Here is a 56213-nt window from a genome sequence, read left to right as displayed (position 1 = left end):
CAATATTCGCCAGAACCTCTGGGTCAGCCTTGGCGTTGTGGCCATACTTGTCCCGGCGACACTCTTCGGCCTCGGCATCGGCCCTGCCATTCTTCTGCACGAAGGTTCAACGCTGATCGTCGTTGGTAACGCTCTCAGGCTGCTGGCCTATCGGGATGAACAGAGCCCCACTCAAGTCTGATGGAGGCCGCTGAAATGACGACGACTGTGCTCATCACATCTCTTCCGGAAGACGCACAATGCATCGCCGGCCATATCGGATTTTCTAAGCAGAGAGTTTTTCAATGAAAGCAATCCTTTCGTCAGCTGCGCTCCTTGCGCTGAGCGCATGCGCGACCACCACGATACCGCAGCAGCCTGAAACACACGCTCCGACCGTTGACGCGCAAGCCTCCTGCGGGCCTCGGCCTGCCGGTCGGATGAGGTCTCACCGTTCGGCTCGGCTCGTGCTTTTCCGGGCTTGCAAGGCGCGCGAAAATGCAGCGCTCAGTGAAGAAGGAGACCCGCAATGAACCCCGAGCTTCGCGCCGCTTACACGCAAAATCTCAACGCTGCAAAGTCCAGTTACCGAACCGGAAATCACGGCGCCGCTTTCTCCCACCTTGAGATCGCCCACGTCCTCGGCCAGCAGTTTTTGCTGCCGCACATAACGGTTCACGCCTGGATGCTTCGTGTTGCCGCAAAAAAAGGCAGGATAGGCGCGAGATGCTGGGCCAGATCACGCGGCTTGCCGCGACTGTTCCTGGATTCATCGCGGGCTGGGTGCCCTTGGGCAATACTGGCGGCGCCAATGTATCGGCACTCAAACCCATGCCGGTTCCCGCTTCGCTTTCAGGTCTGGTTCCAAAGCCGGACATAATACGTCAGCTGAGCTTTCGTCTGGCAGCTCTGATCGGCGTCATTTTGATTTCACGTGCGTTCTGATCCCGGGAAGCGTCCTTTTCCGAATTGGATACATACCGGCGTTCTCTGATTCCGTATGACCTTTATCTGAAATCCGCTCAAGACCGATCTTGGGACCGACGGCATCCTCCGATACCGTGCATTGCTCGGTAGTGTCGTCGCTGACACCGCGTTAATACTGAGGTTCATTGGGACTTGACAGTTGAAAACCAAAATCCAGCTCGGTTTCTCCCGCACCAATTGCGGCATTCGAGTTTGTGTCCGCCGGATCGTCTGGAGTTGATGTGCTCGATCGTATCAAACGCTGGGCGATGGCGATCAAAGGAAACGTGATGGTTCTATACATAGCTGCACGCGACACCCGCACGCCTTTGCCTGCAAAGCTGGTCGCTTTTGGCTTGGCTGCCTACGCGCTGAGCCCCATCGATCTGATCCCGGATTTCATTCCCGTGCTGGGCTATCTCGACGATCTGATTCTCCTGCCCTTGGGCATCGCATTGGCGATCCGACTGATCCCGCCTGATCTTATAACCGAGTTCCGCCTGGCGGCCGAACTACGTGGGCGTGTCGCGCCGGACAGAATAGCCGGGGCAGTTGTCATCGTTATCTGGCTAGCGGGTTTGCTGGCGTTCGCCTTGTGGCTGCTGCAGCACACGCGTTGAGCGTCTAGATGCGCAACGCAGATCGAGCAGCCTTTATGACTTCGCCGGTGTTTGACCGGCAGCAGCATCCGTTGAACACACCGTGACGGCAGCTTTGTGCGTTCAGTTGCGATATCTGCCGAACAGATCAACCAGCTCGGTAAATTTCTGCCGTTGGCTCTCGGCGTCGCCGTCTCGAATAGCTTCTTCCACGCAGTGCGCTGCATGGTTCTTCAAGAGTTCGTCTTCGACTTTGCCCAGCGCGGCCTTTATTGCCTGAACCTGTGTCAGGATATCAATGCAATAGCGGCCTTCCTCGACCATTCCGGACACGCCACGTACCTGACCTTCGATTCTCTTCAGCCGGGTCAATACTGATTTGGGGGGCGCGTGATGCATTTGACATATACCTCTTGGGGGTATACATAACGATAAAATCAAAGGCTGGTCAACGCATCATGGTCGATTCGATCCGTAACGCGGTTATTGCCCTCACACTCCTTGTGCTCGGCGGCGGGCACGCGGCGTGTGCTTGCGCCGCGGTTGCGCAGGCGGTGAACGGACCAAGGGTAGAGGTTGCCACGTCGGCAAGCGAGGACGTTCACGCAGTCTCCCACGACGCGCCTGAGGCTGATCACTGCGACCCGAACTCCGAAAATAAGGGCCATGACTGCGCCGGGTGCGAAGCAATCGCCCTGCCGACCGATTCCTCAAACAAGGCGGTCAATACGTTTCCGGCTGACCCCGCAGCCCTTCCTTCCCAGCCCGCCAGCGGGACGAGCCGGGTATTCAAACTCGCTGACTTGAGGATTGAACCAGCCCGAGGCCCGCCTCGGCCGAGCCCTTCGCTCGTAACTCTGAAAATACGCCTGCAGAATTGATCCTGAGATAATCCCTGCGCCGGCCTCTGGTCGGCGCAGACAGGTCTCACTCAACTGAATTGAGCGCTCTTGGCGCTCTCTGTTCAAGCTGATCAATCACAGGATGTTTACCCATGAAACTCTCTCATTCAATCCTCGCGCTTGCGATGGTATTTTCTGCCGCCCCCGCATTTGCTCTGGAAGCCGGCAGTTCCGCCTCAGCGATGCAGCACACGGATCATTGCGGCCTTCCAATGGGCGAAGGGACAGTGACCGCCCTCGATGTAAAAACTTCGAAAGCCAGAATCGACCACCGCCCAATCGCGGAGCTCGACTGGGACGCAATGACCATGGACTTCAAGGCCTCGAAAGGCGTCGACCTGTCGGCGTTTGCGGCCGGCGACCGGGTTCACTTCCTTTTGGCGGAAGACGAAAAGTCAAAATCCTACCGGATCGAAGCAATGTGTTCCCTCGATGCCCCGGAGGGCCTGCACGACGCCTGCATGGGCAAGATGCACGAGACGGCCATGTCGGCCGCCGAAGCCAGCGGCAAGCCGTGCGCGATGGAAGGAATGGATCACAGCACAATGCCCCGCATGGATCACGGCAACATGAAAGGCATGGACCATAGCAAGATGGACGGCATGCCCAAGGGTGAGGTGACGACCGCGGGCCCAGACGGCATGAAAGGCATGGACCACTCGCAGATGCCGGGCATGGCACCAGAATCTGCGCCCGCCGCGACGGATGCCGCCAAGCCTGCCGCCGATCATTCACAGCACTAACTGGTGAAGTCCCTGCGCTGCTCCAGCCTGCGCAGGGACTCAACTCCCCTTCGACAAGGCAAACTCAAATGCTCACACGACGACATCTCCTGCGTAGAGCCGCCGCTGGCGGCGTGCTCGCCGCCTCCACGTCCCTCCTGCCCGCCTGGGCGCACAGCGCCACTGCCGGCAATAAGGGCATCTTCGAAACACGCGGTAACGCGTTTGACCTGACCATTGGCCACAGCGCCGTAGAGATCGCAGGCCGCTCTGGCCATGCCATCACGATCAACGGAACACTGCCCGGGCCGCTTATCCGGTTCCGCGAGGGCGAGAAGGTGACCCTCAAAGTCAACAACACCCTCGACGAAGACACATCGATCCACTGGCACGGACTTCTGGTGCCGTTTCACATGGACGGGGTGCCCGGCGTCTCCTTCCCCGGCATCAAGCCGAAGTCGACCTTCACCTATGAATTCGCCGTCCCGCAGAGCGGCACCTACTGGTACCATTCCCATTCCGGGCTGCAGGAACAGATGGGTCACTACGGTCCGCTGATCATCGACCCTGCCGGACCTGACCCCGTGCAGGCTGACCGTGAATACGTCCTTGTCCTGTCGGACTGGAGCTTCGAACATCCGCACAAGGTCTTTGCCCGCCTGAAGAAGGATGCTGCCGTTTATAACTTCCAGCAGCGCACGGCTGGTGACTTCCTGAAGGACGCCCGTGAAAACGGGCTCGGCGCAACGCTTGCCGACCGCGCTTCCTGGGGCGCCATGCGCATGTCGCCGACAGACATCTCGGATGTCACATCCGCAGTGTACACTTTCCTCATCAATGGCCACGCGACGGAGGACAACTGGACCGCGATCTTCAATTCCGGGGAACGTATCCGGCTACGAATCATCAACGCGTCAGCCATGACAATCTTCAATTTCCGGATACCCGGCCTGCCAATGACGGTGGTTGCCGCTGACGGGCTCAATGTCCAACCCGTCGAGACCGACGAGTTCCAGATCGGGGTAGCGGAGACCTATGACGTGATCGTCAGTCCCACCCGCGCAAGGCCGTTTGCGCTCGTTGCAGAATCGATCGACCGGTCAGGTCAGGTGGTCGCGACACTGGCACCTAAAGCTGGCCTCGTTGCGACAGCGCCTCTGCTGCGCGAACGCCCGACACTCACCCACCGCGACATGGGTATGGACATGTCCTCGATGGATCACGGCTCCATGGCAGGGATGGACCACGGCGGCATGGGCGGCAGCGCAATGTCGGGGATGGACCACAGCGCCATGTCCGGCATGGATCACGGCGCCATGGCAATGCCCGCGTCGGTTCCGCAGGGCCATGACCACAGGATGGGCGTCGGGGTTGATAACGTCGCAATGGTTCAGGTGAGCCGGATTGATGAGCCGGGGCTGGGCCTCGAATCTGTCCCGCACCGGGCGCTCCGGTATTCACAGCTGCGCAGCCTCACACCAAACCCCGACACACGGGCGCCTAGCCGGGAGATGGAGATCCACCTCACCGGCAATATGGAACGCTACATGTGGTCCTTCGACGGCGTGAAGCTTAGCGAAGTGACAGGTCCGATCATTTTCCATGAAGGTGAACGCCTGCGCGTGACACTCGTCAACGATACGATGATGACACATCCCATCCATTTGCATGGGATGTTCTTCGATCTCGTAGTCGGCGATACCGATCACAAGCCGCGCAAGCACACAGTGACCGTCAAACCGGCGGAGCGGCTGTCCTTTGATGTCACAGCAGACCATGTGGGCGACTGGGCCTTCCACTGCCACCTCCTCTTCCACATGCACGCCGGCATGATGCAGGTCGTCTCAGTCGTGCCGCGAGGTGCGGCGGCTCGCGCGGATGATCCGCACAGGGAGCACACGCCTTCGGCTACTCCGCCGACGGACGAGCCCCCGCCAAAAGAAGCCCCTATGTCGGGCATGAGCCACGAAGGACACCGTTAATGACCCGCGCTCAAATGATTGCGACGATTGTCCTTCTTTCACCGCTCGCAGCAGCGCCTGCCTTTGCTCAGGAGACGCCCGTACCCGGATCGCAGGCCGAAGCCTATTGGGACAAGGATGAGTTCAAGGCGTCTCAGGACGCGCTGAAGAAAGAACATGGCGGAGGGACAAATTACATGATCCTCGCCGACCGGTTCGAATACCAATCGGGCGAGGGCTCTCCCGCTCTTCTTCTGGAGGGTCAGGGGTGGTGGGGTACGGACGAGAACCGGCTCTGGATAAAATCCGAGATCGACTATGATCTGGATGCTGGCAGTTTTGAAGAAGCCGAACTGCAGGCGCTCTGGTCACGCCCCATCGCGCGGTATTTCGACTTGCAGGCAGGTGTGCGTCATGATTTCGAGCCGGGCCCTTCCCGCACTTACGCGGTAGCCGGAATCCAGGGGCTTGCCCCCTACTGGTTCGAAGTCGACGGCGCCGTTTTCTTAAGCGAAGAGGGTGATCTCTCAGCCCGCTTAGAAGCCGAGTATGAATTCCTGCTGACCCAGCGCCTTGTCCTGCAACCGCGAACGGAACTGAACTTCGCGGCTGAGGACGTTTCTGAACTTGAAACCGGCGCCGGACTATCGACAGCAGAACTTGGCCTGCGCCTTCGCTATGAGTTCGATCGTCAGTTCGCGCCCTATGTCGGGGTCAACTGGAAAGCCTCGACCGGCGAGACCGCAGACTTTGCCCGGGCCCGTGGAGAAGACACAAAAACCATCTCCTTCGTCACCGGCATCAGGCTCTGGTTCTGAAGCGTATCTAATTGAAACTCTCGGTCCGGAAAGGATACCCCATGCACACGCCCAAATTGATCGCCGCAACATTTCTGGCGCTCGCTCTCTCAGCTGCTCCCGCGCTTGCGCATATCAGCGCCAAATCGACGAGCATCGAGAATGCGGCCGTCATCGACTCCGCTCCTGAAGACTTCTCGTTCAGCTTCAGCCAGCCGGTCGGTCTGATATCATTCTCTATCCAGACACAGGCCGGAGAAAAGGTCGATCTCGGATTCACGCCGCCAAAAGCACCGGCAGCCACATTCACGGTGCCGCTGCCGGAACTCGCGCCCGGTCTCTACACCGTCGAATGGCGTACGATGTCGAAGGATGGTCATCCGATGACCGGCAAATCGACTTTCGAACTGAAGTAGGCCGGACCCATATGCCCCTGCTGGACGCTGCCAATCTTGCAACTAAGGTCCTGCTCTATGGCGCCAGCCTCGCAGCGATAGGGGCGGCGCTCCACGGGGCGCTCGGACTGCACACCAACCGCCGCGCCTATACATGGCTCGCCGCCATGGTGGCTGCCACCGCGCTGATCCGGCTGCTCATTCTCAACGCACAGATGGGCGGCAGCCTCGGCGCGGCGCTGTCCCTTGATCAGTTCGGGTGGACCTGGGCCGGCGGCGGAAGACCTGCGCTGGCCTTGTTCGCGGGCGCTGTCCTCCTCTTTGCGGCAAGCATGGCGAAAGGTCGTATTCTTCCGATGCTCGCCGCTGTCAGCATTAGCGCAGGCTTTGGCCTCACGGGGCATACGGCAGGTCTTGAGGCGCCGGGGCTCGCCCCGTGGGTCGTTGCGGTCCATGTCCTGATCGCCGGCTTCTGGCTGGCGGCGCCCGTTACGCTCTGGCCTGCCCCTGCGCTGACTGACCGAGATGTTCTTGCCCGAGCGGAATCGTTCAGCCGTGTCGCCCGGTTCATCGTGCCGCTGCTGTTTGTATCCGGCGTCTACCTTTTCTGGCGGATCAATGGCGACCTGACATCGGCGCTCAGCTCCGGATACGGACGGCTCATAACTACTAAGTTTCTGGCCGCACTGCTGATCCTCGGGCTCGGCGCGCTCAACATGACCCGCGTCACCCATCAGCTCGCCGCCGAACCCGCCGAGGGACGCGCGACTCTGCAGACCACGCTCCGGCTGGACGCAATCCTCTTTACTCTGATCCTCGGCATGATCGCCGCTGCCACGACCATTTCTGGCCCTGCTGAATAAGGAAACTCAAATGAAAACCTACATCGTCGCCATCGCTGCTGCAGCTCTCCTGGGTGCAGTGGGCCCTGCCTTTGCCCATGAAAGCGCGCACCCGGACACACCGGCCCCCCCGGCCGGGATCGTCGATGCCTTTGCTGCGGCACTTGATTCGGGCGACACAGCTGCCCTGTCCGCTTTGATGGCCCCCGATGTCCAGATCGCCGAGAGCGGCGGAATCGAGCGCTCTCTCGAAGAATACCGCTCCCATCATATGGGCGCAGATATCGAGTTCTCAAAAGCGGTTGAGACAAAGGTCCTCAGCCGCCACGTTTTTGAAGGCGAAGGCCTTGCAACAGTGATGACCGAAGCTGTGTCCACCGGTGCGTTCCGGGGCAAGGCCGTCAACAGTCGTCTGATGGAGACGATGGTCCTCAAACAGACGGACGGAGACTGGCAGATTGTCCACATACACTGGTCGTCGGCCAAGATATCCGAGAGTGACAGTCATTGATGCAGGCCGGGCGCTGGCGTGGCTCGCTCACGATCGGAGACGGTTGGGCGATTCTGCAAGGCGTGGCGGGCGCCAACGCGCCCCATACCCATCTCGCTCACCAGCTGACTGCGGGGATCGATGGGCCGCTTGAAGTCGAGTGCTTCGGCAGACTCCGGATCATCCCGCCTCGGCAGTACGTGATCATACCGTCGGGATGTGCACATGCCATCGGTCCAATCGAGACAAGGTTGCGGAGCATCTACTTTGACCGCGCAAGGGCCGCCCCAGCGGGTTCGGGTCACGAACGCGGCTTCAGTCTTGCAGATTCGCGCCTGTCAGCCGGATTGGATGCGCTGAACGAAACCGGCTCGCCGGCTGACCTGATGGGCGCATTCTCGATTGGAGAACAATCCGCAGAGCCAGAACGATCTCTGACACGGCTGCTTGATGGCGCCCCGGCCTCCGCCACGCCAGGCTCGATTGCGCACGACCTTGGAGTGTCGCCCAGTCGCCTGCGCCAGATATCACATGCAACATTCGGGGCGCCCATCTCCCACGTTCTCCAATGGCGGCAGTTGCAGCGCGCAGCGCGCGCACTTTCAGACAACGCAAGTCTGGCTCAGGCGGCTGAGGCCGGCGGCTTTTCCGATCAATCCCATTTCACGCGCCGCATGCGCCGCTGGTTCGGTGTCTCGCCCGGCGCAGGACTTTCTGGCCTGGAAGTCCGGATTGCCCCGACGCGGCAAGGTTGTTGAATCGTTCAAGACGGCTGAGCCGCGCCCGTTACCCTGTGATCAGATGAGGCGACACTCGCCTGCGCGCAGTCAAACGGAATCCCCATGCCCACTTTAAAGCAAATCACCAAGTGGACCTATGCGCCGCTGATGCTGCTGACCTTCAATGGCGCCGCAATCGCACTCGTGCATTCAGGTGCGCCCAAAGCTAGTCTTGCGGGGCTGTTGCTCGCGGCAATCGCGATGTCATTTCTTGCTGAGCGGTTTATTCCGTACCATGAGGACTGGAACCACCCAAAGGGCGATACTTTGAGAGATGGACTTCACGCGCTCGTCAATGAAGGTTCGATTGCCGTGTCGGTGCTCCTCATTCCGATCATGGCTGCCATCGTACCCTTCCCTCCGATCTGGCCCGGCAGCTGGCCGCTATGGGCTCAGCTGCTGCTTGCAATACTTGTCGCCGACGCCGGTATCACCGTCATTCACTGGGCAAGCCATCACAACAAGTTCCTCTGGCGCTTCCATGCGGTGCATCACAGCGTTACGCGAATGTACGGCTTCAACGGCCTCATGAAACATCCCGTCCATCAGGCGATCGAACTGATGGCAGGGACAGCGCCGCTCATTCTCGCTGGCATGCCGCTGGACGTCGCCGTACTGCTTGCATTCGCGGTGGCGGTCCAGCTGCTCCTCCAGCACTCGAACACCGACATGAAGATCGGCGCGCTTCGCCATGTGCTCGCACTTGCGCCCGTCCACCGGTTTCATCACCTCAAATCTTCGGCTGAGGGCAACGTCAACTTTGGTCTCTTCACGACATTCTGGGACAGGCTGCTCGGAACGGCCCACTTCGATGCGGATCGCCCCTTTTTCTCGGGCGACCTTGGGATCAAAAACGCAGCGGACTATCCCTCAACCTATACAGGTCAGCTCGTCCGGCCGTTCCTAGGCGATGGCTGAAGAGCGCCGGCAAGATCAACTATACCCCCACGGGGTAATTGACCGATACGGTATAGGGGTATATTTGAAAACGTAGCAAAAAACACGCAGGAGCTCGGCATGTCCTCAAGCGAAACTACGACAACAGCGGATCCGTCACCGACGCGCGACCCGGTCTGCGGCATGACCCCGAAGGCAGACACCCCGCACCGGCTCATTCATGAAGGTGCCGAGGTCGTATTCTGCAGCGCAGGTTGTAAATCCAAGTTTGAAGCAAATCCCGCCACCTACATGAATGCCTTCACGGCGCATGAGGCGGATATGCATGACCACTCAGGCCACGGGGCTGGCTGCCACGGTCATGCCAGCGCGACACCAGCTAAGATGGCAGCTGCAGGAAGTCAGTGGACCTGCCCCATGCACCCGGAGATCGTGCGGGACGGCCCCGGCGCTTGCCCGATTTGCGGCATGGCCCTCGAGCCGATGACGCCCAGCGCAGGCGATGGCCCCAATCCCGAGCTGCGCGACATGAAACGGCGCTTTGTGTTCGGCGTGGTGCTGTCGTTACCCCTGCTGGTCATCGAAATGGGTGGGCACGTCTTCGGTATTGACCGGTTCATTCCGCCCACGATCAATCCCTGGATCCAGATGGCTCTGGCAACGCCCGTGGTGCTCTGGGCAGGCTGGCCTTTCTTCGCGCGGGGAGCCGCGTCGGTCAGAAACCGCAGCCTGAACATGTTTTCGCTGATTGCGCTCGGCACAGGTGCGGCCTGGATCTATAGTATGGTCGCGGCAATTGCGCCGGGCCTGTTCCCGACCGAACTGCGCTCGGCGCACGGCACGGTTCCGGTCTATTTTGAAGCTGCCGCCGTCATAATCACGCTGGTGCTGCTCGGGCAGGTGCTCGAACTGCAGGCGCGGGAAGCGACAGGAGGCGCGATCCGGGCGCTGCTTGACCTTGCGCCGAAAACGGCCCGCCGGATCAATGCGGATGGTAATGAAGAAGATGTACCGCTCGAGACGGTCGTTGCTGGTGATCGCCTGCGGGTGCGGCCCGGGGAAAAGATACCGGTAGACGGCGTCGTCACCGAAGGGCGCTCCTCCATCGACGAGTCGATGGTCACTGGGGAATCAATGCCGGTGACCAAATCGGTAAATGACCGCGTGATTGGCGCAACCGTCAATCAGACCGGCAGCCTGATTGTTGAAGCGCAGCGGGTCGGCAGCGAGACCATGCTCTCCCAGATCGTCCATCTCGTGGCCGACGCGCAACGCAGCCGCGCGCCTATCCAGCGCCTCGCCGACCAAGTGTCGGGCTGGTTTGTTCCGGCAGTGATCGTTGTCGCCATAGCAGCCTTCTTTGGCTGGCTCATATTCGGGCCGGACCCTGCCTTCTCTTACGGTCTCATAGCCGCCGTCTCGGTACTGATCATCGCTTGTCCGTGCGCGCTCGGTCTTGCGACACCGATGTCGATCATGACCGGTGTCGGTGCGGGCGCGCGGGCCGGCGTGCTGATCCGGAATGCCGAGGCGCTCGAACGCATGGAAAAGGTCGACACACTGCTCATCGACAAGACCGGCACACTGACAGAAGGCAAACCCGCGCTTGTCGGAATGGATGTGGCGCCTGGCGCGGATGAAACGGCCGCCCTCCGCCTTGCCGCAAGCCTGGAAAGTCACAGCGAACATCCCTTGGCCACCGCGATCGTCGCTGCCGCGCACGCCAAAGGTCTTGCGCTTTCCGAACCTTCAGACTTTGACTCGCCCACAGGAAAGGGCGTCGTAGGGATCGTCGATGGACAAAAAGTGGCCTTGGGCGCCGAGCGTTTCATGGGCGAAAACGGCATCGACACAGCCGCGCTGAGGGCGCTTGCAGAACGCCGCCGGAAAGACGGTGCGACTGCCATCTACCTTGCAGTCGACGGCGCGGCAGTTGCGTTGTTCGCGATCGCCGATCCGGTGAAGGCATCGACGCCGGGCGCGCTCAAAGCCCTTCGGGATGCAGGCCTGCATATTGTCATGGCGACCGGCGATAATCGCACCACCGCTGAGGCAATCGCCCGGTCACTCGGTATCGATGCCGTCGAAGCCGAAGTGCTTCCTGCCCAGAAGGCTGATATCGTGAAACGCCTGGTCGCCGACGGCCGGGTCGTTGCCATGGCGGGCGACGGTGTCAATGACGCCCCTGCCCTGGCGGCCGCGGATGTGGGCATCGCGATGGGCACCGGCACGGATGTCGCCATAGAAAGCGCCGGTGTCACACTGCTCAAGGGAGACCTTGGAGGCATTGTACGGGCCCGGACTATTTCGCGGGCAACCATGCGGAACATCCGGCAGAACCTTTTCTTTGCTTTTGCCTACAACGCTGCCGGCATTCCCATTGCTGCAGGCGTCCTGTACCCCCTCACCGGCACCCTGCTCTCTCCCATGATCGCAGCTGCCGCGATGGCTCTCTCTTCTGTCTCCGTTATCATTAACGCATCGCGCTTAAGCCGATCGGCAAGACAATGATATCGCCCAGGCTTTTCCAGACTCGCCCTGCGGACTGCAATGTTGAAAATCGTGTGGATTCGAAACAGTTGGGTAGCTGTTGGCTCGTTCCGGAGTGACTGATCAATCAACTGCAGCCGAAGGCTTCGGCAGCGTTGATGCGACATTATCTTGCTGCCAGCCGAACCAGCCAGACAGCCTCAGAACGAAACCGTGGCAGTAAGAGGTATCTGTTGCGCCCTGCAAGGTCTTTCGTCATCCCTGATACCTCGATCGATCAGCAACGCATCCTCCGCTTTGGGATCGCAAAGTCCCCGATTCACTATGGTAGCCGCGAGGTTAGCAGGTGGAATTTGCGCGTGATCACTTCGTTTGCCGCGTCGTAAGCGACCAGGTCACCTGAGGCCGCCGCTGCTACGGCGAGCAAATTCGATCACTACCACTTAAGCATCCTGCTCAAAACCACAGCACCGGCCGCTGCACACAACAACACTGAAGCGAGGTACCAGCTTACAACATAGAGAATTGAATCAGCCGGACAGCAACCGGCGTACACAATGGCCGCCAGCGAGCCTGAGACTGCTCCGATCGCAGAGCCTGCAAGCGTAAGGCGCGTTGCGCCGAGTCCACGGACGGCAAGCGTCAGGGCCATAGCGATGGGAAGAGAAAGTAACGGAATCCTGTAAAGGCACTCTGGGAACTGATCACTTGTCCAGGCGCTCATGCGCAAATCCAACGGGGTCAGCACCATGACAAGAATCCCCACCAGCCTGGACACCAGAATCGCACGTCCGGGCAACCCCGAATGAGCCGGATTGGACGCCGGCGGGTTTGTGCCGGTCTGAGACTTCGCGCTTGATGCCGGTGATGCTCCCGGCCGCTTTGTGGAGCGGTGTGACTGACCGGCAAAAAGGAAATGCGTGCCAATCGGCGACTCAGCCCGCGCAACAGGAGAGTTTCGCGACATCCTTGTCGAAAGTCTGCGCCGCCAGCTTGAACCCCTCGACTGTCGTTAAATAAGGGAAAATGGTTTCGCCGAGCGCCTTTGTCGTCATGCCGAACTTCAGTGCCAGTGAAAGTGTCTGGATACTATCAGCGCCTTCCTGCGCCATGATCACACCGCCGAGCAGTCGGTCATTAGCCCGGTCTGCGACCAACTTGATCAGCCCTGTGGTATTGCGTGCCGCGAGCGCCCGAGGAACATTCTCAAGCGGAAGCACACTGGTCTTGACATCATAGCCTGCGGCGTAAGCCTGCGCCTCGGTCAGACCGACACCTGCAATCTGCGGATCGCAGAAAACCACCCACGGCATCGCGGCGTTGTCGTAGCATTCCTTCCCTCCCAGTACCGCATTTCGCGCCGCCAGCTTGGCGCCATAAGCGGCCATGTATACGAACTGATCCCGGTCAGTTACGTCGCCTGCTGCGTATACACCGGAACGTGTGGTGGCCATATCATCGCCAACGATGATCGCGCCCCGCTGATCAGTCTCGACACCCATCTCTTTGAGCCCCAGCCCATCCGTGTTGGGAATGCGCCCAGTCGACAGGACAAGGTGATCAGCCGCCAGGTCTCTGGCGGCACCGTTCACCGTTACCGTCACGACTGTGCGGCTGCCGTCCAGCCGTGCGGCGTCATAGGTTACCTTTTCCACAACCGAGATGCCCTCGGCGCGCAGTGCCTTCGCGAGCGCCTCGGACACCTCTGGTTCAGCGCGCGGCAACAACCGCGAGCGGCACACGATCGTGACGCGGGTACCCAGCCTCGCCATCATCTGTGCGAGTTCCACACCGATATAGCCGCCGCCGAGGAAGATCAGGCTCTCGGGCAGCGCCTTCAGCTCCAGGAGCGCCGTGCTGTCGAGCGTCGGCACCTCCGAAATACCGGCGACGTCAGGAACGGCCGAGCGGCCGCCAGTGGCGACGATGACCTTGGATACCTTGATCTTCCGTCCGCCGACCTCCACACCGCCAAGTACGAGCCGCGCTGGCCCCTCATCGATGTAAGTCACACCATGATAGCCTGGTAGCAAGTTGGCGTATTTTTTCTGCCGCAGTGACGCGACGAGATCTTCCTTTGCTGCGATCAGCGCCGCCCAGTCAGAAACCTGCGCTTCTCCCCTGAGTCCCGGGAACCGATGCGCCGACTGCGCACTAAACACCGCCTCAGCGGCGCGGATCATCGTCTTGGAGGGGACGCATCCGACGTTCACGCAGGTACCGCCAATCGTACCGTGCCCTATAAGAGCCACGCGCACACCGCCCTCTGCGGCCGTAATAGCGGCGGAGAATCCAGCCGATCCGGCACCAATCACGGCGAGGTCGTACTCACAGTTCGGCGCGCAGCATTCGTGTTTCATTGAGTTTTCCTTCGAGACTTGTCTCGTGAAGTTGCAAGAGACGCGAAACTTGGAGGCCCCTTGAATCATTGATTGCGGGTAGCGGTCCTGAAATCACCAGAGCAACTCAAGCGGTACGATCCGGTCCCGGTGTCCGCCTTCGATGTACCAAGCCGCGCAGCTGTTCTTTTGCGTTCTGATCAATCAACTGGTCTGGACCGCCGGATACCCGACGCCGGCCGATGCGGCGGCAATTGTTTCCGGAGACGTGATCGCCGGATCATACACGACCTCTGCAGTCTTCGTCCCAAAATCGATCTCAACAGACTTGACGCCATCGACGCGCAGCATCGCCTTTTTCACCGATATGGGACATGTTGCGCAGGTCATGTTGTCGACGGAAAAGCGGGCCGTGGCCTGCTGTACTTCTGCGACCTCTGTCTGCGAGAACTGCGCGCCAGCAAGCGCCATTCCGCCCATAATCGCCAATCCGGCGAGGCCGGCAATCATCCACGTTCGCTTCATCCCTGCTCTCCTTGCTTAGTAAAATAGTGGTGCCCAAGTTTCGATGGTCAGCGCCGCGAACACGATAAGCGCGCCGCCCCATAGGGCCACCTGCTTGATCCAGGAGGGTGCGGGACGTGCGCAGTCGCTGCCATCCTCACAATGCTTGCCCTTCCGAAAATAGACTTCCCAAAAGCCAGCCGCGAGAAACCCAGCTGCAATCAGCATGAATACCGGCTTGTAGGGTTCCAGCTGCGTCAGCTGGCCGATCCAAGCTCCCGTCACACCGACGCTGATCAGTATCAGAGGCAGGATGCAACAAGACGACGCGAGGAAGGTCCCCAGCACGCCACCCGCGATGAGCCAGCTTGATCGACGATCATTTCCAGAACCGTTTGTCTTGTCTGACATACGCGTCGTTGTCCTTGGCCTTGTGTTCGTCTGCTTGATAGGGTCTGTAGTTGGTACAGACGCAAGCGGAGAATTGAGCATGGACATCACATCGTCGCGAGCGATGCTCAGGCGGGCCGAGTTGGCCAGCCGGCTTGGCTGCAACCTTGAAACCATCCGCTATTACGAAAAGATCGGACTTCTACCAGAACCAGCGCGCTCACCCAGTGGCCACCGGCTCTATTCAAACGTGGATCAGTTGCGTTTGCGATTTATCTTGCGGGCGCGCGATCTGGGCTTCCGAACAGAGGACGTTCGCTCGCTCCTGGGGATCAATGATGGCATGCCTAGCTGTGCCGAAGTGATGGTCCTTGCCGAAGCGCATCTAAAGGACATCAGAAATCGTATCCTGGATCTGCAGCAGATGGAGAGGCAGCTCAGTGAGATCATGATCGGCTGCACCGGAGGTCAAACATCTGATTGTGCGTTGACGGACAAGCTTTTTGAATCTCGGTGAACAGGTGTTGCCGCAAACATCTATTCAGGCCTGTCCGCTCCTACTCAGACGAACGCTCGTCGAGCTAAGGCGCGACAACAGCCAGGATTTTTGAGACTAACGCCCAAGCCGCGAAGTCTCGTCGCCCGCTGTCCCTAATTGAAGAAATGGACAACCTCGACCCTGCTGGCAGTTTGCTGTCGGCGATCCGCGTCTAGGTCAGCAGCTCGTCCTGCACGATCCGGGGTCGCCTTTCGATGAGCGCGAGCAGTACCCGCGCCGCGCCTTCAGGGCGTCTGCGCCCCTGCTCCCAGCCTCGCAGGGTACCTACGGCGACGCCAATGCTGCAAGCAAATTCGGCCTGCGACAATCCCGAGCGCTCGCGGATTGCGGCCACATCAGGCTCAGGCACTTCGATATGATGAACCCATGCGCCCGTCTTGTGACCTTTGGCGTGGGTGAGCGCCTCCTGGAGGCCTTTTTTGATGCTTGTGGCGGCGTTGGTCATGTCACTTTCCATAAGTATCGGCGATGAGGTCTCAATGTTCGATCAGTTCGGCGCGCCGATTGGCGAGATCAGCTGCGCTTTCTCTTCATTCGTCATGCCAGCCGAACTTGATCGACCAATAAACTCCGATGGTTCCACAACGGTCAGCCTCAACGTCGCGCCATGCCGTCGTATGCGTCATCGACCCATATGTCAGTGACGTATCTCTAACCTCAATTCTCGCTCCACAGTTCATCGTTCGAGATGGATCGCCAACCTCGTCGATGAGGCCCTCTTGACCCACATCTCAGAGTCAGGGAGATCAATTTATCGGATTTCCTGTGGAAATCGGAATCGAACCACTCTCCCATGCCAACAACTACCGAATTGTTGGCAGATTGTTGGCATTCGACGACGCTCCACATTTATTTCTGAAATCAAAACAGAGGTGTAAGGGCGCTCGCGATTCCGCCCCCGGGGCACCATTTCCCCGTCCAGAGACGTCCGCCGGGGTCCATAAAGACCAACCCGCCAGCGAGCGTTTACGGGCCATTGAAGATCACCATGCGTGGTTTTGGCTTAGCGCGTTACTTGAATCGCCATCCCGCCACTGCTTTCAGCGCGGTATTTGAAATGAACGCCATTGGTCTTTGGCTTTTTGTTTCTAGTTGGGATTCATTCATTCTGAGCAATCACCAGGCACTTGGATGAAGATTAAGCTCTGATAGCAGAAGGCCCTAGTCTAACGGTCGTTTAGAGGACGGGGACAAGGAGGCGCAAATCCAAGCCGAAGACCGCGTCTGAGGCCAAAACTTGAGCCCTCAAAACTGCGCCAGATGATCCGGTTCAGACCGTTGAAACGCTTCTAGAATGTGCGATGCGTCCAGCACGCTGCCGCCAAGCGCATTTGTTGTGGCAAAAATGATCCTCTGAACACAGGAGAACCTAGTGGTATATTCTGTGTGGCAGCAGGCCTAGTCTGGTGCCTAACTCACACTCAGGTGCGCCAGACCCTTCTTAAATCGGGCAGCCTTCTGTCTAAAAACATCTGACTACGGACAACCGGCTTAAAGTTCCAGAAAGCCTAATTTGGATAAAGTGATAAGAACTACCGCAAAGATCGACCCAAGTATCAAGTATATAATCATCTCGATCATCTGAGCTTTCGTAAGCACAAATATCTTACGCAACCAATCCGACACAATCCACCTATATCGATAACTTCGTCAGCCTGACCTCACCACTGGAAAGCGGTTGGCTTGGCTTTTTTGGGGAGGATGGCATTTAGACTTTCTGTTCGTTTGAAATTTCAGTCTCAATCAGGTGATGTTACTTGGGATCGGTGGTCCGGCCCTGAGATTAGAATCCAGCGGCAAGCTGGATTTGGCATACATGCCATAGGCCTGAGACTCTGGCAAATTCTGCCGGCATTTTTCCATGGTAAGCCAAGTGAGACAGGCCCTCATTCTAATCGCAGCACCCGTAATTCTACTTATACTACCCTTGGGGTTTTTGTTGCTCACTGGGCTGACAGGTGGCGCGTGATCCTTGTCCGGATTTTTTCTGATCCGAACCGGATCTGGTGCGTGGGCCGCTTACAAGGTATCTATTTGACAACAATTCGGTTTGCCGGGGAGGACGGACATCATGCAGCTGAAAGACATTTCCATCTGCGTTGCGAGCGCTCAGGAAGACGCGGGCGCGCTGGATCTTGCGCAGGCGCTGGCCGCCAAGACGGGCGCGCATGTCGCCTGCTCCGCCATCGGCATCATGCCGGCCCCCATCCTCTATAACGAATTCGGCATGGGCGCGGCCTATGTGGAGCAGCTCAATCAGGACAAAGAGCTGATCGACCGGTTCTGGGCCGACCTTCAGAAGACCCTGGACAAGAAAGACCTGCGCTGTGAACTGCGCCGCCACCGGACCTATGGCACCAATCTGGAATCCCTGGTCGCCACCATTGCGCGGCATGCCGATCTCACAATCATCCGTGCACCCGCGAAAGACATTCTTCAGCCGCACGCCCAAATGATCGAGGCGGCGCTGCTGGGGTCCGGGCGGCCTGTGATGGTTGCGCCCGTGGAGTGGAAATCCGGCCCGGTTGGCAAACGGATTGTGGTTGGCTGGGACGCGAGCCGGGAGGCGGCCCGCGCGGTGCACGATGCCTTGCTGGTGGCCGATGAGGGCGCCGAGATCACCGTGGTGACAGTGGACGCCAAGGCCGGAAGCCTGGACCATGGGGACGCGCCGGGCCTCGACATTGCCGCGCATCTTGCCCGGCACGGGCACAAGGTGACGCTGCGCAACGAAGGCAGCCTCGGGCGCTCTGCGCATGAGGTCATCCTGCAGGTGGCCATGGACAAGAATGCGGACATGATCGTCCTGGGTGGATACCGTCATGCGCGGCTGCAGCAGGCGCTGTTCGGCGGAATGACCCGCAGCATGCTTCGGGATGTGAAGCTTCCGCTGCTTCTGTCGCACTGAGGGCGCTAGCCGCCACCGGTCGCCCCGCCCGGCTTGACAGCCGCGATCAGACAGCCGATGGCGCAGGGCATGCTCCCCGGCGCCTCAGCTGACCCGGCTTCAAACGGCGAAGCCCTGCCTGCTTCTTCGCCCCCGCGAAGTGACGGGGAGCGCGCCGCAATGCGCAATGCCTTCCTGAGGGATCTTTACAGCAATCATTTCGGCGAACTGGTGGGCCGATTGCGCAAGCTCTACGGCGCCGGCCCGCCGGACCCGGAGGATATGGCGCAGGCGGCGTTTGAACAGATCGCCCGGCTGGACGACTTCTCCCGCATCCAGTCTCCGCGCGCGTTCCTCTTCCGGACGGCCATCAACCTGACCCTGAATGCCCGCAGCCGGGAAAAGCGCGCCCGCGCCCATGCGGAATTGGAAAAAACTCAATTTCCTGACGCGGAGCTGGAAGAAAATTCTCCCGAAATTGTCTTCATGGGAAAACAGGCAATCATAGCGCTAGCCGATGTTCTGAAGGCGCTGCCGCCCAAGCAAAGGGAAATCATCCTGCGTAGCCGGTTTCATGGTGAAACGTACGCCCAGATCCGCGCCGCCACCGGCTGGAGTGAGGCTGACATTTCCCGTCAGCTTACCCGCGCCCTGGAAACCATTCAGCAGGCACTCCGCCCCTAGATTTCCGGTACCCCATGACTTCTGCACTGCCTCCTCCGGATAAGACTGCGCCGCCCCCCACCGGGGTGGAGGCAGAGGCGCGCGCCTGGATGGCATACCTGCTTGGGGCAGAGCACACTCCGGATAAAGACAAAAAACTGGAGCTTTGGCTGGCCGCCTCTCCGGACCATCGCCGGGCGCTGGAAGGGCTGCGGGCTGGCTGGATGGCGATTGCTGAGGTGGAAGGCGTTGAAGATATTCTTTCAGCCACGGCAAGGATAGCCGTCCCCCGTGCGGGACGGCCGGCTGCGCCCTCGCGCCAACGCCGGCGCTTGGTCGCCGGTCTATTGGCAGCTGCGGCCTGCGGCGTTGCCCTTATCTTTGTTGTCCCACTGATGCAGACGGCGCCTACCGAAGATATTTATCTTGCCACCGCAATCGGCGAGATCCGGACCTTCGATCTTTCGGATGGAAGCCGGCTGACCCTGGACGCCGGCTCGGAGGTCAAGGGGCGCTTCACGCGCGATCAGCGCTCGCTCACCCTGGTGGAGGGTAACGCCTATTTCGACATCGCCCGGGCACCGGAACGCCCGCTGGACGTTCGCGCAGGCGATGTTCAGGTCAAGGTTCTGGGCACGCAGTTCGATATACGCCGGCGCCCGGCTGAAACCATCATCAGTGTCGAAGAGGGGCATGTGGCCGTTACCGGGGCGCAGGGGCTCCCGGCTGTCTCCCTTACGGGTGGACTTCAGGTTACCTACCGCACCGGCAAGGGTTTTGACGCAAGCGCGACCTTTGATGCGGCCCGGTCCGCAGCATGGCGCCGCGGCCAGCTCTATTATGTGGACGCGCGCCTTGGCGACATAATCGACGATGTGAACCGCTACAGCGCGCGGCCGATCACGCTTGCGGATCAAACCCTTGGCGATCTGCGCCTCACCATGAGCTTTTCGGTCAACCAGATCGAGATCATGCTTGCGGGGCTCGACGAAGCCTATCCGCTCGACATCAACTATACGTCATCGGAAATTCATATTTATTCCGTGTCCGAATAACCCTGAAGATGACGGTTCCGTGAAAGCGGTGAACCTTTTGTGAAGTTTGGCTCCGGCCTGAAATTCCCGCCTCCCTCATCTGTCTTCCCGGCGTCCACACCTTTTGTGCGGACGGATCTCTGGCCCGAATGGCCGGGGTCTCTCAAGTCTTTTTCCGGGGAACCCGATGACCAACACGTTTTCTCTTCGCGCGGCCCTTTTGCTGGTGACATCTGGCATTGCGCTTGGCTGCGCCCTGCCCGCCCTTGCGCAGGAGGCTGATGAAACGGCTCAGCCAACCGAAGCCTATGTCCAGGATGCCGTGATCGTGACCGGTACGCGCGGCGCGCCGCGTACGGCGTTTGACAGCCTTGCGCCGGTGGATGTGATCTCGGGCGATGCGATCAATCTCACCGTCTCGGACGAGGTGATGGATACGCTGGCTCAGCTCGTGCCATCTTTCAATGTGAAGCGTCTTCCGATGGCCGATGGCCAGGTATTTGTGCGCCCGGCCTCTCTCCGCGCCCTCTCGGCAGACCACACGCTGGTGCTTGTGAATGGCAAACGCTTTCACCGCTCCGCTCTGCTCGGCTCCAACGGCGCGCAGGCAGCCGACCTGGCGCAGATCCCGTCCTACGCGATCAAACGCATCGAGGTGCTGCGCGATGGCGCATCGGCACAGTATGGCTCTGATGCCATTGCTGGCGTGATCAACATCATTCTGGAAGACAAGCCGGGCACCCGCGTCTTTGCTCAGGCTGGCCAGTATTACAAAGGCGATGGCGAACAATATCGCCTGGGCGCTCAGCAGGGCTTTGCGTTTGACCGCGGCTACTTCAACCTATCCGGCGAATATACAGATGCGCAGCCCACCTCTCGCAGCCGTCAACGTCCGGATGCGGAGCAGCTGCAGGCGCAGTTTCCTGACCTGAAAGTTCCAAACCCGGTTCAGAACTGGGGCCAGGCAGAGCGTCAGGCATTCCGCTTTGCCATGAATGGCGCTTATCAGTTTGACGCGAGCGAGCTTTATGTTTTCGGCACCCATGGCTGGGGTTCAGGCGTGTCGGATTTCAACTGGCGCAACCCGCTGAACACCAACACTTATGGCAACAGTACGGTGGATCCCAATTATGATCTCACCGAGATTTTCCCGGCGGGCTTCACCCCGAAATTTGGTCAGGACGACGAAGATTTCTCGCTGACCGGCGGTTATCGCAGCACCAATGCGGAAGGCTTCTCCTACGACTTCAGCGCCAGCTATGGCCTGAACGACATTGACTACTTCATGTATGAGTCGATCAACGCATCGCTCGGCTCGGCAAGCCCGACCAGTTTCGATATCGGCAATCTGCGCCAGACCGAATTCAACCTGAACGCCGACTTCGTCTATCCGGTGGCGCTTGGCTTCCTGGCAGATGATCTCAACATCGCCTTTGGCGCCGAGCGGCGCTTGGAGAAGTATGAAATCTCGGCCGGCGAATATGCCTCCTATGCTGTCGGTCCGTTGGCTGCAGAAGGTTTCCCTTCGGGCTCCAACGGCTTCCCGGGGTTCAGCCCGGCCCAAGCTGGCAACTGGGATCAGGAAAGCTATGCTGCGTATGTCGATCTTGAAGCCCCGGTCACCAGCCGCTGGACGGTGGGCGCTGCGCTGCGTTACGAAGATTTCTCGGTCTTCGGCGACAACATCGACGGCAAGCTGTCGACCCGCTTTGAATTGGCCGATGGCCTTGCTCTGCGCGCAACAGCATCCACGGGCTTCCGCGCCCCCACGCCTGCGCAGCTGTTCAGTGAGCGGATCACACAAGGTCTCGACACGACCACGCTTAACGTGTTCACCAATGGCCGCTACAGCCCGCAGGGTCCGGTTGCCGAAATCATCAGCGCGCGTCCGGGTGTTACGATCAATCCGCTGGAACCTGAAGAGTCCCAGAACGTGTCGCTGGGCCTTGCCTGGAATTCGGGCTTTGGTCTGACGGCCACGCTTGATGCCTACCAGATCGACGTGGACAACCGCCTCGGTACCTCTGCCACCTACCGTCTGACCGCTGACGAGCGTGCGCAGCTGGTGGCCCTGGGTGTGCCCAGCGGCGAAAGCATCACTTCGGCTTTCTTCTATCAGAACGACTTTGACACCCGCACCCAAGGCTTGGACCTTGTTCTTTCCTGGGGCCGTGACGTGGGGCCTGGCAACCTCAACCTGACCGGCGCCTACAACTACAACAAAACAGAAGTGCGTGCCGGCAGCCTTGCCACCAATCCGGACACAGCCGCCCGCTTCGAAAAAGGCATTCCCGGCAGCACGGGCAACGTTCAGGCCACCTATACGCTTGGCGATTGGGAAGTGTTTGGACGTCTGCGCTATTACGGCGAGTGGCGGGACTTCTCGGACAATGCCAACGGGGTTGTCTATCAGGATTTCGGCTCGATGGTGCTGATGGATATCGGTGCCACCTGGAAGGTGACGGATGCCGTCAGTGTCCGGATCGGCGCTGAAAACCTGTTCGACTCGTATCCGGACGAAGCCACCTATCAGGCAAATCGCGGGCTTATCTACTCCCGTAACGCGCCCTATGATACCGATGGCGGGCAATACTACATCCGGACCGACATCCGCTTCTGAGGTAATCTGATACCATGACGATCACACGACGCATGGTCCTGAAGGGGGCAGCCGCTGGCGCGGCTGCCCTTGGGGCCGTTTCCGGAACCGGGGCCACCCTCCCGCGGGAAACCTCACCAGTTCGCCCAGAAGACGAGGCCTATTGGGCCAGAATTGCGGCTCAGTATGAAGTGACCAGTGAGGTCACCAATTTCGAGAACGGATATTGGGGCCCGATGGCACGCCCCGTGCTGGAGGCTTTCAAACGCCACACAGACTATGTGAACCGGCAGAACTCCTGGTATGCGCGCCGCCAGTTCTACAAGGACATCGAACCCATTCGCGCCCGCCTGGCCGCTTTTCTTGGCGCCGGCGAAGACGAGATCGTTTTTACCCGCGGGGCCACCGAAGCGCTGCAGGCCATCCTGCGCGGCTATAACGGGCTGAAGCCAGGCGATGCTGTGATGTATGCCGACATCGACTACGACTCCATCCAGACCGCGATGGAAACTCTGGCGTTGCGCAATCAGTGCCGCGTCGTGCGTCTGGAGGCCCCGGAGCCCGCAGAATTTGATGAAATCCTCAATTTCTATGAAGCCGCGCTTGATGCAAACCCGGATGTGAAGCTTCTCCTGCTCACGCATATCAGCCATCGGAACGGGCTGAGGGTTCCGGTCAGGGAGATTACGGCGCTGGCGCGGGAGCGCGGGGTCGATTGCATCGTCGATGCCGCTCATTCCTGGGGCCAGACCGCCTTTACGGTCGATGACCTTGGCGCCGATTTTGCCGGGTTCAACCTGCACAAATGGATGGGCGCGCCGCTAGGCGCCGGGCTGATGTATATTCGGCGCAGCCGGCTTGAGGCCATATCACCGGACATTTCTGAATTGCCTGAAGGCGTAGGCGGCATCCAGAACCGCGTTCATACCGGCACGACAAACTTTGCCACCTTCCTTACTCTTGGTGACGCTCTGGATTTCCATCTCGAGATCGGGCCGGAAAACAAGGCAGCTCGCCTGGCCCATTTGCGGAACCTGTGGGTGCGGGAGGTTCGCGCCGTTGCCGGCCTTGATGTCCTGACCGCAGATGATCCGCGCATGCATGCGGGGATCACTTCCTTCCGGTTGAGGGGACATGCCGGCGCACGCGCGAACCAGGCAATCGTCGAGCATCTGATTGACCGGCACGGCATTTTTACCACGCACCGCACCGGCCTGGCGCGTGGGGCCTGTGTGCGCATCACTCCGGCTCTTTATAACTCCGCTGACGATTGCACCCGCCTTGCCGCCGCGCTGGTGGAAACCGCCGAGGCTTTCCGGTCCTGACCTGAGCCGGCGGAGGTGTTGCAGCCCGGCGTCACTCTGTCGGCAAATGCAGCCATGGCCTGCCATTGTCATTCTGCTGTCATGGCTGGCCGGTTGAAAGCAGCGTGAAGCGTGCGGCGCAGCCGCCGGAGAGGACGATGCCCCGCAGCCTGGCGGCTTTCGCATTGAGTTGCTTGGCTGCCGGGCCTGCCTTGGCGGCTCCCGGCGGTATCAATGTCGATGCCCAACCGTTGGCGGACGCTCTCAACCAACTCGCAGCCGAGACCGGCTTTGTGATCATCGCCAATGCGCCAGACCTGAGCGCGCGGCAGGCGCCCCGGATCGCCGGGGCTGGCGATGTGGAGGAAGCGCTCACCCTCCTTCTGGAAGGCTCGGGGCTGCGCTACAAGTCCCGTACCAAAGGCGTATGGGTGATAGAGGCAGATGCCCCGGCCACTGCCCGCTCTGCCCCGCTGACGACCAAACCGGTTGCGCCCCTCAGACTGCCACCCCTGCAGGACAGCTTGCGGATATTTGACCCTGTCGTGGTAACAGGATCGCGCACCCTCCCGCTGTTCAGCGAGAGCATGGCTCCAATCGAAGTTCTTCCCGGGCAGGAGATCATGGCGCCTGCTTCCGACGATGTGATCGACATCCTCGCGCAACTCGTGCCCTCGTTTACTGCCCAGCGCCTGCCGCTCAGCGATGGCAATGTTTATGTGCGCCCCTCGCGGCTGCGTAATCTTGCGCCGGACCACACGCTCGTCCTCATCAATGGAAAACGGCGCCACAAATCCGCTTTGCTTGGGCCAGAGGGAGCGCAGGCGCCGGATCTGGCACAGATTCCCGCCGGCGCGATCCAGCGCATCGAAATCCTCAAGGATGGCGCCTCCGCTCAGTATGGCGCAGATGCCATTGCCGGGATTATCAATATCATCACTCGCGACGAAGCCGGAATTGATATCTTCACACAGCATAGTCAGTATCAGGATGGTGATGGGGAGCAATATCGCCTGGGAATTGCCTGGGGCGCGGAGATGCATCGTGCCCGGTGGCGGATCACCGGCGAGTATAGCCACGCCGCCCCAACGTCTCGCGCCCGCCAGAGAGAAGATGCCCTGGACTGGCAGCAGGATCATCCGGAAGTCGCATTGCGCAATCCCGTCCAGCGCTGGGGACAGCCGGAACGGGAAGACATCCGCAGTTTGATGAATTTTGCCTACGTCCGGGGCAATGGCGGCGAGATTTACGCGCAAGGGAGCTATAATCAGGGGGCCGGCCTGTCAGATTTCAACTGGCGCCACCCGGAAACTGCCAGCCTTTACGGCCCAACAGATGCCTTCGAAGGTTTCAGTCTGGCGGACGTGTATCCCAACGGTTTTACCCCGCAGTTCGGGCAGGACTACCGGGACGGCGCCCTTCTCTCTGGCTATCGCAATGCGGGTGATCGTCTGGATTTCGATATCAGCGCCGGCTTCGGGCGTAACCGTATCGATTATTTCCTCTTCGACACCATCAATGCGTCCATGGGGCCGGAAAGCCCCACCGCATTCAACACCGGAGGCCTTCAGCAGACAGAGTATACGGTGAATGCCGATCTGCGTCAGAGCCTTGCCTGGAGCCTCCCTTTATCCCTTGCCTATGGCGCGGAGTATCGCCGCGAAATCTATACTATCCGCGCCGGTGATCCGGCGTCTTATGCCATTGGCGCCGGCGCGGTGGATGGGCTTACTTCCGGCTCCAACGGCTTTCCCGGCTATACGCCGCTTCAGGCGGGAGATTTCGATCAGGAAAGCCATGCTGTCTATGCCGACTTTGAATCGAACCTTACCCCGCGCCTGAAACTGGGAATGGCCGCCCGCTATGAAGATTATTCCGGCTTTGGCGAGGCCATCACCGGCAAGGTTTCGGCGCGTTATGCGCTGGGGAACGGCGCGGCCTTGCGCGCCACGGTCTCAACCGGCTTCCGCCCGCCAACGCCCGGCCAGATATTTGGGGAACGCACCTCGCAGGGGGTCAGCGCGCTGACGCTCGATGTGTTCACTCAGGGCCGGTTCTCGCCAACCGGTCCAGTGGCGGCTATTTTGAACGCACGTCCGGATGTATCTATCGCGCCTTTGCGTCCGGAAATGTCGGAAAATCTGTCAGCAGGCATCATCTTCTCTCCGGCCGACAAACTGTTCCTGTCTCTGGATGCTTACCAGATTGAGATCGATGATCGGTTCACTCTGTCTGACATCTACGCTCTTACCCCGGTTGAGCGCGCACGACTGACGGCCCTGGGCGTGCCGGGCGGAGAAAGCATAACTGAAGTTACGTTTTTCCAGAATGACTTCCGGACCCGGACGCAAGGGCTGGATCTGATGGCGCAGTTCAGCCATTCCGTTTCGAACGGCGAAGTTTCCATCAAGGCCTCCTATACCTACAATACGATCAAGGTTCTGAATGGATCTCTCCAGGACAATCCCGTTCGGCTGCGCCGGTTTGAGGAGTTCCTGCCGGCTCATTCGGCTCAGACAACCGCCAGCTTTGACCACGGCCCTTGGCGGCTGGAAGGGCGGGTGCGGTTGAGCGGAGCCTGGTCCGACTATGCCGATGACGAAAATCTCAGCCTGCAGAGGTTCGGGGCGAAGGCATTTGCCGATATTGCAATCAGCTACGCGCTCACTGATCAGTGGCGTCTACGCATCGGCGCGGAAAATCTGTTCAACACCTATCCGGATGAAGCCGGCCTGCAGAAATCAAAGGGGCTGATATACTCCCGCAATGCCCCTTATGATACTGACGGGGGGCTGCTCTATGTCCGCCTTTCCTGGGCAGACGGGAAACAGCCCTGATCACCAGTTCACTTAAGCGCGCTTTCGATTTCCCGGATGCCGTTCATCAGCGCCGCTCTGGATATCTCGCCCACATGGGTTTTATGGATCATTCCATCGGCGCCGACAAAAAGAGTTGCCGGCAAGGCCCGTGATCCAACAGCAGCAGAGAGCGATTGATCAGGATCGAGCAGGATCATGCCGGACTGGATGCCCTCCCTCTCCAGGAATTTGCGAATGACAGATGAGTCCTCGCCCTGATTGATGAGCAATACCGGGACTGCTGATCCTTCAGCAACCTCAACAAGCATTGGCATTTCCCTCCGGCAAGGTCCACACCAACTGGCCCAGAGGTTCACCACGAAGGGCCTTCCCGCCAGGCTTTCGAGTTGCAACGGTGTTTGCTCAAGCGTTTCGATTTGCACATCCATCGGAAAGGGCGTCTTTTCGCGCGTCTCCAGCGCAAAGCTCGCTGCCTGGAAGACCGCGAAAAGAAGACCCGCGCCTGCGGCCAGAACAACGGCGGAGCGCCGCCGCTTGCCTCCAACCAATATCACGCCGGCTGCGGCCAGAACCCCGGCCCATGCGGTGAAACCACCCTGCCAGACGGCAAGGATTGACCAGGGCTCTGCCAGGTAGGCCGGATAGTTCTGGACCACGAAAGCCAGGCGCGCGGCCAACACACCAATCATCACCGCGCTCCACGACAGCCGCCCGAAATCGTCTCCCGAACGCCGCGCAAGAACTCCCGCGCCCGCCAGAAACAGCCAGACCAGCAAGATACCTATCAGGCGATCTGCGGCCAGAACCAGCGGTCCAATCTCAATCATATTGTTCGTACTCACATCATCCCGGCAGGCCTCGCGCCACGCCGCAGCCATCAAACCGGACGGCAGATGAGACGAACGAGACGGCGAACGATGGGCATTACGACGAGGACGACCGGAAAGGCAAGCAGCCAGCTGATCAGCCAGGCACTGAGCCAGGCGCCGAGAAGATCTGACGTGATGCCCTCGCTTTTTATCGTGGAAACCAAGGAAACGAACGCGCACATGAAAATTGAGAGAAGCAAGGATGTCATGAACGGCGCGTAGCCCGGTGGCAGGCGGAAACGGGCGTCAGAAAGGGTGGAGGGAGACACCTTGTTCGTCATTTGAGCGATCCTGCAGTCTTGATGACGCGCTGCACCAGCAATGGCAGAACCTGGGCCGCAACCGGATCGGTCAGCGCCGCGCCGTCGAAAGCGCGATCTGCGAAGGGCACGGCCGCCTGCTCCGGAACAACGAGCATCTGGACCGTGCCGAGGATCTGACGCAGATGCATCAGTCCCCGCAGGCCGCCATACGGACCCGGAGAGGCAGACAGAATGCCCGCAACCTTGCCCCGGAACGCGCTGAGCGCGAGCGGCCCCTCCCCATCGGTTGGCCGAGAGGCCCAGTCTATGGCATTCTTGAGTAGCCCACTGACCGATCCGTTATACTCCGGCGATGCAATCAGGGTTGCGTCATGCTCAACGAAGAGAGCCTTCAGGCGGCGGGCGCTTTCGGGGAAAGCCGTTGTCTCCAGCCTGTGGGAATATATCGGGAGGTCAAAATCTTCCAGCCGGATGGAAGTGACCTCTGCGCCCTGCGCGCTGGCGAGCGTGGCGGCGCAGTCAGCCAAGCGCTGGTTGAACGAGCCGTCCCGCCCACTCCCCGCCAAAACAAGTATTCTCACGGCCGACATTTTACCCTCCCGCGCATTATCTCAAAGAAGAAGCATGGACATATATTACTTAGCTAGCTACTTATTTTGACCCATACAAGCCTTGTTCGCGCCGATGCCGGGGGAGCCATATGAAGATCGTAGAAATCCGGGAAATGCCGGTGCGCCTGTCGGGCAATATCGCCAATGCTGTGGTGGACTTCTCCCGGCACACGGTTTCATTGGTTGCGGTGGTCAGCGATGTCATGCGTCACGGACGTCCGGTAACAGGCTTTGCGTTCAATTCCATAGGCCGCTTTGCGCAATCCGGGATCATCCGGGAGCGGCTCATTCCGCGCGCTGCCTCTGCCCCGGCTGAGACATATCTCGGCCTAGATGGATGCCTCTCTCCGGCGGCGCTAGCCAAAGTACTCATGAAAGATGAGAAGCCCGGCGGCCACGGAGACAGGGCCTCTGCGATTGCGGCAATTGAACTCGCCGCCTGGGATCTGCTCGCCAAGCTTGAGGATCAACCGGCAGCCAATACCATCGCAAAGGCGTTTGGAAGGACACAGGCCGACAAGGTCAGCGTATATGCAGCTGGCGGTTATTATTATCCCGAGGGCGGCGCAGACAGGCTGCGCGACGAACTGAAAGCTTATCAGGATATGGGCTTTACGCAGTTCAAGATGAAAGTAGGCGGTGTTCCGTTAAAGGAAGATATCGCCCGGCTCGAAACAGCCGTAGAGCAGGCAGGTTCCGGAAGGCGTATTAGCGTCGATGCCAATGGGCGGTTTGGCCTTGAAGACGCGATCTCTCTGGGCGAACGGCTGAAGCCCTATCAGCTGCGCTGGTATGAGGAGGCGGGAGATCCACTGGACTATGATCTCAACCGACAAGTGATTGACGCCTATCAGGGGCCCGTGGCTACGGGCGAAAACCTGTTTTCCATTCCGGATGTGCGTAATCTTTTGCGCCATGGCGGCATGCGGCCCGGCATTGATATTTTTCAAATGGATGCCGGGCTCAGTTATGGGCTGACCGAATATGCCGGGATGATCGCCCTGATGGAGGCCTCCGGCTTCAGCCGGACGATGGCCTTTCCGCATGGCGGGCACCTGCTGAACTTGCACATAGTCGCCGGGCTGAACCTTGGCGGCTGCGAGGCGTATCCAGCGGTGTTCCAGCCTTTCGGAGGCTACCTGCCCGGTCTTCCCATCACGGAGGGAATGATCGAAGTACCCCAGCAGCCTGGGTTTGGGTTGGAGGCCAAGCCGGAACTTCGTCCCTATATTGATCAGATCTCGGGCTGAAAGACGCTAATCAGGCGCCGCCTCGGCGGCCTTCGAAGGATTTCACCAGCGCCGTCAACACGGCATTCACCGGCGCCGCAAGGCCGATCCTGGCCGCCTCACGGGGAACGGCGCCGTTGATATAGTCAACTTCTGTCTGGCGGCCTGCTTCCAAATCCTGCAACAGGGATGGCTTTGCTGCGGCGACACGCTGGGCAAAGGCACGAATATAGGCCTCGGGATCACTTACCTTGAGCGCCACACCGGCGGCGCGCGCAATTTCCCAAGCCTCAAGGCCAGCAGCAATACAAACCTCACCCAGAGCCGGATCCGCCAGCGCCTCACCAACCGTAAGCCCGGAAATAGCACAGGGCGCACTGAAGGAAGCGTTACAGATTAGCTTTTCCCACTGCATACTGACGATATCGTCAGCCGCTTCGGCATTGAACCCCGCGCTGCGCCAGAGCTCTGCAATCTCGGAAATCCGGTCTGCAGGAAGGCTCCCATAGGCCCCAATCTGAATGGCCCCCATTCCGGCGTGGCGCGCATGGCCGGGCGATACTACCGACGCGCCAAAGCCTGCTGCAATCCCTACGGCCACCCTCTCTTCCCCGAAGAATTCCGCCACCATATCTGCAGCGCCCAGCCCGTTCTGCATCGTAAGGATAACAGTTTGGGGGCCGGCCATTGGGGCCAGCCCCTGGAGAGCGCCAGCTACCTGGGTAGCCTTCATAGCCAGAATAATGAGATCGAACACCTCATTGGGCGGCGCCGTGAGCGCCCGCACCTGAACTGTCCGGTCACCACTCGCCCCCTCCAGACGCAGGCCACTGGCAGCGATGGCCTCAATGTGCGCCCCCGGACGGCTTATCACCACCGGCTGATGGCCAGCAGCAGCGAAAAGGCCGGCAAAAACCGATCCCATGGCGCCGCCGCCGACGATGGCGATACTCTGAGGCTTTGTGCCCATGCTTAGATCCGCGCCTGAAGCCAGCTTGAAACAACATCGGCTGCGTCATGCCGATGCTGCGCAGATTCTTCGAAATAATGCGCACCGGGAAGCATCTGCAACTGCTTGTCGGACGCGCCGATGGCGTTGTGAATACGGGCCGCATCACTCGGAAAAACACCGGTATCCGCCGTACCCTGAATAACCAGAGAAGGCACTGTCAGCTTTTTAAGGTGCGGCTCTCCCTGGCAATCCGAAGTTTCCAGCGACCACATGGAAAGCCAGCTGGTCAGCATCGACGCGCGGCCAATACTCGGGCTTCTGTTGGCAATGACGGGATCGCCACGATAACACCAGCGCGGTTTGCGGTCGGAGGGATCCAGGGAGGGGTCCATGCAGCGCAAGTCGCCCCACATACGGAAGAGCGGGAAGATACGGTCTGGAATTCCGGCAGCATTAAGACGGGCAAGCTCAGCCTTCACCCAATCGGTGATGCGCTGGTTGCGGGCGCGCTGGGCGGCGCGGTAACGGGTGACAAATTCAGGCGAATAGGGCGGGCCATTGTCAGGATTGAACGGATCCAGCGACGAGTCCGTGGCGACGGGGTCCCATTCATCCGTCACTGAAGCATCCATCCAGTCAGTCATCACTTCCGGGCGGCCGATATGGGCGTTGCTGGAAACATAGAAATCAGCCGGTGGCAGAGCGGCCAGGCGTTCAGCGCCGGCACCTTTCAGTTTTCCGGAGAGCGTGGAGCGGGTTGCCTCAGCCTGATAGGCCGCCATCAGCGAACCGCCGCCGGAGTTTCCAAAGAGCACAACTGTCTCGACGCCTGCCACCTCGCGCAGCCATTTGACCCCCACACTGATGTCCACCAGCGCATGTTCCAGAAGGAACATGTCCTCGGCACCGCGATAGCGTGTATTCCAGCCGAGGAAACCATACCCCCGAGAGGCGAGATACGCGGCGAAATAGTGTTCGCTGAAGTCGACATTGTAATGGGTGGCGATGAAGGCCACGCGCGGATTTGGGGTGCCTTTGGGGGTCCAGTAAATCCCCTGGCAGGGATGCCCTCCCGCCATGATCCTGGGAGACGTGGGCGATTCACTGCTTACGAAACGGCTATCGACTGTGTCCTCAATCAGGCCTTTATCGGTCATTCGGGCGGTCCTCCAATTGTCTGTACAGGAAACATGCCAAAGGGCTGTTTCTTCTGATTTCGTGCGGTAGCAAATCTCAGGAGATTTGCATAGCTATCTAACCTTTTTTCAACTAACTTTCTTCAACTATCCCCGTCCCGCCCGGCAACCGGTGCTTGCCTTGAAACGCGCACCCTCCATATAGTTCGGGAATGAACAGGAGCGCATTTCGCATGACAAAAAAAGCCGGAACTGAAAGCCCTTACTCCGAATGGAGCAACAGTCTTGGCTATCTTGTGCGGAAATCCTTCCGGTCGGTCTCTCGCGCGCTGGAAGCGCGCACCTCCGAGTATGGCGTGACAGCGTCACAATGGCATTTCCTGCGGGTGCTGTGGATCGAGGACGGCATCAGTCAGCGTGAACTCAGCCAACGGGTAAGTATGCGCGAGCCAACCACCGTGATTGCCGTCAAACGTCTGGAAAAGGCTGGTCTGATTACCCGAAAGCAGAGCACCGAAGACGGACGCAAGATCAACATCTTTCTTACGCCCAAGGCCAGGGCCCTGAAGGCAAAGCTCATGCCTCTGGTTGAAGAGGTCAATGAGCTCGCCACAAAGGGGCTGACCGCCAAGGAAAAGTCCGAGCTGCGGCGTCTGCTGACGAAGGTGAACCAGAATCTCGAATCCGAAGACCGGATGATCCAGACACCCGCTCCGCCGCCCTGATCCGCCGCGGTCCGGCTTGAACGTCAGACCTCCTCAACCGAGATGGGCTCGTGGGCGACATCGCTTTCGTCGAATGTCTTGGTCCAGGAGGCAAACTCCAGGCAGATGCCGTCGGGGTCGAAGAAGTATACCGACCGTACAAACACATCGTCAGTCACTTCAGCGCTGACCTGCATCGGCGAATTGTCGTGATTGAGGATCGGTGTGACATCGACCCCGCGCTCGATCAGGCGCTGATAGTATTCGTCAAACTTTTCAGCTGGAACGTTCAGCGCAATATGGTTCATTGATCCGTGTGCAGAGACAAAGCTTCCGCGTGTCGGCAGGGTAGACGGCGCCGAAATTCCCGGCACGGCCTTTGGCGCATCCGGGAACCAGAAAAAGGCAATGCAATCGCCGTTGCCGCAGTCAAAGAAAAAATGCTGGCCTGAATTATTGGGCAGGTTGATCGTCTTGATGAGGGGCATGCCCAGCGTATCGCGGTAAAACTCAACTGTTTTCTTCATGTCGCGGCAGACCAGCGCGAGGTGATTTACGCCTTTGAACTCGAACGGACGTTGTTCAGCCATTTGTTCCTCCTGCCCTGTTATTTGCTTAAGGAGATCAGGGCTCATTTACATAGATAGCTAATTCAAATTGGTCCGCAAATCAATTCATCTGCCTGGCGCCAGCTGGTTCGGCTTGCCAAACCGGTCGCAGCCAATAAGTTAGCTGTCTAACCTTCAGAATATCTGACCGGAGCCTTTCATGACAGGCAAAACATCCCCTGCCCGGCCGCGAACTCTGTATGAAAAACTATGGGATGCGCACCTTGTTGCCGAGGACAATGGCGAAGCGATTCTCTACATTGATCTTCACATGCTGCATGAGGTGACATCGCCTCAGGCTTTCTCCCGCCTGAAAGCTCTGGGGCGCCCCTTACGCCGGCCGGACCTGACGCTGGCGATGGCGGACCATTGCGTGCCCACTATCAGGCAGGAACTGGGAACTTCCGGAATCGAGGACACTGCGTCGCGCCTGCAAATCGAAGCGCTATCGCGCAACAGCGCGGAATTCGGCGTTGAGCACTACACGCTGGGAGATCTGCGCAATGGGATCGTGCATGTCGTGGGGCCTGAACTCGGGCGAACCTTACCGGGCATGACCATCGTGTGTGGAGACAGCCACACATCGACGCACGGCGCCTTTGGCGCGCTGGCCTTCGGGATCGGAACCTCCGAGATCGAGCACGTCATGGCAACCCAGGCCATCCGGCAACGGAAATCCAAAAATCTGCGGATCATCGTCAACGGGCAGCTGCAGGAGGGCATTACGGCCAAGGATCTGGCCCTCAAGCTCATCTCTGTTCTAGGCGTGGATGGAGCGACAGATCATGTGATCGAATATAGCGGCGAAGCGATCTCGACCCTCTCCATGGAAGGCCGCATGACGCTCTGCAATATGAGCATTGAAGCAGGGGCGCGTGCGGGCCTGATCGCCCCGGATGAAACAACGTTCGCCTATCTGAAACAGCGAATGCCGGCGGATGCCTGGGCGGCGCACCTGCCGGGCTGGAGGCCGCTCCAGACCGATGAAGACGCCCTCTTTGATCGGACGGTTACGCTGAATGCCTCAGATATTGGCCCCGTCGTTTCCTGGGGCATCAATCCAGCGCAAAGTATTGGCATTGACGCGCAAATCCCAGACCCTCGCGATCAGTCCGACCCCAGAGTGCGGGCGGTGATGGAGCGCGCCCTCGGCTATATGCAGCTGGCCCCGGGGACGCCCATTGCGGGCACGGCAATTGACAGGGTGTTCATAGGATCCTGCACCAATGGCCGCATCGAAGACCTGCGGGCGGCGGCGATCATCCTGAAGGGCCGGAAAGTTTACGGGAGCGTGAAGGCAATTGTGGTCCCGGGGTCCGGTCTTGTCCGCCAGGCAGCCGAGGACGAAGGGCTCGACAAGATTTTTATGGATGCCGGATTTGAGTGGCGCCAACCAGGCTGTTCCATGTGTGCCGCGATGAACTCCGACCGGCTGAGCCCCGGCGAGCGATGCGCGTCGACGTCAAACCGGAACTTTGAAAACCGGCAGGGTCCTGCTGGACGCACACACCTGATGAGCCCGGCCATGGCGGCAGCAGCCGCTATAACCGGTCAGATAACGGATTTTCGCACACTTATTTGAAGCGATGAAACCAGCTCACAGCTTGCGGTTCGATTCGAAGTCCGAAAGAGCGTCAGAATATTTCAGTGTACGGGAAATATCGTCTAGACCCGCCAGAAGAGTATCACGGAAGTCCTCCCGCACATCGAATGAATGGGTTTGTCCGTCTGGGCCGGTTACCAAGCATTCCTCAAGGTCCACACGCACCAACGTGTTCTTCCCAGCAGATAAGGTCGCCATCAGCGTATCGCAGATTGCTCCCGTCAGGGTCACGGGCAAAATGCCATTCTTGACACAGTTGGTCGCAAAGATTGTCCCGAAGGTGGGCGCGATGATTGCCCGGAATCCGAAATCGTCTAGCGCCCAAGCCGCATGTTCCCGGGAGGAGCCACAGCCAAAATTCTCCCGGGCGACGAGGATCTCTGCCGCTCGCCATGGGGGCTGGTTGAGCACGAAGTCCCCTCGCTCTCCACCGCCCGCATCATACCGCCAGTCATTGAACAGACGGCGCCCCAGCCCCTCCCGCGTCAGCGTTTTCATAAACCTCGCTGGAAGTATCTGATCGGTATCGATATGAGCAATGGGCAGCGGCGCCGCTATTGCGGTCACCGCCTTGAAAGGACGCATTCTTACAGCACCTCGAATACGTTGTAGCGGACAGCGCCGCCGATCGAATCGCCAAGACCGACAGCCACGATATTGTTCAACCAGGCATATCGCTCATCCCCGGTTTCGAAGATTGGCGTAGTCCGGAAGTAAACCTGCGCCCGCTCGGCATCATTGGCCGGTCCACCGCGCACGGAATACTCTCTTACCTTGCTCATAGGCCTGAGCACGCCGCGATAGGACACAAAGATCAGTGCGCCATCGTGGGTTTCCATAGTGACGCGGGCATCGAGACGCAGGGTTTCGTTATCGTCAATGGTTGCCCAATCGCCCCCCCCCGGAACTATCCGGCCCCGGAGGCGCTCCCCTTCAACCACCCCCCCGGTGAGCACGGCGATCATGCGGCGGCCGAAATGGGCCTTGCCGATCATCTGCTGAGGCTCATTCAGATCAGCGCGGTAGGTGCAAAGATATCGGAAAGCGGGGTTTTGCATGATGGAAGTCCCAAAAAAATGAGGGCGCGCCGGGCAAATTGCCCGCGCGCGCCCAAGTCAGTTTACATCGTGTAGGAGAGGCTGAGGCCATACGTCCGCGGAGGGCTGTACGGCACCAGAGTTTGCCGGAAGGGACCGAAATAAGTCACATAAGTCGGAACCAGCTCATCGGTGAGATTCTTGCCCCAGAGCGATACCTGCCAGCGATCATCCGGCAGGGTGACCGCGAGGCGGGCATCGAGATTGTCATGCTCGGGCCAGAGCTGCGCGGCAACATTGGAAGCCTCGAAGAAAGCATCATCCACCCAGGAATAGTCGACCCTGGCCAACAGGCGGAAATCACCGATCGGGGCCTCATACTGAGCTCCGATATTGTATTTTCCCGAAGGCGACCGGGGCAGTTCATTGCCCGTGTAATCCGTTCCCGGAATCTGGTATTCCACGAACTTCGTGTCGAGCCATGAATAGCTGCCATCGAGCCGGAGATTGTCTGTAAGGCGGCCGACAAATTCCACTTCGAAACCCTGGATCTCCGCCTTTGCCGCATTGCTGACAACAACGCAGCAGAGCGGTACCAACTGGGAAATCTGCAAGTCCTCATAGTCGGTCTTGAAGAGCGCCGCATTCAGGGTCAGGCGCCGGTTCAGCCACTCGGTCTTGCCGCCGAGCTCATAACCCCACGCAAACTCTGGATCGTACGGAGTGGATGCACCCGCCGCCGTTCCTGAGAGCCCCTGGAACCCGCCACTCTTGTAGCCCTTGGCGGCCGAGGCGTAGAGCATGACAGTATCCGATGCTTGCCAATTGAGCGCGAAACGAGGCGTCAAGGCATCCCAGCTTTCCGATGCCTGAACGTCGTATCCATCGAGGCTGCCGAGCGGGGGCGGAAGCCCCGGGCCGGAAACCTTCATGCCGGCAAAACGCCCTTCCTTTTCTTCCCAGGTCATCCGGGCACCCACAGTTGCTGTCAGCGTATCGGTGACGGCATAGTCAAACTGCCCGAACACGGCAAAGCTCTTGGCATTTACAGACTGGGGATAGATGGCGATGCCTTGTTGGGCAGGTACCGGGAAATCCTGGATCTGGCCTTGCAGCCGGTCAATATCCTCGTCCAGATAGTAAAGGCCGACCTGCCCCTGCAGCCGGTCATTCATCGCCTCGAATGCGAAGCGCAACTCCTGGCTGAACTGGGTGGCTTCTTCCCTTCCGAAATCAGTCGACTCGATTTGCGTTGGCGGGTTGATGGGATTGCTGAAGAAAGGCGTACGGAACTTGTACTTCACGTCGCGCAGAGCAGTCAGCGATGTGAGCGTGCCGAAATCCGTGGTCCAGTTCAGCTCTCCGCTGAGTGAGTTGATCTGCCGGAAAATCTGCCCGTCGATATAGGCATTCACGACGCGCGGATCGGGATTTACCCCCACACAATGCACCCCGCCATTGAAGGCTGCGTCGCAATTGTTGTCTCTGGGGTTGCCAGCCTGATCCTGCCAGGTTCCGTCTGCCCTGAGCACGATATCCAGATTTTCTGACGGCAGGAATCGCGCGGCGATCCGGGCAGTCGTGACATCCTGATCATTGACGTCATTGCCAGTGGTTTCGTTGAACTCGAAGCCATCGCGCTGCTTGTGCGCCAGCCCGCCGGAAAGGAAAACCTTGTCTGACAGCGGAACATTCCCACGAAGCGTGACATTGTATCTGCTGAAATTACCGACCGTACCTTCAGCAAAGAATGATGGCGTGTCAGAGGGTTTACGGCTGACGAACTGGATCAGTCCGCCGATGGCATTCTTGCCGAACAGTGTTCCCTGGGGCCCGCGCAATACTTCCACGCGCTCCAGGTCGAGCACATCCAAATCCGGCGTACCTCCACGACCAGCATAGACCCCGTCAACAAAAACAACGACGGAACCGTCGCCGCCTGCATTCTGGCTGATGCCTGCGGCCGTTCCAATCCCCCGCAACGAGAAATTGTTCTGTATGGGATCAACCGCCCCGACAGTCAGGCCCGGGGTGCGCAAGGCAAGGTCTTGAATTGTTTCGATACTGCTGTTCTTCAACTGCTCTGCAGTGAACGCAGAGACTGCAACCGGAACATCCTGCAGGCTCTGCTCGCGGCGCTGCGCGGTGACCACGACAGTTTCATAGGTGACTTCAGCGTCTACTTCAGCGGCCTCCTGCCCGAACGCCGGCGCAGCGATAGCCGGAACCAGCAACGCTAGCGTAAGAGCAATACGTGTTCCTGAATTTTTCAACATCTCGTTTCCTCCTTTTGGCGGGCCCTGCCCCTCCAGGTCATTTTTGACTCTGGCTTGCAATTTGCTTAGATAGCTAACTACTAGTTAGTTAGCTAATCTATATTTTTCGAATCGGCAACAGACCGTTTGAACGGCAGCCACCGGGAGGATGAACGTGACGGAAACACAGCGGGAAACCACAGCATCGACGGCTAAACCTGGAGGCGCATCCCCGCCTTCTCCGCCATGGCCTTCTCCGGCCTATAGCTGGTATGTGGTTTTCATCCTGCTGCTGGCCTACACTCTTTCATTCATCGACCGGATGATATTGAGCCTTCTCGTCACGCCCGTGCGGGCCGCCCTGGACATCAGCGATACGCAATTCAGCCTACTGATCGGATTGGCATTTGCGCTGTTTTATACGCTCGCCGGCCTGCCGCTCGCGTGGATTGCTGACCGGCACAGCCGCCGCAACCTGATCGTCGGCGGCGTGACCGTGTGGAGCTTCATGACCCTGTTATGTGGCACCGCCACAAATTATGCAGGCCTGTTTCTTGCGCGCGTCGGGGTCGGGGTTGGAGAGGCCACGCTGTCGCCGGCGGCGTATTCGATGCTGAGCGACTACTTTCCGCGCGAGAAACTGGCGCGGGCCATCGCGGTCTATTCCATTGGCGTTCCCTTGGGATCAGGCATCGCGCTGATGCTGGGCGCGCTGGTGATCAAGGCGATCCTTGCGGCGCCCGCGATCCACCTGCCCCTGCTGGGAGAAGTGGAGGCCTGGCGGCTGACATTTGCCATCGTGGCACTTCCGGGCTTGCTCCTGGCGCTGCTCATGTTTACCGTGCGCGAACCCTTCCGGCGGGGGCGGGCGGCAGAAACAGCCGATCCCACGAGCGCGCAAAACTTTGTCGCTCATGTCATGCGCAACAAGGCGGCACTGGGCTGCCTCTTTGCCGGCATGTCACTGATCGGCATGGTGATGTATGGCTCCATAGCATGGATACCCGCCTTTCTTGCGCGCACCTATCCCATCAGCATCACCGATGCGGGGCTATGGTTTGGTGCCATCATGGCGGTGTGCGGCGCAGGCGGGCTCCTCCTCGGTGGCTTCATCGCCGACGGTATGTTCTCACGGGGCCGCAGCGATGCGCACATCCGCACAATGCGGCTGTCCCTCCTGCTTGGCGGCCCTTTTCTTATACTGACGCCGCTGATGCCGTCTTCGTCCCTGGCGCTCGCCCTGCTTGCGCCTGGTTTCCTGCTGATCACCATGCATGGCGTCGGCAGCGTCGCCCTTCAACTGATCACACCGAATGAATACAGGGCACGGATTACCGCCCTCTACTTCTTCGTAGTGAACCTGATCGGCCTCGGTTTTGGCCCGACAGCGATCGCCCTCGTGACGGACACTGTTTTCCGCGATGATAGTGCCTTGAGATATTCGATTTTTATCGTGTCGGCAGTCGCGCTTCCGGTGGCGGCGATCATTCTCACGCTGGGCCTTGCCCCCTACCGGCGCAGCCTGGAAAAAGCATCGCTCTCAACGGAGGCCACCTGAAATGGGGGCTAGCCGGGCTTCACGGCCGCATCCCCGACAATATCTTCCGCGCGGAAGGACATCGGGGCGCCCCAGTCCCTGGCAAGGGTGTCTGCAGTTGCCTGGAAGGCATCCTTGCCGATCCGCCCCACCAGCGTCGCGATCATCAGTTGCATTGCGCGCTGCGCATCCCGGCGCATGGCTTCGCCTGTCGGCGTGAGAACCACAACCTTCACACGCAGGTTTCCGGGATCGTCGGCAAGCTCGACCATGCCCATATCGATCATGGATTTGAGCGTCGAATGGATAGCCTGCCGGCTGATGCCGAGACGGCGCGCAATGTCCGAGGGACGGCGAACGCCCATTACAACGTTGGCCATCACCATGGATTGAGGGCGGGTCACCTCCGGCCACCCGCAGGCGCGGATATAGCTCTGGAGCCCCTCATCAAACCAGTAAAAGCCAGAAAGCAGATTCAGGAGAATCTGATTGGCCTGCATCATCTCATCGTCAGTCTTTGGCATCATTGCGCCTTACCTCGCCTGCGCGCTGATGCAAACACCAGCCGCCTTTCATAGCGCCGAATATGTATCTGGCGCAAAATTTATCGTCAATTTAGTTGACATATCGTGTCGATAAGATAGCCTCATTTCCACAAGATGCGCTGGGAAAACCGGCCAAAGAGGAGGAATAACCGATGAGCAAGCCCCGCAATCAGGAGTTCGAATTTCTGGGTGTGAACCACCTCGCGCTGGTGTGTAAGGATATGGCCAAGACCGTGACCTTCTATCGCGATGTGCTCGGCATGCCCCTCATCAAGACGATCGATCTGCCCGCCGGAAAAGGTCAGCATTTTTTCTTTGATGTTGGAAATGGCGATTCAATCGCTTTTTTCTGGTTCCCAGATGCCCCTCAGGCTGCGCCGGGAATTGCAGCGCCGGAAAACCTGCCTACCCGCGGCAACATCCGCTCCGCACACGGCTCTATGAACCATATCGCCATCAACGTGCCCGCCGAGCGGTTTGACGAGTACTACGCCAAACTGAAAGCCAAGGGCGTTGATGTCACCGAGATATTCAATCACGACGATTCACCGACCCAGATGTCGAAAGAGCTGACGAAGGACGTGTTCGTCCGGTCTGTCTACTTCTTCGATCCCGACGGCATCTGCCTTGAACTGGCCGCCTGGACGCGCGAGTTCAGCGAGCGCGATGTACGGCACGCGCCTGTCCGCGCCGACGGTACGCCCGACGTCAGCGTTCTTCAGCCCTCATAAGGGCAGCTGACGTGATAGACGTACATTTCGTGCCGACACCTAATGGCCACAAGGTGTCGATCATGCTGGCTGAGCTTGATGTGCCCCACCGGCTTATTCCTTACGATATGCTGGCGGGCGATCATCTCACGAAGGCTTTCCGGCAGATCAACCCGAACGGGCGCCTTCCTGCGATCGTCGATCATGCGCCTGCAGACGGCGGGGCGCCTTTTCCGGTGTTCGAATCCGGGGCCATCCTGCTTTACCTTTCGGAGAAGCATGGCGGCGCCCTGATGCCTGAGGACACGCGCGGCCGCTCGCTCGCGCAGCAATGGCTGATGTGGCAGATGGCCGGCTTCGGCCCGATGCACGGCCAGGCGCACCACTTCATCCGCTATGCGCCCGAAGGCCAGGAGTATCCGGTTACACGGTACCGCAACGAAGCAATCCGTCTACTGAACGTTCTCGAACGCAGATTGCAGGAAACACCCTATATGGCCGGCGAGGATTATTCAGTCGCTGATATCGCGACATGGCCATGGGTGCGCGCGGCACGGGCAATCCAGCTGCCGCTGGAGCCTTATCCCGCCATCCAGCGCTGGTCTGCAGAAATTGGGAAGCGGCCGGGCGTGCAGCGGGGAACCGAAGTCAGCAATGAGCGCAACCTCTCCAGCCTGCGCCCCCAACTCACCAAGGAAGCGTGGTCGAACCTGTTCGGTGAAAACATGCTGAAGAGCGGTCAATAGATCTGACTCCATCATAATCCGACCACTGATTGTAAACCAAGTTGACAGAAGCGCCAGACGCGATACGCTTCCGGCCAAAGCGCGCAGACGCTTCAAAGGGGAGAAACATGGTTGAAACCGCTCAGGCGACCGCCGTTTCGGCGGGACCGGTGACCCCGGCTACACCGCTGCAGAAGACCCTCGCCCTGGTTATCCTGATGGCCATCGGTTCCATCAATTATGTGGACCGCCAGCTCCTCTCCCTGCTGATCGAGCCTGTCCGGCAGGACATTCCGCTCAGTGATACCGCCTTTGGTCTTCTGACCGGCCTGTTTTTCGCGCTGTTTTACGCCTCAATGGGGGTTCCCGTTGCGATGCTGGCGGATCGCATCAATCGCGTGAAGCTGGTTGCTGTTGCCTGCACAATGTGGAGCGTCTGTACCGGCCTGTGCGGATTCGCGCAGAATTTCTGGCAGCTTGCCCTTGCCCGGTTCGGCGTTGGCGTTGGCGAGGCCGGCGGTACAGCGCCCTCCCTCTCCATCCTGTCGGACTATTTCAAGCCAGAACAACGCCCGGCAATCATAGGCCTGTATACCGTAAACGGACCAATCGGCGTTTTTATCGGCATTTCGCTGGGTGGCTTCATCGCCGCGCAGTATGGCTGGCGAATGGCGTTCTTCACAGTCGCCATTTTCGGCATTGCGTTGGCGCCAATCCTCTGGCTGCTGGTGCGCGAACCTCTGCGGGGCGCGACCGAAGCAGCGGCGCCATCCAGCGCGCATGAAAAGGCCCCCTCCCTGCTTTCCACAATCCGCATCTTCCTGATGTTGCCCACCTTGCGGCTTCTCCTTCCCGCCAGCGGCTTGCTCGCCTTTGTCAGCTATGGCCTGCTGAACTGGATCCCGGCCTTTCTCATGCGGGAGAACGGCATGGCCCTCGAACAGCTTGCGCTGTGGTTTGGCCCGGCCGCGGGGGTCTGCATGGGCCTCGGAATTTGGGGTGGCGGCGCAATCGTAAATATCGGGGTGAAGAAAAGCCTGACGGCGTATGCGTGGGCCCCAGCATTCTCGGTGATGATCGGATGCCCGTTCCTGCTTCTGGCACTGTTTATGCCGGGCTGGGAACTGACGCTGATCCTGTTGCTTATTCCGATGGTCAGTGTGGTAATGTATGTCGCTCCCGCCCTCGCCCTGACGCAGAATCTCGCGCCTTTGCGCGCCCGGGCTACGGCGACGGCCCTGCTCCTGCTGTCATTCAATCTGGTTGGCATCGGCGGCGGCCCCCTGATGATCGGCATCCTGTCAGACCTCTTCACATCGCTGGGATCACAGAACAGCCTGCGCTGGGCGCTGGCTTCGACAATCCCCGTTTCCCTGCTCGCCATGGGGCTCTACATCATGATGGCGCGCACAATCACCTCTGATCACGAAACACGCCGTATACAAACCGGCATCTGACCTCAAAGGATAAGCAGACGCAAATGGGAGGCTCCATGTCCGAGACAGACATCCGTGCGCTGGCGAAGCGCTTCTTTGACGCTGTAGAAGCAGGCGATATTGATACGCTGGTGGCCTGTTATGCGCCAGACGCGAAGATCTGGCATAATACAGACCAGGCCGAGCAGACCCCCGAAGACAACCGCAAGACCCTTGCCGGAATGGTTACTCGCATCAGCGACCGTCTATATGACAATCGCCGGGTTGACGTGTTCGCAGGCGGTTTTGTTCAACAGCATGTCCTGAGGGGAACTCGCATCCATGACGGCGCCCGGCTCCAGCTTCCCGCCTGCATTGTCTGCCAGGTAAAAGATGGCCGGATTACCCGGCTGGATGAGTATTTTGATTCTGCCCATGTTGCTGAATTCCGGAAATTTGCAAACGCCTGACAAGGAACACCTCATGCCCGCTATCAGACAGGTTCCCCGCGCCGAACTCACTAACGCCACCATGCTGGCCTATTTCGAACGCCTGTTCGGTCCGGACCGGGATCCGATCACCGAGCCGGGCACGGCGACTGGATCGCCGGGTGACTGGTGGAGCGTTTTCGCCAACTCCGAAGAGGTATTCGAGCACGCGGTTAACGGCTTCAAGCTCTATCGCAGCCCGAACATCCATCTTGATCCGGTATTGCGCGAACTTGGACAGACGCGGGTTGGCTGGACCATTGGCAGCCAGTTTGTCTTCTCCCAGCATTGCAAGCTTCTACGTGCCCTGGGCGTTTCGGATGACAAGATCAAGGCTGTCCCGGCCTGGCAGGTATCTGATCTCTTCAGCGATCAGGAACGCGCTGTACTGGCGTATGCGGACTGTCTATCTACCGGCCATGGCCGGACGCCGCCCGAAGTGATGGCCAAGCTCAAGACCTTCCTCAGCGATGAGGAAATCCTGGAGTTCACCTACATCGTATCCATGTATGTGATGCACGCCATCATGTCCCGCGCGCTGAAGACCGAATTCGATGACCGGCCTGAAGCGATTGTGGAGGTCGATGCCCCCGAAGGCTTCAGCACGGCAGACTTCCTCTCCTCACGCCCCTCCGATCAGCGCTGACCGGCCGTGTCGCCGGGGCTACGCTGAGCGAGGTCCCGGCGGATGGCTGCAAATGCCGCCTTGATGTGACCCGTCATTACTGCCTCCGCCCAGCGGCCGTCCTTCGCGCGGAACGCCGCGATGAGTTCGCGGTGATGCCGCATGGAGCGTTCGCGCTCGTCGGTAGAATAGCGCGCCAGCGTGCGCAGAACCAAGGGCGTTTCCACAACCAGCCCGGCCACACTCAATAGCCGGGCGCTGCGGGCGGCTTCCAGGATGATCCGGTGAAACCGGCTGTTGGCGCCAGCCGCCTCCGGAGTATGATCTGCGCCTTTCCTGACGAGCGCTTCCATCTGGTCGGCCAGCGCCTCCAGTTCTGCAATCTCGGCCTCCGAAATCCGCGTGGCGGCGCGGGCCGCGCCATACCCTTCGATCAGGGTTCGCAATTCATACAGTGCCTCAAGATCTTCATCTCCCGGATCAGCAACCTGCGCGCCATAGTTGGGGCTGAACTCGGCCAGGCCCTCATTCACGAGGCGGCGCAATGCCTCACGTACCGGCGTACGCGATACGTTGCAAAGAGCGGTGAGGTCTGATTCGATCAGCCGGTGCCCCGGCGGAAAACGGCCGGAGATGATCTCCTCCCGGATGATTTCATACGCCTGAACACTGGCACTCGCCATCACCTGACCCTCGATACCACCCTTGCTGATCCTGTCGTCACCCTGCCGGGGATTCCTCCCCACGGCTAGGCAGATGATCGGGCCACAGCTCCACTTTGTATACAATAGATTCGTTTATGACTTGAAAACGTCAATTTATTTGTCATCATGGGTGTAATTGAATACAAAATGTCCAAGGGAGGGAAAAATGAGCGCCACCAGCGGATCCCCGCAGCCCGGCTCCCTGCACGGCATCCGCGTGGTTGAAATGGGCCAGCTGATTGCGGGCCCCTTTTGCGGCCAGCTGCTGGGCGATTTCGGCGCCGACGTCATCAAGATCGAACCGCCAGGGACTGGTGACGCGCTTCGCCAGTGGGGACAGCCAGGCTACCCCCTGTTCTGGGAAGTGCTGGGCCGCAACAAGCGCTCTGTCACTGCCAATCTGCGCACAGAAGAAGGCCAAGCGCTCGCTCGCCAGCTCATTGCAGGTGCCGACATCCTGATTGAAAACTTCCGGCCAGGTACGCTGGAGCAATGGGGCCTTTCCCCAGAAGACCTGATGGCGGAGAACCCTCGCCTCATCATCGTACGTGTATCCGGCTACGGACAAACCGGCCCTTACGCGGGTAGAGCGGGCTTCGGCGGTATCGGAGAGGCGATGGGGGGCTGGCGGCGCGTCGTGGGCGATCCTGATCGCCCGCCTGCCCGCATGGGAGTGTCCATTGGCGACAGCTTGGCCGCAACCTTTGCCTGTCTTGGCGCGCTCGCTGCGCTGGAAGCGCGCCATCGCACCGGCAAGGGGCAAATCGTGGACTCCTCTCTCTATGAAGCCGTTCTGCATGTCATGGAAAGCCTGGTGCCCGACTACGCCATCGGCAACTTCACGCGGGAGCGCTCGGGCTCCATTCTGCCCGGGGTCGCGCCCTCAAACGTATACCCCACGGCTGACGGGTATTACCTAATCGCCGCCAATCAGGATTCCGTTTTCCGGCGCCTCTGCGGCGCGATGGGGCAGCCCGATCTGGCAGAGAACCCAAGCTACGCGACCCACATCGCCCGCGGCAACCACCAGAAGGAACTCGACGAGATTATCGCTGCCTGGACCCGCACACTGACGACCGACACTCTGGAACACATGATGGCGGATGCCGGCGTTCCTGCGGGGAGGATGTATACCCCGGCCGATATGCTCGCAGACCCGCAGTTCAAGGCGCGCCAGTCCCTGATCGAGATTGACCATCCCAAATGGGGGAAATTGCCGATGCAAAATGCCTTCCCCAAGCTGTCCGGAACCCCCGGCGGGGTACGCCGTCCGGCGCCGGCACTTCCGGGCCAGGACAATCTGGCCGTTTACGGAGCAGACCTCGGACTGAGTGAGAGCGAACTGGCATCCCTGCAACAACGCGGCATCATCTGAGCCGGGCAGCGGAGGAGAGAAATTTCATGCACGGCCTGATGCAGGAAGCAGAACTTACACTGGACCGGCTGCTCACCCACGCCGCCCGTTGGCACGGCCAAACGCCGATTACATCGCGTTCAGCGCGGGGCCAGATCAGCCGCACAGATTACGCCACGCTTGCGCGGCGGGCCCAGCGCGTCTCCAACGCGCTGCGCGCTGCCGGCATCGCCAAGGACGACAGGGTCGGCACGCTGGGCTGGAACGGTCATCAGCATTTCGAGGCCTGGTATGGCATCATTGGCATCGGCGCCATCTGCCATACGCTGAACCCGCGCCTTCTCAACGATCAGATTGCCTATCTCGTAAATCATGCGCAAGACCGGATCATTCTGGCTGATGGTGCCTGCCGCAGCATTCTCGAGGACATTCTCCCCTCCTGCCCCAGCGTCGAAGCCGTTATTATCCTGGACGAGGAGGCGCCCGCGCCCTTCTCCAGCTGCCCTGTTCCGGTGACGGGGTATGAAGCGTGGATTAATCCGCATACGGAAACTGTAGAATGGGGGAAATTTGAGGAGCGCCAGGCCGCAGGTCTCTGCTATACATCCGGCACGACGGGAAACCCCAAGGGCGTTCTTTACTCGCACCGCTCCAACTATCTTCACGCGCTGATGGTTCTTGGGCCTGACGCTCTGAACCTGTCGGCACGAGACACGGTGCTTCTGGCCGTGCCGATGTATCATGCCAATGCCTGGGGCGTGGTTTATGCAGCTCCCATGGTTGGCGCGAGCCTTGTCCTGCCGGGGCAACGGCTTGATGGCGCCTCCCTTTATGAACTTATGGAATCCGAAGGCGTAACCTATTCCGCCGGAGTGCCCACCATCTGGCAGATGCTTCTGGCACACCTGCGTGAAACCGGCGCCTCTTTCTCCACCCTTCAGCGGGTCACCGTGGGCGGCTCGGCCTGCCCGGAGTCGATCATTCGCGAATTCCGCGACCGGCATGGCGTTGATGTTATCCAGGGCTGGGGCATGACCGAAACCTCTCCGCTGGCAACCGTGTCCATTCCGAACCGGCGCATCAATACGCTCACGGACGAAGAGAAGATTGGCTGGAAACTGAAGCAAGGCCGTCCCCTGGCGGGCATCGACCTGAAGCTTGTTGACGATGCGGGCGCGCCTCTCCCGCATGATGGACGCACCCCCGGCCGCTTGCTGACACGCGGTCCGACCATTGCCTCGCAATACTACGGCGAGCCCCATAACGCACTGGATTCTGAAGGGTTTTTTGACACCGGCGACATCGCCACGCTGGACGGGGACGGCTATATGCAGATCACCGATCGCGCCAAGGATGTCATAAAGTCCGGGGGAGAATGGATCAGTTCGGTTGATGTCGAGAACATCGCAATGGGCCACCCGGCCGCAGATCTCTGCGCAGTCATCGGCATTCCCCACCCCAAATGGGACGAGCGCCCTTTGTTGCTCGTGAAACTCCGGAAGGGCGCCGCCGCAACCGCTGCGGAGATGCTCGCATTCCTTGAGGGCAAGATCGCCACCTGGTGGATGCCGGACCGGGTGGAGTTCATTGACGAGATGCCCACGGGCCCCACCGGAAAGATCGACAAGAAAAAGCTGAGAGACCAGTTCGGCGGCGTGACGTTCGTAAAGACGTCAGAAAACAGGGAAAACAGTTAGATTACTAACCAACAATCCCGGTCAACTCGGACACCTTACCTTACTACCAGCCTGAAATGCACTTCATCCGGATACGTCACACAAGTCTGTCCTTGCCGAGTGCACAAATATCAATTAGCTAACTAACCAAATAAGGCCGGACAGGACGATACCGGCACACAGGGAGGAACAAATGAAATCGGGTATATCCACACTCGCCTTGGTCATGGCCTTGTCGGCGCTCTCAGGCGTCTCAAACGCGCAGGAGGCGGCTGACACCGGCGAGGAAACACGCAAGCTCGCCACTGTCACCGTAACGGCGCAGAAGCGTGAAGAAAGCCTGCAGGATGTTCCGATCTCGATGGAGGTCATGTCGGGTGACGCGCTTGCAGACCTGCAGGTCAACGACTTCCAGGACATGACAAGATACGTGCCGAACGTTGCCGTTCAGCTCACGGCCGGCAACAATGTGGTGTATATCCGCGGCTTCGGCTCTCCGGCCGCGAACTTCTCGTTTGATCAGGCCGTCAGCCTTTACATTGACGGAGTCTATGCCGGCAAATCGCGGCAGACTCAGGGCCCCTTCTTTGATCTGGAACGCGTCGAGGTGCTTCGCGGCCCGCAAGGCGCGCTGTTCGGCAAGAACACGGCCGCAGGCGCCGTCAGCATCGTTTCTGCCGGCCCTACCGACACGTTCGAAGGCGCCGTGAAGGGCGTTTATAATTTCGACCTTGAAGGATATGAGCTGTCCGGCCACGTGTCTGGTCCGATTACGGATCGTATTTCCGGGCGGCTCGCCGTCAAGCAGCTCGACCAGGATGGCTGGATCAGCAACCTCGGCAAAGGCGGCCAGAAAGAGCCACAGGTAGAACAGTTTCTGGCGCGCGCCACGCTGCGCTATGAAGGCGAGGGCGACTTTGACTACACCGTCAAGGCAGAATTCGGGGACAACCGCCGGATCGGCGGCATGAACGTCTCCGGCCGCCTGGACATTCCGCAGAATCCTGACCTCACCCGCTACAGCGTCGACAGTGTTGTCGGCGAAGAGGGCACTGAGGCGACCTCCTGGCTCGTGTCGGGCACCGGCAACTGGGATATTGGCGATTACACCCTCACCTCCGTAACCGGCTATTCCTGGTTCCGCGCTGACATCAACAACTATTTCGATCAGCAGTCACCGGACGGAACCATCGTTCCAAACAGCGTCTACAACAGCTATCCGGAACACTTCCGTCAGGTGTCACAGGAACTGCGTCTGTTGTCGCCCACAGGGCGCAAGTTCGAATACATCATTGGCGGATATTACGACTCGTCCCGCTATCTGCTGACCCAGTTCGGTGGCTTCAACATCGCGGCACTCAATTATGAAGGCCTTGGACGGTCGGATTTTTCGCAGTTCAGCAAGTCCTACTCTCTGTTTGCTCAGGGCACCTACCACTTCTCGGACACCCTTCGGGCGATTGGCAGCCTGCGCTACACCAACACGGAAAAGCGCGCGGGCTTTGACGGCGAACTGATCTACGGCCCCTACCCGCTGCGCCCACTGACCAAGGCCGACGGCAGCATCAGCGAAGACGGCGTGGACCCCTCAATTACCCTGCAATGGGACGTTCACCCCAACGCCATGGCCTACGTCACCTATGGCCGCGGCTCAAAATCCGGCGGTTTCGTGGGCAACACCTATGGTACAGTCGATGCCACATTCACCTATGATCCGGAAAAGTCCGAGAGTTTCGAAGCCGGCGTCAAATCCACCCTGCTGAACGGGGCGCTGGTGCTGAACGGCGCAGTGTATGAGACAAGCTTCAAGGATCTTCAAACTTCCGTATACGATCCTAACCTCTCCACCTACATCACAGGCAACGCCGCCAGCGCCAAATCTACGGGTGTTGAAGCATCGCTCGCCTGGATCATTTCTCACCAGTTCAGCGTCAACGCCTCAGCGGCATATCAGGACGCCAAGTATGAGGACTATCCCGGCGCGGCCTGCCTTGCCAGCCAGCCTTTGACGGAATGCAATCCTGCCGATCCCACAAGTGTCGCACAGAACAATATCGGCGGCAGGCCGCTGCCCTACATTTCCGATTTCAGCGGAAACGTTCAACTGAATTATACTCAGGACCTCTGGAGCGATCTTGTATTCGACGGCATTTTGGCGGTCACGGGCCGTTCAGAGTATTTTGACTCCGATAACCAGAGCCCAACCTACGGCCTCCAGAAAGGCTTTGCGAAAGTGGACCTCCGCCTTCAGGTCGCCCCTCAGGACGAGCGTTGGCACGTGGCGCTTGTCGGCAAAAACCTGACGGACGAGATCACCACAGGCAGCGCCTTTAACCTGCCCGCCCCGATTACCAGCGTGCCTCGCGCAATTTTCTATGTGGAACCACCGCGGACCATCGCTCTGGAAGCCGGCCTGCGATTCTAAGCCTCCCGGCGCATATACTTTCGGGGACCGTGCACGGCATGGTCCCCCCTTTTTTTCTGCCAATCAGGTCAAGCCTGCCGCACCGGGTCCGTCGATACCCGCACCAGGGTTTTGCCGAACGTGCCGCCCGCAAGCATGGACTGGAAAGCACGCGGAGCAGTTTCGAGCCCCTCATGGATATCTTCCCGGTAGCGAATGTGACCCTTTCGCAGCCAATCCCCCATCTCCGCCAGAAACCGCTCCTGATGAGTGGCTACATAGTCCCCCACAAATAGGGGGTGCACACTCATGTGCCGCTCACTGAACGTTTTCTCACCGGCGGCCTTCCATGCCTGGATGATGTCCTCCCCCATGGCGCCATATTGTGAGGCAAGGCCGCATAGCGTAATGCGCGCCCCATTATTGAAGAGCCCAAGCACCGCTTCGAACACGCGCCCGCCGACATTTTCGAAATAAACGTCCACCCCATCCGGGCAGGCTGCCCGCAGGCGCTCGGCAAAATCCGGATCAAGATGCGAGATACACTCATCGAAGCCAAGATCGTCTTTCACATAGGCGCACTTTTCTGCGCGGCCGGCGATTCCCACCACCCTGCAGCCGCGCAGTTTTGCGAGTTGCCCTGCAACCTGCCCGACACCGCCGGACGCGGCGGAGATGACAACTGTTTCCCCCGCCTGCGGCGCGCATTGAACATAGAGCCCCGCATAGGCGGTGAGGCCAAGCATCCCCATGACTCCGACAGCGGATGAAATTGGCGCCAGGGAAGGATCAAGCTTGCGCGGAAACATGTAGCCGAAGGTTGAGATGCCCTCACCGGTCAACCCGTAGGTCTGCCAGCCATTGGTGTTGAAGAGGAAGTCGCCGGGCGCGTAGCCCTCAAGGCGGCTTTCCACGACCTGGGACACTGTGCGCCCGTGGCATACTTCCCCAACCGCCTCGACGCCCCTGCGCCGGCGGCCCCACTGATACGGATCCAGCGAGAGATAAATCGTGCGCGTGAGCATCTGGCCCGGTCCCGGCGAAGGCGCTGGCGTTTCACGCCAGGCAAAATCGGCATCCACCGGCCAGCCTTCCGGCGGTGTGCGCGCGAGTACCCAGTGAGGGTTGATCCTGTCTGCCATGGCCGCTCCGATACATGCGTTGCCCGCCGCAAAAGTGGGGGTCAGCCCTCGGGCATGTCAATGAATGCCGCCGGGGCGGGCTAGCCGGTTTCGCCCAACAGCCCCTGCCGGATTTCAGCCGGCGCGCTCTCTGCCCAGAGGAGGAGCGCGTCCAGCGCCGGACAAAGCGACTGCCCCCAATCTGTCAGGTGGTACTCAACACGCGGGGGAACTTCGTGATGCACGATGCGGGTTACTACGCCGCCCTTCTCCATCTGGCGCAGCTGTTGAATCAGCATTTTTTGAGAGATGCCGGAAATCGCGCGCTCAAGCTCCGAAAACCGCATGACCTTGCCGCCAAACAGCTGGAACAGGATGACGAGTTTCCACCGTCCCTCAAGAATGCGCAGAGCATTCTGCACGCCTTCGGCCGCCAGAGGGGCAGTATATTCGGGTCTCTTACCCATAGGTTAGTACCTTACTTTTTTGTCGGTTCTTGCCATTATGGCAGCATAGGCGCATCTGAAACCGAAAGGCAATGATGCCGCCAGCCAAGAGGATAAGATCCCATGTCTCCCACCCCGCCCCTTCCTGCCCCCATTTCACGCTATTTTGCGGCCAACCCGAGCTTCGATGTCGAAGGAATGCTGGCGCCGTTTGCGGCCGATGCCATTGTGGTGGACGAACGTCATACCCGTAAGGGAACGGACGAGTTGCGCGCCTGGATCAAGGAAGCAACCGTCGGCGTCAAAGCCGTCGCAACGCCTGTTTCTGCCACTCAGGAAGATGATCTCCATATCGTGGTGGCCAATGTTGCCGGCGACTTTTCCGGCAGTCCGGTACCGCTCACCTTCCGCTTCCAGCTTGCCGGAAAAGAAATCTCGCACCTGGAGATCGTGTAGTGCAGCCGGCCTTCAAATCCGAATTTTCCGGCAAGCGTGTGGTCGTAACCGGCGGCACCCAGGGCGCAGGCCATGCCGTCTTCCAGAAGCTGGCGGCAGAGGGCGCCCAACTTGTAACGGCGGCTCGCTCTGCGCCGCCGGAAACAATGCCGGAAGCGTCATTCGTGCGCGCCGATCTCAGCACGGCGGCGGGCGCCGAAGCCCTCGCCCATGCTGCGCAGGAACGCATGGGCGGGGTTGATATTCTGGTTCATGTGCTGGGCGGATCAAGCGCGCCCGGCGGTGGTTTCGCAGCGAGCGGAGACGAAGTCTGGCAGGCAGAGATTGATCTCAACCTGATGTCTGCAGTGCGCCTCGACCGGCTATTGGTGCCGCAGATGATCGCGCGCGGCAAAGGCGCGATCATTCATACCGCCTCGATCCAGTCACGCCTGCCGCTATATGACTCAACCACCGCATACGCGGCCGCCAAGGCGGCGCTGGTAGCCTACAGCAAGGCGCTGTCGAAAGAGGTGGGGCCCAAGGGCGTAAGGGTGAACGTGGTCTCGCCCGGCTGGATCTATACCAGCGCGGCCGAAGCGATGGTGAAGCGCATTGCTCAGAGCAGTGGCAGCAGTGAAGAAGCCGCGCGGCAGTCCATTCTCGAGGCGCTGGGCGGGATTCCGATCGGCCGGCCCGCCCTTCCCGAAGAAGTGGCTGACCTGATGGTTTTCCTGGCTTCCGATCGGGCCTCCGCCATCCACGGCGCGGAGTATGTGATTGATGGCGGCACGATCCCCACGGTCTGAACTTTCGGACAGCGGGCGCGCCCGCTGCCGGTCCTTTGTTTAAATTACTTACACATGAAATTTTTCGGATTTCCGCATCCGTGCCCGGAATTCGCATTCTCGCGCAAATCTCTGCTCAAAAAGCGGGATGGGGCGCAGTCTTCTCCCTCCCGGCGCATTTGAGTGTTGTTTTCGCGCCACACTCGAGTGTCTCCTTGGGGAAACTGAACACCGCAGCTGGAGTGCCCATGGGATACGCGCTGAAATCCGAAACATCCACAGGCTGGCCAGATGCCGCCCTCCATATCCGCGATGCGGATGATGCCGACATAGAGGCCATCCAGGCCATCTACGCGAATTACGTGCTGACGAGTTCGGCCACATTTGAGGAAATACCCCCTTCCGTGCCCGAGATGAAACTGCGCCGCGCAAATGTGCTGGCCGCGGGCCTGCCCTTCCTGGTGGCAGAAATTGACCATCAGGTGATCGGCTTCTCCTATGCCTCACCCTACCGCAGCCGGTCTGCCTACAAATATACGGTCGAGGATTCCATCTATGTGAGCGATGTCTTCGGCGGACGAGGCGTGGGGAGCGCGCTGCTTTCCCAGCTGATTGCGCGGTGTGAAGCCGGGCCATGGCGGCAGATGCTGGCCGTGATGGGCACCAGCCGCAACGAGGCCTGCATGGCGCTTCACCGGAGCCTCGGTTTCAGTAATGTTGGCACACTGAAAGCCGTCGGCCTGAAATTCGGCCAATGGGAAGACACCGTCATGATGCAACGTCATCTGGGCGAAGGCGAATGGTCTCTGCCCAGGGAGTGAAGGCGCCTGCCTGCTGGCCTCCAGCTGGCACAGCGGTCGGTTTAGGGGTTCCGCGGCCGGGCGGCTCCGCCTAACCTGCTGGCATGACGCTCGATCTGGTTCTCGTGCTCGGCTTTCTGGCCGCAGCGGTCATCATGTTTGCCATGAACAAGCCCCGCATGGACGCGGTCGCCCTGATCATGATCACGGCGCTGCCGCTGACCGGCGTGATCACCATGAACGAGGCGCTGGCAGGATTTTCCGACCCCAACATCATCCTGATCGCCGCCCTTTTCGTAATCGGTGAAGGCCTGGTCCGCACCGGTGTGGCACAGCGGCTGGGAGACTGGCTGGTAGCCAAGGCCGGGCGGAGTGAAGCGCGTCTGATCACTCTGCTGATGATTATCGTGGCTCTCGTCGGGTCGATCATGAGTTCGACCGGCGTGGTTGCCATCTTCATTCCAGTCGTGCTGCGCGTCGCGACCAATTCCGGTATCGCGCCGGGGCACCTGATGATGCCACTGTCCATGGCGGCGCTGATCAGTGGAATGATGACGCTGGTCGCCACTGCGCCCAATCTGGTTGTTCACGCCGAGTTGGTGCGGCGCGGGCATCAAGGATTTCATTTCTTCAGCTTCACGCCTTTCGGGATACCGATCCTCATCCTGGCAGTGGGATACATGTTGTTCGCCCGGCGCTGGCTGGTGCAGGCACCAAAGCCCGGGGAGGCGCCAGCGGCCCCGCCACCAACCCGCCCCAGCCTGACTGACTGGGTTGAGGAATACCGGCTGGCAGGCCGCGAACATCGCCTACGGGTTAAGCCCGGCTCCCCGCTCGCCGGCCGGACAATCGGAGAAATGAACCTGCGCGGCGGCGCCGGCGCAAACATCCTTGCAATTGAGCGCGGCTGGCGGTTCTCCAGGCGCCTGATCCAGCCACGCGCGTCCAGCGAACTGAGCGCAGGAGACATTCTTCTGCTCGACCTCTCCGAGGGCGCGCCGGACATCGATGCAATCGCGCGGGACTACGGACTGGAGCGGCAGATCCTGACGGGCGCCTATTTTTCAGGCCACGCGCAGGATATCGGCATGGCAGAGGTGATGGTGCCCGACCCCTCGCCCCTGATCGGGCGAACGGTGATCGGCACTCGGTTCCGCTCCCGGCACGATGTCACCGTGATCGGTCTCAAGCGTGGGCGGGAAGCGGTGGAGGGAAATATCCTGAACACCGAGCTGGAACTGGGCGACACATTGCTTGTGATTGGACCATGGCGGGCAATCCGCGCGCTGGATGACGCACGGGAGATGATCGTCCTCAACCTGCCGGCAGAGTTCGACGAGGCGCCCCCCGCGGCCTCGCGCGCACCTTTCGCACTGCTCAGCCTTGGCGTAATGATCGTCCTGATGGTCTGGGGCGTGATCCCGAATGTCCAGGCCGCGCTGATCGCCTGCCTGCTGATGGGCTTGTTCGCATGTGTGAACCTGAACGCGGCCTACCGGTCGATTCACTGGCAGAGCCTGATTCTGATCGTTGGTATGCTGCCCTTCTCCATCGCCCTGCAGCAGACCGGCGGGGTAGACCTCGCGGCACAGGGCCTCTTGGCCGTTACAGGCGAAGCCAGTCCGCGCATGGCGCTGGCGGCCATCTTTATTACAACCGCGCTGCTAGGCCTGTTCATTTCAAACACCGCTACGGCCGTTCTGATGGCGCCTGTCGCACTGACAGTTGCCGACGCGCTGGGCGCGTCGCCCTATCCTTTTGCGATGACGGTCGCCCTGGCGGCATCGGCAGCGTTCATGACCCCGGTCTCTTCACCGGTGAACACGCTGGTTGTCGGTCCCGGAAAATACACCTTCATGGACTTCGTCAGGATGGGCTCACCCTTCGCTCTCGTCGCTCTGGTGGTCTCGGTTGTCATGACGCCCTGGATCTTTCCATTTTAAACCCAGACGGCGGGAACGGCACCAGCGGCAATCACTGACCAATGCAGACTGCAAATTTCATGCGGCGTTGCTGGCTTCAGAAGCAAGGTGAGCGACCTGAGACATAGGTGACAGATTGTACCGGACACATGGGTAACACTTTTCGCTTTGGCGGGAGGTTGGGATGCCATGGAAGGACGGACCAAAGATGGATGAACGCCTGCGATTTGTGGCTCGCCGCCTGGAAGGTGAGTCGATGAGCGATTTGTGCCGGGAGTTCGGGATATCCCGGAAGACGGGCCACAAGATCTTCAACCGGTACAAGGAGGAAGGG

General features: G+C 59.7%; 56 protein-coding genes and 1 pseudogene (1 of these 57 only partly in view). 38 read left to right on the top strand and 19 right to left on the bottom strand.

The window, feature by feature from the left end; all coding sequences use genetic code 11:
* The 4 genes and pseudogenes from BBF93_RS07870 to BBF93_RS07860 all read left to right on the top strand — a co-directional run.
* Positions 1–181, top strand: the final stretch of a protein-coding gene (locus BBF93_RS07870) for a heavy metal translocating P-type ATPase (protein WP_114105550.1). Its footprint begins 1811 nt before the window's first position; the window shows 181 of its 1992 coding nt (coding positions 1812–1992); its start codon lies beyond the left edge, outside the window; it ends in the stop codon at positions 179–181.
* Between the two features lie 327 nt (positions 182–508).
* Positions 509–631 (top strand): annotated as a pseudogene (locus BBF93_RS20050) (DUF3703 domain-containing protein); the annotation flags it as partial.
* Between the two features lie 74 nt (positions 632–705).
* Positions 706–924 (top strand): DUF3703 domain-containing protein, encoded by a 219-nt coding sequence (locus tag BBF93_RS19770; protein ID WP_233349318.1) that lies wholly within the window; start codon positions 706–708, stop codon positions 922–924.
* A 290-nt stretch (positions 925–1214) separates the two neighbouring features.
* Positions 1215–1565 carry a YkvA family protein gene (locus BBF93_RS07860; protein ID WP_114105549.1) on the top strand — a complete coding sequence of 117 codons (351 nt, stop codon included), beginning with the start codon at positions 1215–1217 and terminating at the stop codon, positions 1563–1565.
* Positions 1566–1667: 102 nt separating this feature from the next.
* Here the strand turns inward: BBF93_RS07860 and BBF93_RS07855 are convergent, their stop codons facing one another.
* The gene (locus tag BBF93_RS07855) at positions 1668–1943 is read right to left on the bottom strand and encodes a metal-sensitive transcriptional regulator (RefSeq protein ID WP_114105548.1); all 276 of its coding nucleotides are present in this window, start codon (positions 1941–1943) and stop codon (positions 1668–1670) included.
* A 595-nt stretch (positions 1944–2538) separates the two neighbouring features.
* Here BBF93_RS07855 and BBF93_RS07845 point away from each other — a divergent pair.
* The 9 genes from BBF93_RS07845 (at position 2539) to BBF93_RS07805 (ending at position 11840) form a co-directional block, all read left to right on the top strand.
* The gene (locus BBF93_RS07845; RefSeq protein WP_114105546.1) at positions 2539–3189 is read left to right on the top strand and encodes a copper-binding protein; all 651 of its coding nucleotides are present in this window, start codon (positions 2539–2541) and stop codon (positions 3187–3189) included.
* 68 nt (positions 3190–3257) lie between these two features.
* Positions 3258–5150 carry a copper resistance system multicopper oxidase gene (locus BBF93_RS07840; RefSeq protein ID WP_114105545.1) on the top strand — a complete coding sequence of 631 codons (1893 nt, stop codon included), beginning with the start codon at positions 3258–3260 and terminating at the stop codon, positions 5148–5150.
* Positions 5150–5947, top strand: a complete 798-nt coding sequence (locus BBF93_RS07835) for a copper resistance protein B (RefSeq protein ID WP_233349316.1) — start codon at positions 5150–5152, stop codon at positions 5945–5947. Before BBF93_RS07840 ends, BBF93_RS07835 begins: the two co-directional genes overlap by 1 nt.
* A 41-nt stretch (positions 5948–5988) precedes the next feature.
* Complete coding sequence (locus tag BBF93_RS07830; protein ID WP_114105544.1) at positions 5989–6342, top strand: copper resistance CopC family protein; 354 nt, start codon at positions 5989–5991, stop codon at positions 6340–6342.
* 11 nt (positions 6343–6353) lie between these two features.
* Positions 6354–7184, top strand: coding sequence for a CopD family protein (locus tag BBF93_RS07825; RefSeq protein ID WP_162786474.1), 831 nt, complete (start codon positions 6354–6356; stop codon positions 7182–7184).
* Positions 7185–7194: 10 nt separating this feature from the next.
* Complete coding sequence (locus BBF93_RS07820) at positions 7195–7674, top strand: nuclear transport factor 2 family protein (protein WP_114105542.1); 480 nt, start codon at positions 7195–7197, stop codon at positions 7672–7674.
* Entirely contained in the window at positions 7674–8411 is a 738-nt protein-coding gene (locus BBF93_RS20045) for an AraC family transcriptional regulator (protein WP_114105541.1), read from the top strand. Before BBF93_RS07820 ends, BBF93_RS20045 begins: the two co-directional genes overlap by 1 nt.
* Before the next feature lie 84 nt (positions 8412–8495).
* Complete coding sequence (locus BBF93_RS07810) at positions 8496–9350, top strand: sterol desaturase family protein (protein ID WP_114105540.1); 855 nt, start codon at positions 8496–8498, stop codon at positions 9348–9350.
* 99 nt (positions 9351–9449) lie between these two features.
* Entirely contained in the window at positions 9450–11840 is a 2391-nt protein-coding gene (locus tag BBF93_RS07805) for a heavy metal translocating P-type ATPase (RefSeq protein ID WP_114105539.1), read from the top strand.
* 415 nt (positions 11841–12255) lie between these two features.
* Here the strand turns inward: BBF93_RS07805 and BBF93_RS20040 are convergent, their stop codons facing one another.
* From BBF93_RS20040 to BBF93_RS07785, 4 genes are all read right to left on the bottom strand, one after another.
* Positions 12256–12786, bottom strand: coding sequence for a DUF1109 domain-containing protein (locus tag BBF93_RS20040; RefSeq protein ID WP_114105538.1), 531 nt, complete (start codon positions 12784–12786; stop codon positions 12256–12258).
* On the bottom strand, positions 12755–14179 hold the full coding sequence (merA, locus tag BBF93_RS07795) for a mercury(II) reductase (protein ID WP_011646697.1): 1425 nt from the start codon (positions 14177–14179) through the stop codon (positions 12755–12757). The genes BBF93_RS20040 and merA overlap by 32 nt, the downstream gene beginning before the upstream one ends.
* A 183-nt stretch (positions 14180–14362) precedes the next feature.
* Positions 14363–14668 (bottom strand): heavy-metal-associated domain-containing protein, encoded by a 306-nt coding sequence (locus BBF93_RS07790; RefSeq protein WP_198022902.1) that lies wholly within the window; start codon positions 14666–14668, stop codon positions 14363–14365.
* Between the two features lie 30 nt (positions 14669–14698).
* The gene (locus tag BBF93_RS07785) at positions 14699–15073 is read right to left on the bottom strand and encodes a mercuric transporter MerT family protein (protein WP_114105536.1); all 375 of its coding nucleotides are present in this window, start codon (positions 15071–15073) and stop codon (positions 14699–14701) included.
* 79 nt (positions 15074–15152) lie between these two features.
* Here BBF93_RS07785 and BBF93_RS07780 point away from each other — a divergent pair, with 79 nt between their 5' ends.
* The gene (locus BBF93_RS07780) at positions 15153–15569 is read left to right on the top strand and encodes a helix-turn-helix domain-containing protein (protein WP_035591799.1); all 417 of its coding nucleotides are present in this window, start codon (positions 15153–15155) and stop codon (positions 15567–15569) included.
* Between the two features lie 193 nt (positions 15570–15762).
* Here BBF93_RS07780 and BBF93_RS07775 read toward each other — a convergent pair whose 3' ends face one another.
* On the bottom strand, positions 15763–16056 hold the full coding sequence (locus BBF93_RS07775) for a DNA-binding transcriptional regulator (protein ID WP_035591881.1): 294 nt from the start codon (positions 16054–16056) through the stop codon (positions 15763–15765).
* A gap of 543 nt (positions 16057–16599) precedes the next feature.
* Between BBF93_RS07775 and BBF93_RS19490 the strand changes: the two genes are divergently transcribed.
* The 7 genes from BBF93_RS19490 (at position 16600) to BBF93_RS07745 (ending at position 26935) form a co-directional block, all read left to right on the top strand.
* Positions 16600–16746 carry a hypothetical protein gene (locus BBF93_RS19490; RefSeq protein ID WP_162786471.1) on the top strand — a complete coding sequence of 49 codons (147 nt, stop codon included), beginning with the start codon at positions 16600–16602 and terminating at the stop codon, positions 16744–16746.
* Between the two features lie 936 nt (positions 16747–17682).
* The gene (locus BBF93_RS07770; RefSeq protein ID WP_114105535.1) at positions 17683–18519 is read left to right on the top strand and encodes a universal stress protein; all 837 of its coding nucleotides are present in this window, start codon (positions 17683–17685) and stop codon (positions 18517–18519) included.
* Between the two features lie 159 nt (positions 18520–18678).
* On the top strand, positions 18679–19182 hold the full coding sequence (locus tag BBF93_RS07765) for an RNA polymerase sigma factor (RefSeq protein WP_162174068.1): 504 nt from the start codon (positions 18679–18681) through the stop codon (positions 19180–19182).
* Positions 19183–19196: 14 nt separating this feature from the next.
* Positions 19197–20216 carry a FecR domain-containing protein gene (locus tag BBF93_RS07760; protein ID WP_114105534.1) on the top strand — a complete coding sequence of 340 codons (1020 nt, stop codon included), beginning with the start codon at positions 19197–19199 and terminating at the stop codon, positions 20214–20216.
* 166 nt (positions 20217–20382) lie between these two features.
* A complete protein-coding gene (locus BBF93_RS07755) occupies positions 20383–22815 on the top strand; it encodes a TonB-dependent siderophore receptor (protein ID WP_114105533.1) in 2433 nt (810 codons plus the stop codon).
* 14 nt (positions 22816–22829) lie between these two features.
* Positions 22830–24119: an aminotransferase class V-fold PLP-dependent enzyme gene (locus BBF93_RS07750; RefSeq protein ID WP_114105532.1), complete on the top strand. Its 1290-nt coding sequence runs from the start codon at positions 22830–22832 to the stop codon at positions 24117–24119.
* A 137-nt stretch (positions 24120–24256) separates the two neighbouring features.
* The gene (locus BBF93_RS07745; RefSeq protein ID WP_114105531.1) at positions 24257–26935 is read left to right on the top strand and encodes a TonB-dependent receptor; all 2679 of its coding nucleotides are present in this window, start codon (positions 24257–24259) and stop codon (positions 26933–26935) included.
* A gap of 8 nt (positions 26936–26943) precedes the next feature.
* Here the strand turns inward: BBF93_RS07745 and BBF93_RS07740 are convergent, their stop codons facing one another.
* From BBF93_RS07740 to BBF93_RS07730, 3 genes are read right to left on the bottom strand one after another with little or no spacing between them, the layout of a single operon-like run.
* On the bottom strand, positions 26944–27795 hold the full coding sequence (locus tag BBF93_RS07740) for a TlpA disulfide reductase family protein (protein ID WP_114105530.1): 852 nt from the start codon (positions 27793–27795) through the stop codon (positions 26944–26946).
* The gene (locus BBF93_RS07735; protein ID WP_114105529.1) at positions 27795–28067 is read right to left on the bottom strand and encodes a DUF2798 domain-containing protein; all 273 of its coding nucleotides are present in this window, start codon (positions 28065–28067) and stop codon (positions 27795–27797) included. Before BBF93_RS07735 ends, BBF93_RS07740 begins: the two co-directional genes overlap by 1 nt.
* Complete coding sequence (locus tag BBF93_RS07730) at positions 28064–28639, bottom strand: NADPH-dependent FMN reductase (RefSeq protein WP_114105528.1); 576 nt, start codon at positions 28637–28639, stop codon at positions 28064–28066. Before BBF93_RS07730 ends, BBF93_RS07735 begins: the two co-directional genes overlap by 4 nt.
* Positions 28640–28749: 110 nt before the next feature.
* On the opposite strand from BBF93_RS07730, the gene BBF93_RS07725 reads away from it, so the two are divergent.
* On the top strand, positions 28750–29910 hold the full coding sequence (locus tag BBF93_RS07725) for an enolase C-terminal domain-like protein (protein ID WP_114105527.1): 1161 nt from the start codon (positions 28750–28752) through the stop codon (positions 29908–29910).
* A gap of 10 nt (positions 29911–29920) precedes the next feature.
* Here the strand turns inward: BBF93_RS07725 and BBF93_RS07720 are convergent, their stop codons facing one another.
* Positions 29921–30859, bottom strand: coding sequence for a ketopantoate reductase family protein (locus BBF93_RS07720; RefSeq protein WP_114105526.1), 939 nt, complete (start codon positions 30857–30859; stop codon positions 29921–29923).
* A 2-nt stretch (positions 30860–30861) separates the two neighbouring features.
* The gene (locus tag BBF93_RS07715; protein WP_035602009.1) at positions 30862–31998 is read right to left on the bottom strand and encodes an alpha/beta hydrolase; all 1137 of its coding nucleotides are present in this window, start codon (positions 31996–31998) and stop codon (positions 30862–30864) included.
* Between the two features lie 212 nt (positions 31999–32210).
* Between BBF93_RS07715 and BBF93_RS07710 the strand changes: the two genes are divergently transcribed.
* The gene (locus BBF93_RS07710) at positions 32211–32702 is read left to right on the top strand and encodes a MarR family winged helix-turn-helix transcriptional regulator (protein ID WP_114105525.1); all 492 of its coding nucleotides are present in this window, start codon (positions 32211–32213) and stop codon (positions 32700–32702) included.
* Positions 32703–32725: 23 nt separating this feature from the next.
* Here BBF93_RS07710 and BBF93_RS07705 read toward each other — a convergent pair whose 3' ends face one another.
* A complete protein-coding gene (locus tag BBF93_RS07705; protein ID WP_035602014.1) occupies positions 32726–33271 on the bottom strand; it encodes a VOC family protein in 546 nt (181 codons plus the stop codon).
* Between the two features lie 178 nt (positions 33272–33449).
* Here BBF93_RS07705 and leuC point away from each other — a divergent pair, with 178 nt between their 5' ends.
* Complete coding sequence (leuC, locus tag BBF93_RS07700) at positions 33450–34871, top strand: 3-isopropylmalate dehydratase large subunit (protein WP_114105524.1); 1422 nt, start codon at positions 33450–33452, stop codon at positions 34869–34871.
* A gap of 15 nt (positions 34872–34886) precedes the next feature.
* Here the strand turns inward: leuC and leuD are convergent, their stop codons facing one another.
* The 3 genes from leuD to BBF93_RS07685 form a co-directional block, all read right to left on the bottom strand.
* Positions 34887–35477, bottom strand: a complete 591-nt coding sequence (gene leuD / locus BBF93_RS07695) for a 3-isopropylmalate dehydratase small subunit (RefSeq protein ID WP_114105523.1) — start codon at positions 35475–35477, stop codon at positions 34887–34889.
* 2 nt (positions 35478–35479) lie between these two features.
* Positions 35480–35950 (bottom strand): DUF3237 domain-containing protein, encoded by a 471-nt coding sequence (locus tag BBF93_RS07690; protein WP_114105522.1) that lies wholly within the window; start codon positions 35948–35950, stop codon positions 35480–35482.
* Positions 35951–36012: 62 nt separating this feature from the next.
* Positions 36013–38205 (bottom strand): TonB-dependent receptor, encoded by a 2193-nt coding sequence (locus tag BBF93_RS07685; RefSeq protein ID WP_114105521.1) that lies wholly within the window; start codon positions 38203–38205, stop codon positions 36013–36015.
* A 154-nt stretch (positions 38206–38359) separates the two neighbouring features.
* Here BBF93_RS07685 and BBF93_RS07680 point away from each other — a divergent pair, with 154 nt between their 5' ends.
* Positions 38360–39742: an MFS transporter gene (locus tag BBF93_RS07680; RefSeq protein ID WP_162786470.1), complete on the top strand. Its 1383-nt coding sequence runs from the start codon at positions 38360–38362 to the stop codon at positions 39740–39742.
* 8 nt (positions 39743–39750) lie between these two features.
* Here the strand turns inward: BBF93_RS07680 and BBF93_RS07675 are convergent, their stop codons facing one another.
* The gene (locus BBF93_RS07675; RefSeq protein ID WP_233349315.1) at positions 39751–40248 is read right to left on the bottom strand and encodes a MarR family winged helix-turn-helix transcriptional regulator; all 498 of its coding nucleotides are present in this window, start codon (positions 40246–40248) and stop codon (positions 39751–39753) included.
* 170 nt (positions 40249–40418) lie between these two features.
* Here BBF93_RS07675 and BBF93_RS07670 point away from each other — a divergent pair, with 170 nt between their 5' ends.
* The 5 genes from BBF93_RS07670 to BBF93_RS07650 all read left to right on the top strand — a co-directional run bounded on the left by BBF93_RS07670 (position 40419) and on the right by BBF93_RS07650 (position 44250).
* The gene (locus tag BBF93_RS07670; protein ID WP_114105519.1) at positions 40419–40997 is read left to right on the top strand and encodes a VOC family protein; all 579 of its coding nucleotides are present in this window, start codon (positions 40419–40421) and stop codon (positions 40995–40997) included.
* Positions 40998–41008: 11 nt separating this feature from the next.
* A complete protein-coding gene (locus BBF93_RS07665) occupies positions 41009–41722 on the top strand; it encodes a glutathione S-transferase family protein (protein ID WP_114105518.1) in 714 nt (237 codons plus the stop codon).
* Between the two features lie 107 nt (positions 41723–41829).
* Positions 41830–43158 (top strand): MFS transporter, encoded by a 1329-nt coding sequence (locus tag BBF93_RS07660; RefSeq protein ID WP_114105517.1) that lies wholly within the window; start codon positions 41830–41832, stop codon positions 43156–43158.
* Between the two features lie 35 nt (positions 43159–43193).
* Complete coding sequence (locus tag BBF93_RS07655) at positions 43194–43586, top strand: nuclear transport factor 2 family protein (RefSeq protein WP_233349314.1); 393 nt, start codon at positions 43194–43196, stop codon at positions 43584–43586.
* A 13-nt stretch (positions 43587–43599) separates the two neighbouring features.
* Positions 43600–44250: a carboxymuconolactone decarboxylase family protein gene (locus tag BBF93_RS07650; protein ID WP_114105516.1), complete on the top strand. Its 651-nt coding sequence runs from the start codon at positions 43600–43602 to the stop codon at positions 44248–44250.
* Here BBF93_RS07650 and BBF93_RS07645 read toward each other — a convergent pair.
* On the bottom strand, positions 44241–44912 hold the full coding sequence (locus BBF93_RS07645) for a GntR family transcriptional regulator (protein WP_114105515.1): 672 nt from the start codon (positions 44910–44912) through the stop codon (positions 44241–44243). The two genes, BBF93_RS07650 and BBF93_RS07645, sit on opposite strands and share 10 nt — an antisense overlap.
* Positions 44913–45099: 187 nt before the next feature.
* On the opposite strand from BBF93_RS07645, the gene BBF93_RS07640 reads away from it, so the two are divergent.
* From BBF93_RS07640 to BBF93_RS07630, 3 genes are all read left to right on the top strand, one after another.
* Complete coding sequence (locus tag BBF93_RS07640; protein ID WP_035602041.1) at positions 45100–46308, top strand: CaiB/BaiF CoA-transferase family protein; 1209 nt, start codon at positions 45100–45102, stop codon at positions 46306–46308.
* Positions 46309–46334: 26 nt separating this feature from the next.
* Positions 46335–47984: a long-chain fatty acid--CoA ligase gene (locus tag BBF93_RS07635; RefSeq protein WP_035602043.1), complete on the top strand. Its 1650-nt coding sequence runs from the start codon at positions 46335–46337 to the stop codon at positions 47982–47984.
* A 172-nt stretch (positions 47985–48156) separates the two neighbouring features.
* Positions 48157–50388: a TonB-dependent receptor gene (locus BBF93_RS07630; protein ID WP_114105514.1), complete on the top strand. Its 2232-nt coding sequence runs from the start codon at positions 48157–48159 to the stop codon at positions 50386–50388.
* A 68-nt stretch (positions 50389–50456) separates the two neighbouring features.
* Here BBF93_RS07630 and BBF93_RS07625 read toward each other — a convergent pair whose 3' ends face one another.
* Positions 50457–51509, bottom strand: coding sequence for an NADP-dependent oxidoreductase (locus BBF93_RS07625; protein ID WP_114105513.1), 1053 nt, complete (start codon positions 51507–51509; stop codon positions 50457–50459).
* Between the two features lie 80 nt (positions 51510–51589).
* On the bottom strand, positions 51590–51955 hold the full coding sequence (locus BBF93_RS07620; protein WP_114105512.1) for a helix-turn-helix domain-containing protein: 366 nt from the start codon (positions 51953–51955) through the stop codon (positions 51590–51592).
* 102 nt (positions 51956–52057) lie between these two features.
* Between BBF93_RS07620 and BBF93_RS07615 the strand changes: the two genes are divergently transcribed.
* The 5 genes from BBF93_RS07615 to BBF93_RS20035 all read left to right on the top strand — a co-directional run.
* On the top strand, positions 52058–52390 hold the full coding sequence (locus BBF93_RS07615) for a nuclear transport factor 2 family protein (protein ID WP_114105511.1): 333 nt from the start codon (positions 52058–52060) through the stop codon (positions 52388–52390).
* Positions 52390–53178, top strand: a complete 789-nt coding sequence (locus BBF93_RS07610; RefSeq protein WP_114105510.1) for an SDR family oxidoreductase — start codon at positions 52390–52392, stop codon at positions 53176–53178. The genes BBF93_RS07615 and BBF93_RS07610 overlap by 1 nt, the downstream gene beginning before the upstream one ends.
* A gap of 227 nt (positions 53179–53405) precedes the next feature.
* Entirely contained in the window at positions 53406–53978 is a 573-nt protein-coding gene (locus BBF93_RS07605) for a GNAT family N-acetyltransferase (protein ID WP_084324439.1), read from the top strand.
* A gap of 83 nt (positions 53979–54061) precedes the next feature.
* A complete protein-coding gene (locus BBF93_RS07600) occupies positions 54062–55900 on the top strand; it encodes an SLC13 family permease (protein ID WP_114105509.1) in 1839 nt (612 codons plus the stop codon).
* A 163-nt stretch (positions 55901–56063) separates the two neighbouring features.
* On the top strand, positions 56064–56213 hold a 150-nt coding region (locus tag BBF93_RS20035; RefSeq protein WP_162786646.1), incomplete at its 3' end, for a helix-turn-helix domain-containing protein.

Source organism: Hyphomonas sp. CACIAM 19H1 (genome assembly GCF_003325995.1).
In the GTDB taxonomy this organism is placed as follows: Bacteria; Pseudomonadota; Alphaproteobacteria; order Caulobacterales; family Hyphomonadaceae; genus Hyphomonas; species Hyphomonas polymorpha.
The sequence above is the reverse complement of the archived record's forward strand: the minus strand, read 5'-3'. Positions and strand labels throughout refer to the sequence as shown.

Excerpts from the sequence above, each read along its gene's own strand:
- BBF93_RS19770 (WP_233349318.1), top strand. The coding sequence starts at position 706 with ATGCTGGGCCAGATCACGCGGCTTGCCGCGACTGTTCCTGGATTCATC.
- BBF93_RS07860 (WP_114105549.1), top strand. The coding sequence starts at position 1,215 with ATGGCGATCAAAGGAAACGTGATGGTTCTATACATAGCTGCACGCGAC.
- BBF93_RS07855 (WP_114105548.1), bottom strand. The coding sequence starts at position 1,943 with ATGCATCACGCGCCCCCCAAATCAGTATTGACCCGGCTGAAGAGAATC.
- BBF93_RS07845 (WP_114105546.1), top strand. The coding sequence starts at position 2,539 with ATGAAACTCTCTCATTCAATCCTCGCGCTTGCGATGGTATTTTCTGCC.
- BBF93_RS07840 (WP_114105545.1), top strand. The coding sequence starts at position 3,258 with ATGCTCACACGACGACATCTCCTGCGTAGAGCCGCCGCTGGCGGCGTG.
- BBF93_RS07835 (WP_233349316.1), top strand. The coding sequence starts at position 5,150 with ATGACCCGCGCTCAAATGATTGCGACGATTGTCCTTCTTTCACCGCTC.
- BBF93_RS07830 (WP_114105544.1), top strand. The coding sequence starts at position 5,989 with ATGCACACGCCCAAATTGATCGCCGCAACATTTCTGGCGCTCGCTCTC.
- BBF93_RS07825 (WP_162786474.1), top strand. The coding sequence starts at position 6,354 with ATGCCCCTGCTGGACGCTGCCAATCTTGCAACTAAGGTCCTGCTCTAT.
- BBF93_RS07820 (WP_114105542.1), top strand. The coding sequence starts at position 7,195 with ATGAAAACCTACATCGTCGCCATCGCTGCTGCAGCTCTCCTGGGTGCA.
- BBF93_RS20045 (WP_114105541.1), top strand. The coding sequence starts at position 7,674 with ATGCAGGCCGGGCGCTGGCGTGGCTCGCTCACGATCGGAGACGGTTGG.
- BBF93_RS07810 (WP_114105540.1), top strand. The coding sequence starts at position 8,496 with ATGCCCACTTTAAAGCAAATCACCAAGTGGACCTATGCGCCGCTGATG.
- BBF93_RS07805 (WP_114105539.1), top strand. The coding sequence starts at position 9,450 with ATGTCCTCAAGCGAAACTACGACAACAGCGGATCCGTCACCGACGCGC.
- BBF93_RS20040 (WP_114105538.1), bottom strand. The coding sequence starts at position 12,786 with ATGTCGCGAAACTCTCCTGTTGCGCGGGCTGAGTCGCCGATTGGCACG.
- merA (WP_011646697.1), bottom strand. The coding sequence starts at position 14,179 with ATGAAACACGAATGCTGCGCGCCGAACTGTGAGTACGACCTCGCCGTG.
- BBF93_RS07790 (WP_198022902.1), bottom strand. The coding sequence starts at position 14,668 with ATGATTGCCGGCCTCGCCGGATTGGCGATTATGGGCGGAATGGCGCTT.
- BBF93_RS07785 (WP_114105536.1), bottom strand. The coding sequence starts at position 15,073 with ATGTCAGACAAGACAAACGGTTCTGGAAATGATCGTCGATCAAGCTGG.
- BBF93_RS07780 (WP_035591799.1), top strand. The coding sequence starts at position 15,153 with ATGGACATCACATCGTCGCGAGCGATGCTCAGGCGGGCCGAGTTGGCC.
- BBF93_RS07775 (WP_035591881.1), bottom strand. The coding sequence starts at position 16,056 with ATGACCAACGCCGCCACAAGCATCAAAAAAGGCCTCCAGGAGGCGCTC.
- BBF93_RS19490 (WP_162786471.1), top strand. The coding sequence starts at position 16,600 with ATGCGTGGTTTTGGCTTAGCGCGTTACTTGAATCGCCATCCCGCCACT.
- BBF93_RS07770 (WP_114105535.1), top strand. The coding sequence starts at position 17,683 with ATGCAGCTGAAAGACATTTCCATCTGCGTTGCGAGCGCTCAGGAAGAC.
- BBF93_RS07765 (WP_162174068.1), top strand. The coding sequence starts at position 18,679 with ATGCGCAATGCCTTCCTGAGGGATCTTTACAGCAATCATTTCGGCGAA.
- BBF93_RS07760 (WP_114105534.1), top strand. The coding sequence starts at position 19,197 with ATGACTTCTGCACTGCCTCCTCCGGATAAGACTGCGCCGCCCCCCACC.
- BBF93_RS07755 (WP_114105533.1), top strand. The coding sequence starts at position 20,383 with ATGACCAACACGTTTTCTCTTCGCGCGGCCCTTTTGCTGGTGACATCT.
- BBF93_RS07750 (WP_114105532.1), top strand. The coding sequence starts at position 22,830 with ATGACGATCACACGACGCATGGTCCTGAAGGGGGCAGCCGCTGGCGCG.
- BBF93_RS07745 (WP_114105531.1), top strand. The coding sequence starts at position 24,257 with ATGCCCCGCAGCCTGGCGGCTTTCGCATTGAGTTGCTTGGCTGCCGGG.
- BBF93_RS07740 (WP_114105530.1), bottom strand. The coding sequence starts at position 27,795 with ATGGCTGCGGCGTGGCGCGAGGCCTGCCGGGATGATGTGAGTACGAAC.
- BBF93_RS07735 (WP_114105529.1), bottom strand. The coding sequence starts at position 28,067 with ATGACGAACAAGGTGTCTCCCTCCACCCTTTCTGACGCCCGTTTCCGC.
- BBF93_RS07730 (WP_114105528.1), bottom strand. The coding sequence starts at position 28,639 with ATGTCGGCCGTGAGAATACTTGTTTTGGCGGGGAGTGGGCGGGACGGC.
- BBF93_RS07725 (WP_114105527.1), top strand. The coding sequence starts at position 28,750 with ATGAAGATCGTAGAAATCCGGGAAATGCCGGTGCGCCTGTCGGGCAAT.
- BBF93_RS07720 (WP_114105526.1), bottom strand. The coding sequence starts at position 30,859 with ATGGGCACAAAGCCTCAGAGTATCGCCATCGTCGGCGGCGGCGCCATG.
- BBF93_RS07715 (WP_035602009.1), bottom strand. The coding sequence starts at position 31,998 with ATGACCGATAAAGGCCTGATTGAGGACACAGTCGATAGCCGTTTCGTA.
- BBF93_RS07710 (WP_114105525.1), top strand. The coding sequence starts at position 32,211 with ATGACAAAAAAAGCCGGAACTGAAAGCCCTTACTCCGAATGGAGCAAC.
- BBF93_RS07705 (WP_035602014.1), bottom strand. The coding sequence starts at position 33,271 with ATGGCTGAACAACGTCCGTTCGAGTTCAAAGGCGTAAATCACCTCGCG.
- leuC (WP_114105524.1), top strand. The coding sequence starts at position 33,450 with ATGACAGGCAAAACATCCCCTGCCCGGCCGCGAACTCTGTATGAAAAA.
- leuD (WP_114105523.1), bottom strand. The coding sequence starts at position 35,477 with ATGCGTCCTTTCAAGGCGGTGACCGCAATAGCGGCGCCGCTGCCCATT.
- BBF93_RS07690 (WP_114105522.1), bottom strand. The coding sequence starts at position 35,950 with ATGCAAAACCCCGCTTTCCGATATCTTTGCACCTACCGCGCTGATCTG.
- BBF93_RS07685 (WP_114105521.1), bottom strand. The coding sequence starts at position 38,205 with ATGTTGAAAAATTCAGGAACACGTATTGCTCTTACGCTAGCGTTGCTG.
- BBF93_RS07675 (WP_233349315.1), bottom strand. The coding sequence starts at position 40,248 with ATGATGCCAAAGACTGACGATGAGATGATGCAGGCCAATCAGATTCTC.
- BBF93_RS07670 (WP_114105519.1), top strand. The coding sequence starts at position 40,419 with ATGAGCAAGCCCCGCAATCAGGAGTTCGAATTTCTGGGTGTGAACCAC.
- BBF93_RS07660 (WP_114105517.1), top strand. The coding sequence starts at position 41,830 with ATGGTTGAAACCGCTCAGGCGACCGCCGTTTCGGCGGGACCGGTGACC.
- BBF93_RS07655 (WP_233349314.1), top strand. The coding sequence starts at position 43,194 with ATGTCCGAGACAGACATCCGTGCGCTGGCGAAGCGCTTCTTTGACGCT.
- BBF93_RS07650 (WP_114105516.1), top strand. The coding sequence starts at position 43,600 with ATGCCCGCTATCAGACAGGTTCCCCGCGCCGAACTCACTAACGCCACC.
- BBF93_RS07645 (WP_114105515.1), bottom strand. The coding sequence starts at position 44,912 with ATGGCGAGTGCCAGTGTTCAGGCGTATGAAATCATCCGGGAGGAGATC.
- BBF93_RS07640 (WP_035602041.1), top strand. The coding sequence starts at position 45,100 with ATGAGCGCCACCAGCGGATCCCCGCAGCCCGGCTCCCTGCACGGCATC.
- BBF93_RS07635 (WP_035602043.1), top strand. The coding sequence starts at position 46,335 with ATGCACGGCCTGATGCAGGAAGCAGAACTTACACTGGACCGGCTGCTC.
- BBF93_RS07630 (WP_114105514.1), top strand. The coding sequence starts at position 48,157 with ATGAAATCGGGTATATCCACACTCGCCTTGGTCATGGCCTTGTCGGCG.
- BBF93_RS07625 (WP_114105513.1), bottom strand. The coding sequence starts at position 51,509 with ATGGCAGACAGGATCAACCCTCACTGGGTACTCGCGCGCACACCGCCG.
- BBF93_RS07620 (WP_114105512.1), bottom strand. The coding sequence starts at position 51,955 with ATGGGTAAGAGACCCGAATATACTGCCCCTCTGGCGGCCGAAGGCGTG.
- BBF93_RS07615 (WP_114105511.1), top strand. The coding sequence starts at position 52,058 with ATGTCTCCCACCCCGCCCCTTCCTGCCCCCATTTCACGCTATTTTGCG.
- BBF93_RS07605 (WP_084324439.1), top strand. The coding sequence starts at position 53,406 with ATGGGATACGCGCTGAAATCCGAAACATCCACAGGCTGGCCAGATGCC.
- BBF93_RS07600 (WP_114105509.1), top strand. The coding sequence starts at position 54,062 with ATGACGCTCGATCTGGTTCTCGTGCTCGGCTTTCTGGCCGCAGCGGTC.